Below are 55,661 nucleotides of genomic sequence, written 5' to 3' on the forward strand. Positions count from 1 at the left end.
CAGGCTCGCTCCCACAGGGGAATGCATTCCAGACTGTGGGAGCGAGCCTGCTCGCGAAAGCTATTTCATTAACAACAAAGCTCTTGAAACACTACAGCAGCGGCTCATTCGCCTTCTTGTGCTTCCAGCTGTCATTGCCCGGCAGGATCAGGTTCAAGCCAATCGCCACCACCGCGCACAGCGCGATGCCTTTGAGGCCGAAGTCGTCCGGCCCGGTGCCGGTGCCGATCAGCACGCCGCCGATCCCGAACACCAGGGTCACCGACACAATCACCAGGTTGCGCGCCTCGCCCAGATCGATCTTGTGGCGGATCAACGTGTTCATCCCCACCGCGGCAATCGAGCCGAACAACAGGCACAGAATCCCGCCCATCACCGGTACCGGAATGCTTTGCAACAGTGCGCCGAACTTGCCGATGAACGCCAGGCTGATGGCGAAGATCGCCGCCCAGGTCATGATTTTCGGGTTGTAGTTCTTGGTCAGCATGACCGCGCCGGTCACTTCGGCGTAAGTGGTGTTGGGCGGGCCGCCAAACAGACCGGCCGCCGTGGTGGCAATGCCGTCGCCGAGCAGGGTGCGGTGCAGGCCGGGTTTCTTCAGGTAATCGCGACCGGTCACGCTACCCACGGCAATCACGCCGCCGATGTGTTCGATTGCCGGGGCCAAAGCCACCGGAACGATGAACAGGATCGCCTGCCAGTTGAATTCCGGCGCAGTGAAGTGAGGAATGGCGAACCAGGGGGCCGCAGCGATCTTCGCGGTATCGACCACGCCGAAGTAGAACGACATGCCGAAGCCGACCAGCACGCCGGAAATGATCGGCACCAGGCGGAAGATGCCCTTGCCGAAAACCGCAACGATCAGCGTGGTCAGCAGCGCAGGCATCGAGATCATCATCGCCGTCTGGTAATGAATCAATTCACTGCCGTCACCGGCCTTGCCCATGGCCATGTTGGCGGCAATCGGTGCCATCGCCAGGCCAATCGAAATGATCACCGGCCCGATCACCACCGGTGGCAGCAGGCGGTCGATGAAACCGGTGCCTTTGATTTTCACCGCTAGGCCGAGGAAGGTATAGACGAAACCTGCCGCCATCACGCCGCCCATGGTCGCGGCCAGGCCGAACTGACCCTTGGCGAGAATGATCGGGGTAATGAAGGCAAAGCTCGATGCCAGGAACACCGGCACCTGACGCCCGGTGACGATCTGGAACAGGATCGTCCCCAGGCCGGCCGTGAACAGCGCCACGTTCGGGTCGAGACCGGTGATCAGCGGCATCAACACCAGGGCACCGAAGGCCACGAACAGCATCTGTGCACCCGACAGCACCGTGCGCCAGAGCGGATCGTTGAACTCTTGCTGCATGCTCACGCGTCCTTCTGCTTGGTGCCGAAGATCTTGTCACCGGCATCGCCCAGACCCGGGATGATGTAGCCATGTTCGTTCAGTTTTTGATCAATGGACGCGGTATAGATGATCACGTCCGGGTGAGCCTTCTCGACCACGGCAATACCTTCTGGCGCAGCGACCAGCACCATGGCACGGATGTCCTTGCAGCCGGCTTTCTTCAGCAGGTCGATGGTTGCAACCATCGAGCCGCCGGTAGCCAGCATCGGGTCGATGATCATGGCCAGGCGTTCGTCGATTTCCGGCACCAGCTTCTCGAGGTAGGTGTGGGCCTCGAGGGTTTCCTCGTTGCGGGCCACACCCACGGCGCTGACTTTGGCGCCCGGGATCAGGCTGAGCACGCCTTCGAGCATGCCGATGCCGGCACGCAGGATCGGCACCACGGTGATTTTCTTGCCGGCGATTTTCTCGACCGACACAGTGCCGCACCAGCCATCGATATCGTAGGATTCCAGCGGCAGGTCTTTGGTGGCTTCATAAGTCAACAGGGCGCCGACTTCCTGAGCGAGCTCACGGAAATTCTTGGTGCTGATGTCTGCGCGGCGCATAAGGCCAAGTTTATGACGGATCAGCGGGTGGCGGATCTCATGGATGGGCATGGGGAAAGGCTCCGGCGGCGGGCAAAAAAACCGGCCTAGATTAATCTATCCGAGGGTGTTGTCCTATAGACATAGAGTACGTTAGTCCACAAACGCTTGATCTGGCCTCGCTTGATGCGTACCTTTGCCCGCTTTTCCTGAATCCGCCATCCCCTGGAGAGCACCATGTCCGCTGATCTCGAGCATATCCGTCAAATCATGCGAGAGGCTGACTGCCTGTACACCGAAGCTGAAGTCGAGGCGGCCATCGCCCGCGTCGGTGCACAAATCAACGAACAAATGGCCGACAGCAACCCGGTGGTGTTCTGCGTGATGAACGGCGGACTGATTTTCTCCGGCAAGCTGCTGACCTATCTGCAGTTCCCGCTGGAAGCGTCCTACCTGCACGCTACCCGCTATCGCAACGAAACCAGCGGCGGCGACCTGTTCTGGAAGGCCAAGCCGGAAGTCTCCTTCATCGACCGTGATGTGTTGATCATCGACGACATCCTCGACGAAGGTCACACCCTGGGCGCGATCATCGACTTCTGTAAACACGCCGGCGCACGTAAAGTGCATACCGCTGTGCTGATCGACAAAGACCACGACCGCAAGGCCCGTCCGGACCTCAAGGCCGATTTCGTCGGCCTGCCGTGCGTCGACCGCTACATCTTCGGTTACGGTATGGACTACAAAGGCTACTGGCGTAACGCCAACGGGATTTTCGCCGTTAAAGGAATGTAAGACATGGATATGCCGCGTTTTCTGGATCAGACCTTGTTCGCCGAGCTGGCCGGGAAAGCCGCGGCCAATCCTCGCGGGCGCCAGCATCACAATTTCCATCAGATGGAAGACGCTTGCCATCGCATGGCGGTGGGGCTGCAACCGTCCACGTATATCCCGCCTCACCGGCACTTGGGCAACAACAAGGCCGAAACCCTGTTGGTCCTCAAAGGCCGCCTCGGCGTGTTGATTTTCGACGAAGCCGGCGCCGTGCTGAGCAAGACAGTTCTGCAGGCCGGTGGCGACTGTGTGGGTGTGGATCTGCCAACTGGCGTATTTCACGGCTTGGTGGTGTTGGAAGCCGATAGCCTGATGTTCGAATGCAAGGCTGGTCCTTACCGTCCTGTCGGTGAAGGTGAGCTGGCGCACTGGGCTCCGCGCGAAGGCGAGCCGGGTGTTGCCGAGTATCAGGCCTGGATGCGCGCGCAATTCGATTGATGTACGCCCCCTGTAGGAGCGAGCTTGCTCGCGATGGACGTTAACGATAACGCGTGATTACTGGTTAAACGCGGCGTTCTTAAGTGCATCGCGAGCAAGCTCGCTCCTACAGGGGGGCGCTGTTCACAGACGTTTTTTTACACCCATGCTAGAGTGCCCGGCCCCGCCCTCCGGAGCCCGTCATGAGTGTTTTGATCCGCTGTTGCGCCGCTCTGGCGCTGACCCTCAGCCTGCCCTTGGCCGCCGCCCCGGCGCCCATGCACAGTCAATTCCTGCCGCCGGACGATCTCACTCTGCGCGCTGCTGATCCCGAGCAGCAGCAACTGATGCAGGTCACCGATTATTCGGTGGTGGTCGGCGCTCAGCGTCAATCCACTCAACAGCCGATTCCGGTCACTTCGCCGTTGCTGATTCGTCTCAAGGGCAAATCCCTGAACAAGGGCGCTACCATCAGTCAGGTGCTGGTCAACTTCGATGGTGAAAGCAAGAGCCTGAAGAAGCCGGTTTACGACGAGCCGAGCAAGACCCTGACCCTTTATTACCCGCTGGCGCAATACCGGGTGGTGATCGACTTGCTGCGTAACGAGACGGTGTATTGCCAGTTTCTCAGCTACGCCAATGGCCATGTCTGGGCCGATCTGCATACCGGCAGCACTCGTGCGCGTTGAGCCCTGTGCCTGCGCGGGGGTAAACTGCCCGCCCCGTGAAATGTCTGCGAGCTGGAGTCGGCAATGCGTAAAGATAAAAAACAAGTGATTGGTGACGAGATCGGCGATGAGCAGATCAAGTTGTTCCTCGATTTCGAACCAGTCGACGCGACTTCTCCGTCCCTGCACAAACTGGTCAAGGCCTACCGTGGCCTGCGCATCGACGATTTCGAGCGTTTCCTGACGTTCTTCGTCGAAGCGGGTTACGACGTAAATGGCAAGGATGAGCACGGCAATGACTTCGTTGCCCTGATCACGGATCAGCGCAATGCGCCGGATTACATCGAGTTGATCGAGAAGGTTCGCGGTTAAGATCAAGAGATCGCAGCCTCGCTTCGCTCGACAGCTCCTACATTGGACCGCGTGTTCCTGTAGGAGCTGTCGAGCGAAGCGAGGCTGCGATCTTTCAAACGCATAAAAAAACGCCCCGCTCTCAGTGAGAACGGGGCGTTTTTCATTGCGCCGAATCAAGCGTAGCTTTCGGTCTCGCTGCTGGCTTCAACCAGTTCCAGGGCAACATTGTTCTGCGTGTTGATCTTGCGATACAGCGCAGCGTCGGTTTCCAGAACCTTCTCCCGGGCCGGGAAGATTTCTGCCAGTTTGCCAGCCCATTCGCCCTTGGCTTTGCTCGGGAAGCATTTCTCGATCAGCTCGAGCATGATCGAAACAGTCACCGATGCACCTGGCGAAGCGCCGAGCAGTGCAGCCAGGGAACCGTCCTTGGCCGCGACCAGTTCGGTACCGAATTGCAGGATGCCGCCTTTTTTCGGGTCTTTCTTGATGATCTGTACCCGTTGGCCGGCCACTTCCAGGCGCCAGTCTTCGGCTTTCGCTTCCGGGTAGAAGCGACGAAGGGACTCCAGGCGCTGCTCCATCGACTGCATCACTTCGCTGACCAGGTACTTGGTCAGGTCCATGTTGTTTTTCGCCACGGCGAGCATCGGGCCGATGTTGCCGGCGCGAACCGACAGCGGCAGGTCCATGAAGGAACCGTGCTTGAGGAACTTGGTGGTGAAACCGGCGTACGGTCCGAACAGCAGCGACTTCTTGCCATCGACCACGCGGGTGTCCAGGTGCGGCACGGACATTGGCGGTGAACCTACGGCAGCCTGGCTGTAGACCTTGGCCTGGTGGTGCTTGACCACTTCCGGGTTGTCGCAGCGCAGCCACTGGCCGCTGATCGGGAAGCCGCCGAAGCCTTTGCTCTCTTCGATGCCCGAGGCTTGCAGCAGCGGCAGTGCCGCGCCGCCAGCGCCGAGGAAGACGAATTTGGCGTCGACTTCACGGGTGTTGCCGCTGTTGACGTCCTTGATGCTGACGGTCCAGCCGCCGTTGTTGCGCTTCAGGCCGGTCACGCGCTTGCAGTACTTGACCTGGGCATCGGGTGCACTGGTCAGGTGCTTGAGCAACTGGTTGGTCAAGGCGCCGAAGTTGACGTCGGTACCATTGATCACGCGGGTGGCGGCAAGGGTTTCGCCGGGGTCGCGCCCAGGCATCATCAATGGCATCCACTCTGCCATTGTCGCCTTGTCTTCGGTGTATTCCATGTCGGCGAAGGCGTGGTGCTTGCTCAGCACCTTGAAGCGTTCCTTGAGGAAGGACACGCCGCTGTCGCCCTGTACGAAACTCAGGTGTGGCACCGGGCTGATAAACGATTTGCACGAGCCGAACGTGCCTTTTTTGGTCAGGTACGACCAGAACTGCTTCGACACCTCGAACTGGGTGTTGATGTGCACGGCTTTCTTGATGTCGACGGCGCCATCGGCTGCCTGCGGCGTGTAGTTGAGCTCACACAGCCCGGCGTGACCGGTACCGGCGTTGTTCCACGGGTTGGAACTCTCCGCGGCACCGGAATCCATCAGCTCGACGACTTCCAGCTTGATCGCGGGGTCGAGCTCTTTGAGCAGGACTGCAAGGGTGGCACTCATGATGCCGGCCCCAACCAGTACTACGTCGACTGCTTCGTTATGCGCCATTTAACGCGTCTCCAAAATCTGCAGCACCAAATTGTCGGCATGGCTGCCAGGTGTTCCGGGGCGTGTCAGTGTGGCCCCAAGGTATCCATGGCAGTATCGCCATGTCCGAATCTTCGCAATTTATCGCAACTTCGACGGACGCTACCTGCCGGGTCTAATAAGAGCCCTATGGACTCATTTCAACGTGCGACTGGCAATTCGACTTATGGTCGATACATCCGTTTGTGCAACCAAATCCGTAGCGGACAGGCTTCAGGCTCCGGTGTTCGAGGAATACTCGGTCCTGTGTCGTTGGGCTGTTGTAGACGCTAATGGTGCATGTTCAGACGCAAAACTATTCATTTGCTCGCCACACTCTTGTGAAGTTGTGAAAACCCGTTTTTTTCACGCTCTTTTGAAGACGTGAACCTCAAAAAGGGCTGTCCCAGCCTGGCACCGTGCCCGGGTGGATTGCCGCCATGGGATACAGGGCAGGCAAAACGGGCAAACAGCTCAGTGACCGAGCGTAATGACAGCTCTGCAGATTCGCGAAAAGTGGAGGTTTTGCTCAACAAAACAGCAAGCGCGCCAGCTTCACTCGATCTGTGTGGGCGGCTCTCTGTGGGCGGAGCGGGGTGTCAACACAAGCGCATTGACGATGCTGCGAGGCCCGATCAGGAGACGTCCTTATAATCGGGGGGAGATTGTATCTAAGAAACGCAGGGAAATGGTCGTGTTTTATGACTTTTATTAGGTGTTTGGTCAGGTCGTCAGCAGTTGCTGTGCACGCGAGCGTGGCTGGTGCGGTTGCGAAACGACGCGAGCGCCGGCCGGCAGCGGCTGATTCAACCAGTTCAGGCGGATTTCCTCGATTTCAACCCAGCCATCTCCCATGGGCTGCAAGCTGCACTGCTTGAAGGCCTGGCAGTGGCCGTTGCGGTCGAGCAGGGCGAAGCAACGGTGCAACGGGCGTGGCGCGAACAGAGAGATCAGATGGCGCATGGTGAAGTACCGTGTGGGGATTGCCAGAAGGTTGCCTGTAGGCCATTACGTGCAAGTGTAGGAGTGGTGACATCTGTGTGACATGAACTGCAATCCCCAGGGTTTGTCAGAGATTTCATCAAACACTGTGAGGTGCTGGTTCCCCGCAGTGGCGCACCGCTATACTGCCGGCCTGTTTGTGCCTGATTCTGGAGAGAAGAGCATGTTGCAACGCCTGTTGTTCGGTTTGATCACTGTGACCAGTTTGACTCTGGTTGGCTGCGCCCACAGCCCGCAACAACTGAGCCCGGAACCCAAGCTGACCGCCCAGTTGGCCCCGGTCGGCCATGGCCAGCCCGTCGTGGTGCGTGTCGTGGACGGTCGCCCGTCGCCGACGCTGGGCACCCGTGGTGGTCTGTATCCGGAGACCAGCGCGATCACCGTGCAGGGCGCGCAGATCCTGCCGAAGCTGCAGGCCCAGGCTGAAGCTGCCGTGCGTCTGTTGGGCTTTACCCCGACGACCAACGCCATGAATGCGCCGCAACTGACCGTGACCCTGGCGGAATTGAAGTACCAGTCGCCCAAGGAAGGCATGTACGTGACCGAGGCCACCATCGGCGCGACGTTCCGCTCGGATGTGCAGAACGCCAACCGTCGCTACAGCGGCCGTTATGGTTCGTCCCTGGACCAGCGCTTCGGCATGGCGCCGAACCAGGAAACCAACACCAAGCTGGTCAGCGATGTGCTGAGCGATGCGTTGACCCGCCTGTTCAAGGACCCGACCGTGGGTCAGATTCTCGGCGAGTAATGCGAGCCCCGTAGGAGCTGCCGAAGGCTGCGATCTTTTGATCTTGATCTTCGGCGGCTCAAGCCTCAAAAATCAAAAGATCGCAGCCTGCGGCAGCTCCTACAGGACGGCGTCGTCAGAAGGATGTCGACAGGAGAAGGGCGTCATCAGGCAGCCTGCGAGTAAAAATCCAGCACACTCACGCCCGTCAGCAAATCCGTTTCCGGTAAATCCGCATGTTGATGCCCACCCAGGGCGCAATACACCAGCCAATGGCGATCCTGAACGTTGAAGGCGAGGCTGCCGACGAGGGCTTGTTGCTCTTCGCTGGGGGTGATGAGGTAGAGACGATCCTGGTTTTCGGCGTGGAGCATGACGTGATCCTTGTCGGTTTCGGGACGCGCATGTTCGCCGATACAGATGACGAAGCCGTGACTCAGGACAGCCATTGATCAAAAGCTTCGTTATTTGTCGGAAACAGAGGGCAGGGGCGCAGGCTTTCGGTAGAATCCGCGCCGCGGTCGCCCGTCCGGCAACTGCTACCTGATTGACCTGAGGTTCGTAATGTCGCTGCACTTGATGACGCTGTTTACCGCCCATCCCGCCAAACTGATCAATCTGCTGGCCTTGCTCTTTGCCTTCCCGGGTGGCTGGCTGCTGCACGCAACCCGTCGCCGCGAACTGCGTGCGATGGCCAGTTTGCAGGCGCAGCGCCAGAGCAGCCCGAACGTAGAGCCCACGCTGGATTGGGCGACCTTGCGCATGAACCGGTTTTTCTACATCTTCGGTTTTGCCTGCATGGGGATGGCGCTGCTGGTGTCCTGGATCAGCACGCAAGTCTGAACCTTTTCAAAGTAAAAGATCGCAGCCTTCGGCAGCTCCTACACGGGATTGATGTACACCTGTAGGAGCTGCCGAAGGCTGCGATCTTTTGATCTTGATTAAAAAACGGCGCCCGAAGGCGCCGTTTTCGTATCCATCCGAACCCGCTTACAGCGGCAACCCTGCCTTCACCCGGTACTGATTACGCACCGGCGTCGCATATTGCAGCACCAGGTAAGGACGATGCTCTTGCGGGCAAGCGTCCAGGCGGCGTTGCCATTCTTCCTGGGCCTTGGCCAGTTCTTCGGCCGGGAACACCTCGGCGGCCTTCGGCACCTGCAACTGCGGATCAGCGTCTTTCCATTGCGCGTAAGCCAAGTAGTGCACCGGGAACAAGCGATAACCGCTGAGGATTTGCTTGTCCATCTCGACCGCCAATTGCTTGGTGTCTTCGAAAAGTTCGGTGATCGGCGCGGCAAAGTTCACATGCACCCGGCCCTTGTAGCCAGTGATGCCCTTGGCGATGCTCACGTCATCCTCGCCTGGCATCTTGGTGTAGCTGCCGGTGGTGGCGCGGATGTAAAGCTCGCGGGCCTTGGCCTGATCGCAGGGGTCGTACTCGTAGCTGATCGAAACAGGGGTCAGGTTCAGCGACTGAATGACTTCGCCGAACGGCTCGTCCTTGCGGCTCATGTGGAACATCTTGAGGATCGCCGATTCGGTACGGTCGTCACCGTCCTTGGCGCGGCCCTCGGCCTGGGCGATCCAGATCGAGGCGCAATCATTGCGGATCGAATGGTTGATATACGCCGAAAGCAATTGATAGGCCGCCATTTTCTCCCGGCGACCGCTGATCGAGCGGTGCACGATGAAGCTCTTGTTCAGGCGCATCAGGTCGCTGACGAAAGGCTTTTGCAGCAGGTTGTCGCCAATGGCAATGCGCGGGGTCGGCAGGCCGGCGTGGTACACGGCGTAGTTGACGAAGGCCGGGTCCATCACGATATCGCGGTGGTTGGCGATAAACAGGTAGGCGCTGCCGGACTTGAATTGCTCCACCCCGGTATAAGTGACACCGTCGGTGGCGCGCTCGATGGTGTGGTCGACGTAAACCTCGACTTTGTCCTGTAACGTGGCCACACAGGTCACGCCGGCAAACTCACGGCGCAGCCGATGGGCTATAAGAGGTTTGAGCGCCCAGCCTAAGGCACCGGCAAAACGCGGGAAGCGGAAGTGGGTGAGGATATCTAGAAACGCCTTGTCGCCGAGCAGCCGGTCCAGCACCGCTGGGACTTCGCTGTCGTCGTAAGGTCGGATGGCATCGAATTCGCCCATCATGCTCTCTTGTTAGAAACGGCTAGGGTAAGTAAAGGTTTTGTTCGAAAACCGGCGGGGCACGGTCTGAAAAAGTAGCCAGACAAAAAAAGCCCTGCAAATAGACCGGCGATTATACGCACAAGTCACCTGGGAGACCGCGATGCTGGAAACTGCGCAGTATGAATGTCCGTATTGTGGTGAGGAGGTAGAGACTACTCTGGATTTGTCCGGTGGCGATCAGACCTACATCGAGGACTGTCAGGTGTGCTGCCGGCCGATAACCTTCGTGTTGCAGGTACATGAAGAGGAATGGCATCTCGAAGTGTTCAGTGAAAACGAATGAGGAGCGTGTATGCAGCGCATCTACGATCCGGAAAACCTGATGGAAGGCGAGTTGCTGCAAGGCATGCTCGCCAGCGAGGGTATCGAGGCGCATCTGGTGGGCCGTGATTTGCTCGGCGGCTCCGGGGAATTGCCGATCTATGGCCTGCTCGGGCTGTCGGTCGAGAACGACCAGGCCGAATACGCCCGCGAGCTGATCACCGCGTACAATGCAGCGCTGCCGCTGTCCGGCGATGAACCGGACAGCTTTCCCGGCACGCTGGTCTGTTAGGCTGGCGTTCGTTTGATCAAGAGCCGTGTTGCCCCATGTGTGGACGTTATGCCCTGTTTCGCTGGAACCCTGCCTTCGCGGCCCTGCCCGGTTTTCCCGCCGACCAGAAGGCGCAGTGGAACATTTCCCCGAATGATTCGGTGTTGATGCTGCGGGCCGAGCCTGACGGTCAGCGCTCGCTTGCCCGCGCCCGATGGGGCCTGACGCCACCCTGGCTGACCGATCTGTCCCGCACCCCGGCCCACGCCCGCGCCGAAACCGTTGCCGAGCAGCCAATGTTTCGCCAGGCCTTGCGCGAGCGCCGCTGCCTGTTGCCGGCCAATGGTTTCTACGAATGGCGCGGCACGACGCGCAAGCGCCCGTATTGGCTGACGCCGGGGGAGGGCTCGTCATTATTTTTTGCGGCGATCTGGGAGGCGTATCCGGTACAGGAGCAGGTGTGGCTCAGTACCGCGGTGATTACCCAGCCAGCGGCGAGCCAGCGGCGACCGTTGATTCTTGATGAGGTGGGGCAGGCCGCTTGGCTCGATCCCGAGACGCCGTTGCATGCTTTGCAAGCCTTGCTGGCCAGTGAACCTGCCGCGTTGCGCGAACGGGTACTGGCCAACATGGTGAATGATCCGAAATTGAATGGGCCGGAGTGTTTGACGCCAGGATGATAGGTTGTCTGTGCTGACGCCATCGCTGGCAAGCCAGCTCCCACAGGGATTTGCGGCGCTCACAAAACCTGTGGGAGCTGGCTTGCCAGCGATGAGGCTCTTGAATTAGACCTTGAACTGATTGATCAACCGCCGCTGCTGTTCCGCCAGCTTGGTCAAATCCGCACTGGCCGCACTCGACTCATCCGCACCGCCGGCCACTTCATTGGCCACCTGGCCGATGTTGATCACGTTGCGGTTGATGTCGTCCGCCACCGCACTTTGCTCCTCGGCCGCGCTGGCGATCTGGGTGTTCATGTCGTTGATCACCGACACCGCCTGAGTAATGGTCTCCAGTGCTTCGGCGGCCTTCGAAGCATGCAGTACGCTTTCGTCCGTGCGGTTCTGGCTGTCCTCCATGACTCGCACCACATCCCGCGTGCCTTGCTGCAGTTGCTGGATCATGGCCTGGATTTCTTCGGTGGCCTTTTGCGTCTTCTGCGCCAGGTTGCGCACCTCGTCGGCCACCACGGCAAAACCCCGGCCCTGTTCACCGGCGCGGGCCGCTTCGATGGCTGCGTTCAGGGCCAGCAGGTTGGTCTGTTCGGCGATCCCGCGAATGGCGGTGAGGATGGCGTTGATGTTTTCGCTGTCCTTGGCCAGGGTCTGCACCACGCCGACGGCCCGGCCGATCTCCACGGCGAGGGCGCCAATCGAGTTCGAGGTGTCGCGCACGATCTGCATGCCTTGGCTGGCGGCTTGATCGGCATGGCTGGCGGCCTGTGCGGCCTGGGTCGCGTTGCGCGCCACGTCCTGGGCGGTGGCGGTCATTTCCTGCACAGCGGTGGCCACCTGATCGATCTCGGCCATTTGCTTGTGTACGCCGGTGTTGGTGCGGATGGCGATGTCGGCGGTGTGTTCCGACGAATCGCTGACGCTCTGCACCGATGTCACCACCTGGGTGATCATCGCCTGCAACTTGGCCAGGAAGGTGTTGAAGCCTTTGGCGATCGAACCCAGTTCATCGGCGCGGTCGCTGGTCAGGCGCCGGGTCAGGTCGCCTTCGCCCTGGGCGATATCGTCGAGCATGGCCACCATCTGCTTGAGCGGACGGGCGATGCCGTGGCCCACCAGCCAGATCACCAGTAAACCGATACCGGCAATCACCAGGCCGACCATCGCCATACCGAAGGTGTCGGATTTACGCTGCGCATCCAGGTCGGCCTGGAGTTTTTGCAGGTCGGCCATGACCGCGTTCAGCGGCAATTGCAGCATCAGGGGCCAGCGCGCATCGGTCTGGCCGATGCCGAACGGCAGGTACAACTCGATCCGGCCCTGGGCCTTGTCGACGGTGTAGGTGACTTCGCCGCGCTTGAGATTGGCCATGTTGGCAATCTGCTTGCTGTCGAGGATATCGCTGACTTTTTCGCCGAATTTGCTCGGATCCTTGGTGTAGGCAACGATGCGGCCATTGCCGCCGATCAGGGCCATTTCCCCGGCGCCGCTGTAGAGTTTCTGATTGGCACCCAGGAGCATTTCCTGAATGAAGTTCACCGACAGGTCGGCGCCAACGATGCCCAGGAAAGCACCGTTGAGCATGATCGGCTCAATAAAGGAGGCGAGCATGACGATTTTGTCGCCCACCTTATAAGGCGCCGGATCGATCACGCAGGATTTTTTGGTTTCTTTCGAGCACAGGTAGTACTCGCTGGCGCGCACGCCGGTGGACAGGGTTTTCTGGTCATCGACGTCCACCAGTTTGTCCTGGCCCAGGGTGCCGTCGTCGTTGCGGAACCACCAGGGCAGGAAGCGCCCGTTGCTGGCGTCGATCCCGACCACCTGGGTGCCGACGTAGGCCGCATCGTTGTGGTCCAGCGCGTCTTTTTCCCAACCGATGTAGGTGCCGAGGATCTTCGGGTTCTTGACTACGTTTTCCTTGATCAGGCCGATCAGTTGCTCACGGCTGAGGCTCAGGGCGGGCTGGCCATCGGCACCGGGCGTGCCGATCAGGGCGTTGACTCGCACCAATCCGCCGGCGATCAGCAGCGGTGCTTCGAGTTCTCGCTGGATCTGGCTGACCTGGGTCTGCGCCAGGGACGTCAGGCGTTGTTCGATGACTTGCTCGAACTGGGCCTGGGTCCGTTCCTGGACCATGTCCTGCGTCCGGGCCCCGGAAAACAGCGCATACACCACCAGCGCTGCCACGACACTAAGGACAATGGCGCCGGCAAGGGCCGCCACGGAAAACTGGATCGACTTGAATTTCATGGGGGCTCCGCACGCGAAAGGACGTCTGCCCGGGTGTATCGGCAGGGTGTCGGGCGGGCATGAGCGCGAGCTGTTGAAACGGCTGCTTTTGCCTGGCGGATGTCGCAAATGAATCAATGCGCGGCGTGACGGGCTGCGGCTCGCTCCGGAATGTGAATTTTTTTCTGCATTGATGAGAGCTTTGGCTGAATTGCGCGTCTTATGTCTATTGTATCTGGCGTCGATACCATTCCATGCCTAGGATACCCGGCATGTTTTCAGGGAGTTTTTCGATGAACAAGACATTGGCTCTATGTGCGCTGAGCGCAGGCCTGCTGCTCGCCGGCTGCCAGTCGGTCAATACCACCAGTGGCGGTGCTGTGGGCGTTGAGCGCAAGCAGTACATGTTCAGCATGTTGTCCTCGCAAGAGGTCGACCAGATGTACGCCCAGTCCTATACAAAGACTGTGAGTGAGGCGAGCAGCAAGGGCGTGCTGGACAAGACCAGTAGCGATGCCAAGCGTGTTCGGATCATTGCTGACCGGCTGATTGCCCAGGCGCCGAACTTTCGTCCGGATGCGGCCCAGTGGAAGTGGGAAGTGAACCTGATCAAGAGCGACGAGCTCAATGCCAACTGTGGTCCTGGCGGCAAGATCTTTGTCTACACCGGGCTGATCGACAGTCTTCAGCTCACTGACGATGAACTTGCCGCGGTCATTGGTCATGAAATCGCCCACGCCTTGCGCGAGCACAGTCGTGAGGCGATGTCCAAGGCATACGGTATCGAAATGGCCAAGCAGGGCGCCGGTGCGTTGCTCGGGGTGGGCCAGGACAGCCTGGCCCTGGCGGACGCTGTAGCCAACTATGGCATGACCTTGCCCAACAGCCGTGGCAATGAAAACGAGGCGGACCTGATCGGCCTGGAACTGGCCGCCCGCGCCGGCTACAACCCGAACGCCGCGATCACCCTGTGGAACAAGATGAGCAAGGCCAGCGAAGGTGCCCCGCCGGAGTTCCTCAGCACGCATCCGTCTTCGAGCAGTCGGACTGCGGCGTTGCAGGCGGCGATTCCGAAAGTCATGCCGTTGTACGAGCAGGCCAAGAAGTCCTGATAGTCATGCGGTAAGGCTGCTGGCCTCTTCGCGAGCAAGCCCGCTCCCACACTGGATATCGGTCGTACACAAAATTTGTGTTCACCGAAGATCAATTGTGGGAGCGGGCTTGCTCGCGAAGAACGATAATGCGGTCTAACGACCTATCGGGTCAAACCCACCCGCTGCTCTGCATCGCCTTGTACACCGCGACAATCGCCAGGATGAAGAACGCCGACGCCGCCAGTCGACGGATCAGGGTCAATGGCAGCTTGTCTGCGGCAAAGTTACCCGCCAGAACCACCGGTACGTTGGCAATCAGCATGCCGGCGGTGGTGCCGATGATCACCAGCCACAACTCCGGATATTGCGCAGCCAGCATCACGGTCGCGATCTGCGTCTTGTCGCCGATTTCTGCCAGGAAGAATGCGATCAGCGTGGTCAGGAACGGACCGAACTTGCGGGCGGTGCTGGCCTCGTCGTCATCCATCTTGTCCGGCACCAGGGTCCACAGGGCGGTCGCGGCAAAGCTCGCGGCGAGGATCCAGTGCAGCATCGTATCCGAGAAGAAACTGCCGACCCAGGCACCGACTGCACCGGCGGCCGCGTGGTTGGCCAGGGTCGCGGCAACAATACCGGCGATGATCGGCCAGGGCTTGCGGAAGCGAGCGGCGAGAATGAGCGCGAGCAGTTGCGTCTTGTCGCCGATTTCGGCCAAGGCAACGATTGCGGTGGGTACGAGCAGTGAATCCAGCATCAGGGGTTTTCCTAAGGGGCGGGTCGACACGGCTATGACACGTACAGCCTTCCCGCCCCGGGTAAGGTGTGCGTGTCATAGGTCTTGTCAAACCCTGCGATCCATCTGGTGTGGATGCTTGGGTCGCATGCGCCATGGTCTGAGGACCAAGTATGTTGACGCATGCCGGACGAGCGTGGCGCTCGTGGGAGACTACTCCCCTAGGACGGAGCGGATTCTGCCTTCGCAGAACCCATTCGGCAAGCCCTCTTTTTCAAAAAGGTTTCAGCCGCGTTTTGCCCGGTAAATTCGAAAGCCCTGTCCTTCGGCCTTGATCGCACACACGCCAAGATGCTCTTCGATCAGCGGTTGATACTTCAGGAAGCTGTTCGCTACCAGGCGAAGTTCGCCGCCGTTTTTCAGATGTTTGGCTGCTTTTCGCAGCAAGTTCTCTGTTGCGAAATAATCGGTGTGCACGCCGACATGAAACGGTGGATTGCTCAGGATCGCACTCAAACCCATAGGCGCGGCGTCGATTCCGTCACCGGTAATCACCTCGGCTTCCAGACCATTGGCCGCCAGGGTCAGGCGACTGCTGGCAGCGGCAAAGGCGTCCACATCCAGCATCGTGACCTGGTTGTGCGGGTAACGACGTTTCACTGCCGCGCCCAGGACTCCTGCGCCGCAACCGAAATCGAGTAAATGACCGCTGGGCAGTTTGTCCAGGTGTTCCAGCAGCAGCGCGCTGCCGCGATCGAGGCGACCATGGCTGAATACCCCCGGCAGGCTGATGACCTTCAGCGGGCCTTCGGCCAGCGGCAGCTCGTAGGTCTGCGCCAGGCTTTCCAGCGGCTTGGCTTCAGGTGCATTGGCCACGGTCACCTGCCAGAGCTGGCAGTGGCGCGCGCTGTCGAGTTTGCGTGGTTTGCCGAACGGGTTGAGTTGTTTGGCGGCACCTTCGATGCCGCTTTTTTTCTCGCCGACCAGGTACAGTTCGCGGCCGGCCAGCCGCGAGGCGAGGGCGTTGAGAATGTAGTCGGTCAGGTCCTTGGCCTTGGGCAGAAACACCACGGCGCTATCTAACCCGCGTTCCGGTGCGTTCACGCCAAAGTGGCTGCGCTCGGGGAAGCGGGCGTCCAGCGCGGCCTGATCGCCGGCGTGCCAGCACCAGCCATGGGCATCGGGCAGGCGGCCCAGCAGGTCGTCGGCGGGCAAACCGGCCAACAACACCGAACCCTGGAATAACTCGGCCTGGCGAAGCAGTACTTCACTGCGCGGATCCATAACTGCTCCCGTGAAAAAAAAGTGCCGCAGTTTATCAACTGACGACCCGCAGCGCCTTACCGCTGAAGTATCCCAGTGCGTTTTCGGTCACTTGGCCAACGATCCGCTGGCGCGCTTCGCGGCTGCCCCAGGCGTTGTGCGGGGTGACGATCAGGCGCGGGATGTCGTGGGCCAGCAGTGGATTGCCGTTGACGGGCGGCTCGACGCTCAGCACGTCAGTGGCGGCGCCGCCCAGATGGCCGTTGCGCAAGGCATCGGCCAGCGCCTGTTCGTCGATCAGGCCGCCGCGGGCGGTGTTGACCAGGAACGCTTCGGGTTTCATCGAGGCCAGTTCGCGGGCACCGATGAAGTGACGGGTGTGTTCGTTGAGCGGGCAGTGCAGGGTCAGGGCATCGACTTGCGGCAGCAGTTCATCCAGTGGCAGGCGGTCCGGCCGGGCAGGGCGCCCGGGAATCTGCCCCAGCAGCACGCGCATGCCGAAGGCTTCAGCCAGCCGTGCGACCGCGCTGCCCAATTCGCCGTGACCCAGCAGGCCAAGGGTTTTGCCTTCGAGTTCGACAATCGGGTAGTCCAGCAAGCAGAACTGTTTGGCCTGTTGCCAGCGGCCTGCACCGACGGCCTTCTGATAGTCGGCCAGGCGCGTGGCCAGGTTGAGCAGCAGCATGATCGTGTGCTGCGCCACCGACGGCGTGCCGTAACCCTGGCAGTTGCACACGGTGATCCCGTGGGCGCGGGCGGCAGCGAGGTCGACGTTGTTGGTGCCGGTGGCGGTGATCAGGATCAGCTTGAGGTCAGGGCTGGCGGCCATGGCGGCGGCGTCGATCAGGATCTTGTTGCTGATGGCGACGGTGGCGCCCTTGAGGTGTTCGATGACTTGATCGGGCAAGGTCTGGGCGAACAGCTGCAATTCGCTGAAACAACTGCGCAGCGGGTTGAGGTCAAGGTCGCCGAGGTCCAGGGACGGGTGGTCGAGGAAAACGGCGCGGCGAGTGTTCGTCATCAACTGTACCTTTTGTGCATTGAACTGAAGGCGTAATCTGCCGAGCCTACCAGATGAAATAAATAGTTACGCTTGGCCTGAAGGAGCCCCACATGTACTGGACAGAGTTCTTGACCGTTGCCCTGATTCACTTGCTGGCCGTGGCCAGCCCCGGCCCGGACTTTGCCGTGGTGGTACGTGAAAGTGTTACCCACGGTCGCCGTGCGGGCACCTGGACCGCGCTGGGTGTGGGGACGGCGATTTTCCTGCATGTGGGTTATTCACTGTTGGGTATCGGCCTGATCGTGTCCCAGTCGATCGTGCTGTTCAATGCCTTGAAATGGGCCGCCGCCGCTTACCTGCTGTACATCGGTTACAAGGCGCTGCGCGCGCAACCGGCCAAGCCTGTGGCGGACGATCTACACAAGGAGGCAGGGGAGCGCACGGCCCGTGGCGCCTTCACCTCGGGTTTCGTCACCAACGGTCTCAATCCGAAAGCCACGCTGTTCTTCCTCTCGCTGTTCACTGTGGTGATCAACCCGCACACGCCACTGGCCGTGCAGGCCGGTTACGGGGTTTATCTGGCAGTCGCGACAGCGACCTGGTTCTGCCTGGTGGCGATGTTGTTCAGCCAGCAGCGCGTACGCGCCGGTTTCGCGCGCATGGGGCACTGGTTCGACCGGACCATGGGCGCGGTGCTGATTGCGATTGGCGTGAAGCTCGCTTTTACCGAGATGCATTGATCAAAGGTGATTCCCTGTAGGAGCTGCCGCAGGCTGCGATCTTTTGATCTTGTTCTAACTGTCAAAGATCAAAAGATCGCAGCCTGCGGCAGCTCCTACAGGGCGTAATAAATAGCCATTGATGGCTCGGTGCTAGTATTTGCAAGGCTCTGCAAATCATTCCTTTGGCTGATTTGGCTGACGATCAGGGGCACTACAGTGCGTACTTTCAGTCACGTCCGTGCAGTCAGAAAAAGGGATTCTTATGTTGCAGACTCGCGTTATCCCCCCGGCCGAAGGCGCTTACCAATACCCGCTGCTGATCAAGCGGCTGCTGATGTCCGGTGCCCGTTATGAGAAAACCCGCGAGATCATCTACCGCGACAAGTTGCGCTACAGCTACCCGACCCTGATCGAGCGGGTGGCGCGCCTGGCCAACGTGCTGACAGCGGCCGGCGTCAAGCCCGGGGATGCTGTGGGTGTGATGGACTGGGACAGCCATCGTTACCTGGAATGCATGTTCGCCATTCCGATGATCGGTGCGGTGATCCACACCATCAACGTGCGCCTGTCGCCGGAACAGATCCTCTACACCATGAACCACGCCGAGGACCGCTTTGTGCTGGTCAACAGCGAGTTCGTCGGCCTCTACAAGGCCATCGAAGGGCATCTGACCACGGTCGACAAAACCCTGTTGCTGACTGACCTGCCGGAAAAAACCGCGGACCTGCCGAACCTCGTCGGCGAATACGAACAACTGCTGGCCGCGGCGAGCCCGCAGTACGATTTCCAGGATTTCGACGAAAATTCGGTCGCGACCACGTTCTACACCACCGGCACCACCGGCAATCCCAAGGGCGTGTACTTCACCCATCGGCAACTGGTGCTGCACACCATGGGCGTGTCGACCATCATGGGCGCGATCGACAGCGTGCGCCTGCTGGGTACCAGCGACGTGTACATGCCGATCACCCCGATGTTCCACGTCCACGCCTGGGGCCTGCCGTATGTGGCGACCATGCTCGGACTCAAGCAGGTGTACCCCGGCCGCTATGACCCGGAGTACCTGGTGGAGTTGTGGCGCAAGGAGAAGGTCACGTTCTCCCATTGCGTACCGACCATTTTGCAGATGGTCCTCAATGCCAAGGCTGCGCAGAACGTCGACTTCGGCGGCTGGAAAATCGTCATCGGCGGCAGCGCCCTGAACCGCTCGTTGTACGAGGCGGCCAAGGCCAAGGGCATTCAGTTGACCGCCGCCTACGGCATGTCGGAAACCGGGCCACTGGTCTCGTGCGCGCACTTGAACGATGAGTTGATGGCCGGCACCGAAGACGAACGCACCACCTACCGGATCAAGGCCGGCGTGCCCGGGCCGCTGGTGGAGGCGGCGATCGTCGACACCGAGGGTAACTTCCTGCCCGCCGACGGCGAAACCCAGGGTGAGCTGGTGCTGCGCGCACCCTGGCTGACCGAGGGTTATTTCAACGAGCCGCAGAAGGGCGCCGAACTCTGGGCCGGAGGCTGGCTGCACACCGGCGACGTGGCGACCCTGGACAGCATGGGTGTGATCGACATTCGTGACCGCATCAAGGACGTGATCAAGACCGGTGGCGAGTGGATCTCCTCTCTGGACCTGGAAGACCTGATCAGTCGTCATGTGGCGGTACGTGAAGTAGCAGTGGTGGGGATCCCTGATCCGCAGTGGGGAGAGCGGCCATTTGCCCTGCTCGTAGTCCGTGAGGGGCACGTCATCGGGGCGAGGGAACTCAAGGAACACCTCAAGCCTTTTGTGGAGCTGGGGCACCTGAGCAAGTGGGCGATTCCGAGCCAGATCGCCCTTGTTACTGAAATTCCCAAGACCAGCGTCGGCAAACTCGACAAGAAGCGCATTCGTGTCGACATCAGCGAATGGCAGGCCACCAACAGCACCTTCCTTTCGACGCTTTAAGCCCCTCCCGGCGTGCCCGAAAGGGCACGCCAGCCCCACCAAGCAAGCGCTTGGCTTGTCAAATCGAAATTTTCAGCCATCCTTGCCGTGCCGACGGGTGTCGGACTGGCGAAAGGACTGTTCCAGAGTGGCTGGCAACTGCAAATCACACTTTAGAGGGATCAAGCACTACTACCTGCTGGCTATAGTCCGCTCAAGGATTTTTAGAAACGGAGCACACGCACAAACTGAGGCGATGCAACTTTGGAGTGACTTTGGGATGCCATGGCTCCCGGTTATCCACAGCGTTTTTAGAAGTGCTCAATGCCATAAAAATAAAATGCACATGGAGTAGCGTCGATGACATCAGTAAACCAGTTCTGGCGCCGGGCGAAGCTGCCCCTGGCTGTCAGTCTTGCCTCTACGCTCGCCGGGCCAGCATTCGGCGTCAGTTTCAACGTCGGTGAAATCGAAGGTCAGTTCGACTCATCCCTGTCGCTCGGTGCCAGTTGGTCTACCGAAAGTGCCAACAAGAACCTCATCGGTGTCAACAACGGCGGCAAGGGTCTGTCCCAGACTTCTGATGACGGTCACCTGAACTTCAAGAGCGGGGAAACCTTCTCGAAGATCTTCAAGGGCATCCATGACCTTGAACTGAAATACGGCGATACCGGTGTTTTTGTCCGTGGTAAATACTGGTACGACTTTGAACTGAAGGACGAAAGCCGTCCGTTCAAGGACATCAGCGACGCGGGCCGCAAGGAAGGCGCCAAGTCCGCCGGCGGCCAGATCCTCGACGCCTTCGTCTACCACAACTACGCCATTGCCGATCAGCCGGGCTCCGTGCGTCTGGGCAAGCAGGTGGTGAGTTGGGGTGAAAGTACCTTCATCGGTGGCGGCATCAACTCGATCAACCCGATCGACGTGTCCGCGTTCCGTCGTCCGGGTGCCGAGATCAAGGAAGGCCTGATCCCGGTCAACATGTTCTATGTGTCCCAGAGCCTGACCGAAAACCTCTCGGCCGAAGCGTTCTATCAAATTGAATGGGACCAGACCGTCGTCGACAACTGCGGCACGTTCTTCTCCCAGCCGGACATCGTTGCCGACGGCTGTAACGACAACCTGCGGGTACTGGCCAAGCGCTCGCAGATTCCGGCCATTGCCCTGGGGCCTTTGGCGGCCAACGGCGTTGACGTCAACAATGAGGGCGTTCTGGTGCGTCGTGGCCCCGATCGTGATGCCCGCGACGGCGGTCAGTGGGGCGCGTCCCTCAAGTACATGTTCGAACCGCTGGACACCGAGTTCGGCGCCTACTTCATGAACTACCACAGCCGCGCGCCGATCTTCAGTGCCACCGGTGCGCCGCAGTCGGTCTACAACACAGCGGCGGGACTCCCGGGGCCGTTCGCCGCGCTGGCGCCATTGCTGGTGGCGGGTAATTCGCAGTACTTCATCGAATACCCGGAGGACATTCGCCTGTATGGCTTGAGCTTCTCCACCACCCTGCCTACCGGTACCGCGTGGAGCGGTGAGATCAGCTACCGTCCGAACGCTCCGGTGCAGCTCAACTCCACCGACATCCTGTTCTCCGGTGTCCGTCCTATAGGCAATAACAACCCGAACAACCCGTTGACCAATGCATCGCTGCTTACCGGCGTGCCGGGTCAGGACCTGCACGGGTATCGTCGCAAGGAAATCACCCAGTTCCAGACCACCCTGACGCACTTCTTCGACCAGGTCATGGGCGCCAGCCGCCTGACCCTGGTGGGCGAAGTGGGCGTGACCCACGTCGGCGGCCTGGAAAGCACTTCCGATGTTCGTTATGGCCGCGACCCGGTCTACGGCCCGGGTGAGTTGCCACCTTCTGGCGCGCTCGATACCTGCGTGGCGCTCAACACCAGCACCATCAACGGTGCCGGTCCGGGTACGCCGACCAACAACCGCAGCCGCAACTGCAACGACGAAGGCTTCACCACCGCGACTTCGTGGGGCTACCGCGGTCGTGCCATCTGGGAATACAACGACGTGTTTGCCGGTGTAAACCTCAAGCCGAACGTTGCCTGGTCCCATGACGTGAGCGGTTACTCGCCAGGCCCAGGCGGCAACTTCGAGGAAGGCCGCAAGGCGGTGAGCCTCGGTGTCGACGCCGAGTACCAGAACACCTACACCGCGAGCCTGGCCTACACCAACTTCTTCGACGGCAAGTACACCACCGTGGATGACCGCGACTTCGTTGCGCTCAGCGTCGGCGTGAACTTCTAAGCACTGAATTTTCAGGACGAACGAACATATGAAAATAACAAAGAGTCTGTTCCACGCCAGTGTTCTGGGTCTCTCGCTGCTGGCGACCAGCGTCATCGCAGCGGTTCCCCAGGCCGAGGCCGACAAACTGGGCAAGAGCCTGACCCCGATGGGCGCCGAAATGGCGGGTAACGCCGACGGTTCGATCCCGGCCTGGAAGCCGCTGGCGAAGAACGCCGGTACGGTCGACAGCAAAGGTTTCCTGTCCAATCCGTACGCCAGCGAAAAACCGCTGTTCACCATCACGGCGCAGAACGTCGACCAGTACAAGGACAAGCTCGCACCGGGTCAGTACGCGATGTTCAAGCGCTACCCGGAAACCTACAAGATGCCGGTATACCCGTCTCATCGCGGTTCTACCGTGCCGGATGAGGTGTTCGCCGCCATCAAGAAAAACGCCACCAACACCAAGCTGGTGTCCGGCGGCAACGGCCTGGAAAACTTTGAAACCGCCATTCCGTTCCCGATTCCAAAAAGCGGCGTTGAAGTCATCTGGAACCACATCACCCGCTATCGGGGTGGTAGCGTGACCCGTCTGGTGGCCCAGGCCACGCCACAGCCGAACGGCTCGTTCAGCCTGGTGTACTTCCAGGACCAGTTCGTGTTCCGTGACAAGATGAAGGACTACGATCCGGCGAACCCGGGCAACATCCTGTTCTACTACAAGCAGAAAGTGCTAGCCCCGGCACGTCTGGCCGGTGGTGTGCTGCTGGTGCACGAAACCCTCGACCAGGTGAAGGAACCGCGTTCGGCGTGGGTCTACAACGCCGGCCAACGTCGAGTGCGTCGTGCACCACAAGTGTCCTATGACGGCCCGGGTACCGCAGCCGACGGCCTGCGTACTTCCGATAACCTGGACATGTTCAACGGTGCACCGGATCGCTACGACTGGAAGCTCGAAGGCAAGAAAGAGATGTACATCGCCTCCGACAGCTACAAGCTCGACGATCCGAAGCTCAAGTACTCCGATATCATCAAGGCCGGTCACATCAACCAGGACCTGGCTCGTTACGAGCTGCGCCGGGTATGGCATGTGGTTGCCACCTTGAAGGAAGGTCAGCGCCACATCTACGCCAAGCGTGACATCTACATCGACGAAGATACCTGGCAAGCGGCGGTGGTCGATCACTACGACGGTCGTGGTCAACTGTGGCGCGTCGCCGAGGCACATGCCGAGGATTACTACGACAAGCAAGTGCCGTGGTACGCCCTGGAAGCCTTGTACGACCTGCAATCTGGCCGTTACCTGGCGCTGGGTATGAAGAACGAAGAGAAGTCGTCGTATGACTTCGGCTTCACTGCCACTACCAGCGACTTCACCCCGGCGGCATTGCGTCAGGACGGTATTCGCTAACGAGCGCCGAAACGAGGCCGCATCCTCTGGAAACGCCCCGACTGGTTCGGGGCGTTTTTTTTTTGCTTGTAGACTTTTTGTAGCCATTTGTAGCAATTACCTTCATTCCCTATCCGTTTACGGCTAGTCTGCGGACATCTGCAACGCCGCCACCCGCAATTCAAACAAGAGCCGGCTATGACTGATTTGTCTACACCCCCAGGTTCTGCACAGTCTGCCGTCGCGACACTCGACGGGCGGTTTTTCCGTCCGCCGTTGCCCGATGGTCATGTGCTGCGCCCACGTTTGTGCGAGCGTCTGAGTGCCGGGCTCGCAGGCAGGTTACTGCTGGTCAGTGCCCCGGCAGGGTTCGGCAAGAGTTCGCTGGCGGTGGAGTTTTGTCAGGGTTTGCCGGGGCACTGGCAAAGCCTCTGGCTGGGGTTGAGCCCGCGAGACAGTGACCCGGGGCGCTTTCTCGAACGTCTGCTGGAAGGCCTTCAGGACTATTTCCCGCACCTGGGCAGGCAATCCCTCGGGCTGTTGAAAATGCGCCAGCGCCATCAGCCGTTCGCATTCGAAGAATGGCTCGACGGCTTGCTCGACGAACTGGCCGTACACCTGTCCACGGCGAAGCCCTTGCTGCTGGTGCTGGATGATTACCATCTGGCTCAGGGGCCAGTGCTGGACCGTTGCCTGCAGTTTTTCCTCAACCATCTTCCCGATGGTTTGCTGGTGATGGTCACCAGCCGCCAACGTCCCGACTGGCACCTGGCGCGGCTGCGACTGTCGCGGCAACTGCTCGAGTTGCATGAACAGGACCTTCGCCTGACCCACGACGAGGCCTTGAGCCTGCTTGACCGGCACAGCAGCTCTTTGCGCGGCGAGGCACTGGAAAACCTGATCCAGCGCAGCGAAGGCTGGGTTGCGGGTTTGCGTTTCTGGCTGCTGGCGGCTTCGGAGGCGGGCACCGATGGCGCGCTGCCGCAATCGTTGCATGGCGGGGAAGGGCTGATCCGCGATTATCTGCTCGAAGAAGTCATCGATTGCCTGCCCGCCGAGGTCCAGTCGTTCCTCTTTGACACGGCGCCCCAGGAGCGTTTCTGCAGCGAACTGTGCGATGCCGTTCGCGACGCCCATGACAGCGGGGAGATCCTGCGCTTCCTGCTGGCCCATCAAGTGTTCCTGGTGCCGCTGGACGAGCATGGTCATTGGTATCGTTATCACCATCTGTTTTCCGATCTGTTGCGCACGCGGCCGACGTCCCAGTCGATAGTGCCGGCCGCGAGCCTGCACCTGCGTGCTTGCCGCTGGTTCAATGCCCAGGGACTGCTCGATGAGGCGGTAGAGCAAGCCTTGCGTGCCGGTCACCTGGACGTCGCGGCGAACCTGGTGCAGAACCTCTCCGAAGAGCAGCTGCTGGCCGAGCAGAATGTCGGCATGTTGCTGCGCTGGAAAATGGACTTGCCCGACAGCTTGCTGATCAGCACGCCGCGCCTGATTGTGCTGTATAGCTGGGCGCTGGGCTTGGCTTGCCAGCTGGATGCTGCCGAAGAGCTGGCCAGCCATTTGAGCCGCTTCCTGCCCGCGCCGTCGGCCACCGCCCAGAAGTCCATGCTGGCTCAATGGCTGGCGTTGAGTGGCATCATTGCCCGTGGACGCGGCAATCGCGAACTGACGTTGCAGTACTGCCGCGAGGCATTGGAAAGTCTTCCGGCCAAGCGTTACGGCCAGCGTCTGATGTGCCTCTCGACCCTGTCCAACCTGGCCATTGCCGATGGTGATTTGTGGCGGGCGCGGGGGCTGAACCGCGAATCGCTGGAGCTGGCGCAACGTGTCGGCAACCCGTTGTTCGAAGCGCTGGCGCACTACGATCGCGCACGGGTGCTGCAAGCGCGCGGAGAAATCTGTCGGGCACTGGAAGAGGTCCGTCAGGGCATGCAACGCCTGCAGAGTTTGTCTGCACAGCGGCTGTATGCGATTCGCGCCCGGCTGACCTTGTACGAAGGCTTTTTGCTGGCCCTGCGCATGCAGCCGCAATTGGCGCGGGTGCGCTTGCAGGCCGGTCTGAGCGAGGCGCGCGCCTGTCGTGACATCAGCGTGCTTATCGGCCACTGCGTGATTGCCAGGCTGGAAGGCAGCAGCGGAGAGTTCGCCAAAGCCTTTGCCGAACTGGCCGAAGCCGAGCGGCTCATGCACATCTGGGACGTGCCACCGATCTACTACCTGGCCATGATCACCCTGGTCAAATGTGAGCTCTGGCTGGCCCAGGGGCGTACCGATCTGGCCGAAGCCTGGCTGGCGCGCCTGGGGCAGACCTACAACGGCGAAAACGGGGCGGCACCGCCGGAGTTCCATCCGCAATTGCCGCTGCATATCGAATTGCAACAAGCGTTGCTGGACTTCATCCAGGGCCAGCCGATGCTGGCCGAGGGGCGATTGAATGCGCTGCTCGAACATGGCCAGCAAAGCGGTCGGCAGATGCTCAGTGCCATGGCGCTGACCCAGAAAGTGGCGTTATTGCTGGGAAGCGGACGGGAGCCGGAAGCACGCAAGGCACTGGTCCAGGCGCTGGACGCCGCTGGTGGGGGCGTGCTGCAACCCTTCGAGGGCTTGCTGGCCGAGCACCCGGACTGGCTGCGTGGGCAGCTTCAACAGTGTTCGCCAACCCCTGTTTCCCTCAGCCTCAGTGAAAAGCTGCCGGCGCTGACAGCCCGCCCCGGAGCGGAATCCGGCGCGGCTGCGGAGCAACTCAGCACGCGGGAACTGGCGGTTCTGCGATTGATTGCCCAAGGCTGCTCAAACCAGGAAATCAGCGATCAGCTGTTTATTTCCTTGCACACGGTCAAGACCCACGCCAGCCATATCAACAGCAAACTCGGGGTCGAGCGGCGTACGCAGGCTGTGGCGCGGGCGAAGGAATTGGGGGTGCTGGGTTAAGGATTTTTCACGTTACACATCGCGGCCATTGGCTGGATACTCAATTGTGCGAAAATCGCCCCTCCCCGTTTATCGAGCAGGCCCCCGATGTCCCAGCATCCCACCCTTATCCGCGAAACCTTCCCCGTCGGCCCTTTGCAGTGCAATTGCACCATCATCGGCGATCCGGTGACGAAAAAGGCCATCGTCGTCGATCCGGGTGGCAATCATGAGCTGATCCTGGCGCGTCTCGATGCCCTGGGGTTGAAAGTGGTCAGCATCATTCACACCCACGCGCACCTCGATCACTTCCTGGCTTCCGGTCAACTCAAGGAGAAAACCGGCGCGACCCTGCATCTGCACAAGGAAGACCAGTTCCTCTGGGACAACCTGGAAATGCAGTGCCAGATGTTCGGTGTCCCTTACACTCCGGTGCCGTCCCCGGACCGCTGGCTGGCCGATGATGAAGAGCTGGCCTGCGGCTGTGGCGTGGCGCTTCACACGCCTGGGCACACACCGGGGTCGATGAGTTTCTGGTTTGCCGATGCCAAGCTGCTGATTGCCGGTGACACGTTGTTCAAGCGCGGGGTAGGACGCACGGATTTGTGGGGTGGCGACCAGGCCACCATCGTGCGTTCGATCAAGCAGCGTTTGTACACCCTCGACGAAGAGGCGACGGTGGTCGCCGGGCATGGTCCGGACACCCGTCTGGGCGATGAAATGCGCGAAAACCCCTTTGTACGGGCCTGATTTGTAACGAGTGGAATTTTTGTTCCCGGAAGTGATCTAACACCCGCAATGGCTATGCCTTGGTCCGTTGCACCACAGAATGCAAAAAAGTAGGAGCTATACATGTTCACCACGCGTCGTTTGATTATTGTCGCTACGGCTGTGGCCGTTTTGTCCGGTTGTGCCTCGCCCAATCCTTACGGCGGTCAAGGCCAGGCTCAGGGGCAGGCGGACAGCGGCTCCGAAGGCATGAGCAAGACCGCGAAGTATGGTGGTCTCGGCGCTCTGGCCGGTGCGCTGGCGGGTGCTGCGATCAACCACGATAACCGTGGCAAGGGCGCGCTGATCGGTGCTGCAGTGGTCGGTGCTTCGGCCGCCGGTTACGGTTATTACGCCGACCAGCAAGAGAAAAAGTTGCGCGCCAGCATGGCCAACACCGGTGTTGAAGTGCAGCGCCAGGGCGACCAGATCAAGCTGATCATGCCGGGCAACATCACGTTTGCTACCGACTCGGCAAACATTGCCCCAAGTTTCTATCAGCCGCTGAACAACCTGGCGGGCTCGCTGAAAGAGTTCAACCAGAACCAGATCGAAATCGTGGGCTATACCGACAGCACTGGCAGCCGCCAGCACAACATGGACCTGTCCCAGCGTCGTGCACAAAGCGTGGCCACCTACCTGACCTCGCAAGGTGTCAGCGGTGCCAACCTGAGCGCTCGTGGCGCAGGGCCGGACAGTCCGGTTGCCAGCAACGGCGACGCCAATGGCCGGGCGCAGAACCGCCGTGTAGAGGTCAACCTCAAGGCGATTCCGGGCCAGCAATATGGTGGTCAGCAGCAAGGTCAGGTTCAGCAGTACCCTTGAGCGTCTGATTGAACCCCAGGCGTAAAAAAATGCCCGCCCGATCCCAAGTAGATCAGGCGGGCTTTTTTGTATCGTCAGTTCTGGCCTCTTCGCGGGCAAGCCCGCTCCCACAGGTTAGTGTTGAATGCAGATTTTGTGTCCGACATCGATCACTGTGGGAGCGGGCTTGCCCGCGAAGAGGCCGGGGTGAGCAACAGATAAAACGGATCAGTAATAAAAAAGCCCCCGGAGAATCACTTGTCCGGGGGCTTTTTATTTTGCGCGAAACCTGATTACTTCTTCAGGCCGTAATGCTCATCGAGCATGCCGGGCGCGTTCGGGGCTTTCGGTGCATAGTCGCGCGGCGGCTCCTGATCGCGCGGTGGCGTCAGGCGTTCACGGGGTGCCTGCGCTGCATCGGCGTGCAGGGAGGCCAGCAGGCGTTGGCGAGTCTGTTCGTCCAGGGCCAGGCGGTTGGCGCCCTCCGCGAGATGGTCCTGCACTTCCTGATAGCTCGCAGTCAGTTTCTTGACCAATGACGCAGTGCTGTTGAAGTGGGTCACCACTTCGTTCTGATAACTGTCGAAACGTTCCTGAATATCGTCCAGCTGACGTTGCGTGCTGCTAGGCGCGGCATTCGGCGCAAGGCGAGCGATCAGGAACCCAATGGCGACACCCACAACCAGGGCAAGAGTCGGTAGCAACCAAACTAAGAGCGAGTGTTCCACGAGTCCTTCCTCTATAAACGGCTTTGCTTTACGTTAACGGCTCGAACCTGCGCTGTATACCGCGATTCACTCGCAATAGACAGCCACAGACAATTTGCTAGACGAGTCGACCCGATTCGAGGTCACGGAGTTCCTTCCTTGCTTATGCGCGAAACCCCTGTAGTGATTGATGGCCCGGTGGGTCAACTGGAAGCCCTTTACCTGGACAACGAGCAACCTCGCGGCCTGGCACTCATCTGCCATCCGAACCCGGTACAGGGCGGCACCATGCTCAACAAAGTGGTTTCGACCTTGCAGCGCACTGCGCGCGACGCCGGGCTGGTCACCCTGCGCTTCAACTATCGTGGTGTCGGTGCCAGCGAGGGCTCCCACGACATGGGCACCGGTGAAGTGGACGATGCCCAGGCTGTCGCCGAATGGTTTCGCAGCAAACACCCGGAGTTGCCGCTGACCCTGTTCGGTTTCTCCTTCGGCGGTTTTGTTGCAGCAAGTCTCGGCGGACGCCTTGAGGCCAAGGGCGAGCAGCTCAAGCACCTGTTCATGGTCGCGCCGGCGGTCATGCGCCTGGGCGATCAGGATCAGCTGCCGCAGCACGGCGAGCTGACCTTGATCCAGCCGGAAACCGACGAAGTGATCGATCCACAAGTCGTTTACCAATGGTCCGACACGCTCGAACGTCCCCATGAGCTGCTGAAAGTGGCAGAATGCGGACACTTTTTTCATGGCAAGCTGACCGATCTCAAGGATCTGATCCTGCCGCGTCTCTCGAATTGATTGCAGTCTGACAAGCGATTACCCATGACGACCCGTACCCGTATCCTCACCGGCATCACCACCACCGGCACGCCGCACCTGGGCAACTACGCTGGCGCCATCCGCCCGGCGATCGTCGCCAGCCGTGACAGCAATGCCGATTCGTTCTACTTCCTGGCCGACTACCACGCCCTGATCAAGTGCGATGACCCGCTGCGCATCCAGCGCTCGCGTCTGGAAATCGCCGCGACCTGGTTGGCCGGTGGCCTGGATGTCGACCGCGTGACCTTCTACCGCCAGTCCGACATCCCGGAAATCCCCGAGCTGACCTGGCTGCTGACCTGCGTCGCCGCCAAGGGTCTGCTCAACCGCGCCCACGCCTACAAGGCTTCGGTGGACAAGAACGTCGAGACAGGCGAAGACCCGGACGCCGGCATCACCATGGGCCTGTACAGCTACCCGGTGCTGATGGCGGCGGACATCCTGATGTTCAACGCGCACAAGGTGCCGGTCGGTCGCGACCAGATCCAGCACGTGGAAATGGCGCGGGACATCGGCCAGCGCTTCAACCACCTGTTTGGCCAGGGCAAAGAGTTCTTCACCATGCCCGAGGCGTTGATCGAAGAGAGCGTCGCCACGTTGCCGGGCCTGGATGGCCGCAAGATGTCGAAGAGCTACGACAACACCATCCCGCTGTTCTCAAGCGCCAAGGAAATGAAGGACGCGATTTCGCGGATCGTCACCGACTCCCGCGCGCCGGGTGAAGCCAAGGATCCTGATAACTCGCACCTGTTCACCCTGTTCCAGGCATTCGCCACCCCGGCGCAGGCCGACGAGTTCCGCAGCGAATTGTTGCAGGGCCTGGGTTGGGGCGAGGCGAAGAATCGTCTGTTCCAACTGCTGGACAGTGAACTGGGCGAATCTCGTGAGCGCTACAACCAACTGATCGAGCGTCCGGCGGATCTGGAAGACATCCTGCAACACGGTGCGAAAAAGGCCCGTGCGGTAGCGACACCCTTCCTCAATGAACTGCGTGAAGCAGTGGGCCTGCGCTCCTTCGTTGCTCAGACCCAGGTGGCGGCGACCATCAAGAAAAAAGCCACGAAAGCTGCGCGTTTTGTCAGCTTCCGTGAAGACGACGGCAGTTTCCGCTTCCGACTGCTGGCCGCCGATGGCGAACAACTGCTGCTGTCGCGCCACTTCGCCGATGGCAAGACTGCCGGTCAGGTGACCAAGCAACTGCAATCGGGTCAGCCACTGGACGTGCGGAATGAAGAACTGAACTTCAGTGTCTGGCTGGAAGGCGAGTGCGTTGCCGACAGCCCGGCCTTTGCCGACAGTGCTGCGCGTGATGCTGCCGTCGAGGCTTTGCGCATCGCCCTGACGCCTGTTCAGGACTAAACAACGGTCCGGCCCGACCAAGGGCCGATTGCCATTCCTCCGGGCCGTCGCTACAGTGTCGGCCCGTTTTTGTTGCCTTGCTAACGAATTATGACGCCCCTAGAACGATATCAAGCTGATCTGAAACGCCCGGAATTCTTCCATGACGCCGCGCAGGAAACTGCCGTGCGTCATTTGCAGCGCCTGTACGACGATCTGGTCGCGGCCGAGCAAAACAAGCCGGGCCTGCTGGGCAAGTTGTTTGGCAAGAAGGATCAGACCCCGGTCAAGGGCCTGTATTTCTGGGGCGGCGTAGGTCGCGGCAAGACTTACCTGGTGGACACCTTCTTCGAAGCACTGCCCTTCAAGGAAAAGTCCCGTACGCACTTCCACCGCTTCATGAAGCGCGTGCACGAAGAGATGAAAACCCTGGGTGGCGAAAAAAACCCGCTGACCATCATCGCCAAGCGCTTCGCCACCGAAGCCCGGGTCATCTGCTTCGATGAATTCTTCGTTTCCGACATCACCGACGCCATGATCCTCGGCACCTTGATGGAAGAACTGTTCAAGAACGGCGTGACCCTGGTGGCGACGTCGAACATCGTGCCGGACGGCCTGTACAAGGACGGCCTGCAACGCGCGCGCTTCCTGCCGGCCATTGCGCTGATCAAGCAGAATACCGAGATCGTCAACGTGGATAGCGGCGTCGACTATCGTCTGCGTCACCTCGAACAAGCCGAGCTGTTCCACTATCCGCTCGACGAAGCCGCCAATGAAAGCCTGCGCAAGAGCTTCCGTGCGTTGACGCCGGAATGCACGGCAGCGGTCGAAAATGACGTGCTGATGATCGAAAATCGTGAGATTCGTGCCCTGCGCACCTGCGATGACGTGGCCTGGTTCAACTTCCGTGAACTGTGCGACGGCCCGCGCAGCCAGAACGACTACATCGAACTGGGCAAGATCTTCCACGCCGTGCTGCTCAGCGATGTCGAGCAGATGAGCGTCACCACCGACGACATCGCGCGCCGCTTCATCAACATGGTCGACGAGTTCTACGACCGTAACGTGAAGCTGATCATTTCTGCCGAAGTCGAACTCAAGGATCTGTACACCGGCGGGCGCTTGAACTTCGAATTCCAGCGTACCCTGAGTCGTCTGCTGGAAATGCAATCCCACGAATTCCTGTCCCGGGCGCACAAGCCGTAAGAGGATTCGTAAAATAAAAGGGCCTGCATTTGCAGGCCCTTTTTTATGCGCTGAAGAAACCTCAAACTCACCGCAATCCCTGTGGGAGCGGGCTTGCTCGCGAAGGCGTCGTGTCAGTTGATGTTAATTTCGCTGACACTCCGCTTTCGTCGGAACGCCGCCCGGAGCAAGCCCGCTCCCACATTGGATTTGTGCTGGGCCTGGATCTACGCAGCCTGCTGAAACTGCTGCCGATACTGGTTCGGCGACAGCTCCGTGTGCTGGCGGAACAGGCGCGCAAAGAAGCTCGCATCGTCATAGCCCACCTCATAACTGATGGTCTTGATGCTTTTGCGACTGCCGGACAACAAGCCTTTGGCGGTTTCGATGCGCAGGCGTTGCAGGTAATGCAGTGGTTTGTCGCCGGTGGCGGTCTGGAAGCGGCGCATGAAGTTGCGGATGCTCATGCCGTGTTCGCGGGCGACGTCTTCGAAGCGGAACTTGTCGGCGAAGTGTTCCTCGAGCCAGTGCTGGATCTGCAGGATGATCACGTCCTGGTGCAGCTTCTGGCCGCCAAAACCGATGCGTCCCGGCGAGTAGCTGCGCTGTACCTCATACAGAATGTCCCGCGCTACGGCCTGGGACACATTGGCGCCACAGAAGCGCTCGATCAGGTAAATGTACAGGTCGCACGCCGAGGTGGTGCCGCCGGCGCAGTACAGGTTATCGGCGTCGGTCAGGTGTTTGTCCTGATTGAGCTGGACCTGTGGGAAGCGTTCGGCGAAGGCATTGAAGAAGCGCCAGTAGGTGGTCGCTTCCTTGCCATTGAGCAGCCCGGCCTCGGCCAGCCAGAACACACCGGTGGCCTCGCCGCACAGCACGGCGCCGCGCGCATGCTGTTGACGCAACCAGGGCAGGACTTGCGGGTAACGTTTGCAGAGGCTTTCAAAATCGTCCCAGAACGCGGGAAGAATGATGATGTCGGCGTTTTCCAGCCCGCCGTCCACCGGAATCATCACATCGCTGAAGGTGCTGACCGGTTTGCCATCGGGGCTGACCAGGCGGGTTTCGAAAGCCGGTGTCAGGCCCTGGCCCAGTTGTTTGCCGTAGCGCAGGCTGGCGAGGTGGAAGAAATCCTTGGCTTGCATGAGGGTGGAAGCGAAAACCCGGTCGATGGCCAGGATGCTGACGCGCCGCAGTGGCGTGGAGGCTTGGTTAGACATAATTCAACTTTATTTTTATAGGGGGAAGTGGTCACCAGACGGCTGGATCGTCTTATTTTTTGTCGGATGTGTCCAGTGTCCTGTATCGGAAGCGAGGCATAGTCTCTGAAGGTCAACTCCTTCTAAAAACAAAGAAAAGGTGCCGCATGATCCCCAGAACCTTGTTCAGTTCCGAGCACGAGCTTTTCCGCGACAGCGTGCGGACGTTTCTCGAAAAGGAGGCGGTGCCCTTCCATGGGCAATGGGAAAAACAAGGCTATATCGACCGCAAACTGTGGAACAAGGCAGGGGAGGCGGGGATGCTCTGCTCACACCTGCCGGAAGAGTACGGCGGCCTGGGGGCGGACTTTCTCTACAGCGCGGTGGTGATCGAAGAAGTGGGGCGGCTTGGTCTGACCGGCATCGGTTTCTCCCTGCACTCGGACATCGTGGCACCGTACATCCTGCATTACGGCAGTGAGGCGCTGAAGCAGAAGTACCTGCCGAAACTGGTGTCCGGCGAGATGGTGACCGCGATCGCCATGACCGAACCGGGCGCCGGTTCCGATCTGCAGGGAGTGAAAACCACGGCCGTGCTCGATGGCGACGAGTACGTGATCAACGGCTCCAAGACCTTCATCACCAACGGCTACCTGGCCGATCTGGTGATCGTCGTCGCCAAGACCGATCCGAAGGCCGGCGCGAAGGGCACCAGCCTGTTTTTGGTGGAAGCCGATACGCCGGGCTTCGACAAGGGCAAGCGCCTGGAAAAGGTCGGGATGAAAGCCCAGGACACCTCGGAGCTGTTCTTCCAGGACGTGCGTGTGCCCAAGGAAAACCTGCTGGGCCAGGCCGGGATGGGCTTTGCCTACCTGATGCAGGAATTGCCTCAGGAGCGCCTCACGGTGGCCGTTGGCGGGCTGGCATCGGCCGAAGCGGCGCTGCAATGGACACTGGACTACACCCGCGAGCGCAAGGCGTTCGGCAAGTCGATCGCGGATTTCCAGAACACCCGGTTCAAACTGGCGGAGATGGCCACGGAAATCCAGATCGGCCGTGTCTTCGTCGACCGCTGCCTGGAACTGCACCTGCAAGGCAAGCTCGACGTGCCGACGGCGGCGATGGCCAAGTACTGGGGTACCGACCTGCAGTGCAAGGTGCTCGACGAGTGTGTGCAGTTGCACGGTGGCTACGGGTTCATGTGGGAATACCCGATCGCGCGGGCGTGGGCGGATGCGCGCGTGCAGCGGATCTATGCCGGGACGAACGAGATAATGAAGGAGATCATTGCGCGGTCGCTTTGATCTCGGATGGCAGGACTTACGCCTTCGCGGGCAAGCCCGCTCCCACAAGGATCACGCAGTACCTGTGGGAGCGGGCTTGCCCGCGAATGGGTTTAGAGATCAATCAAGGCGCAGGATTCGGATGATCCTTGTGAATCGCCTCGATCCCTTCCAGCACTTCCTCCGACAGCTTCAAGTCGAAACTGGCGATGTTGCTCTCCAGTTGCTCCATGGTGGTCGCGCCAATGATGTTGCTGGTCACGAACGGCTGCTGCGTCACGAACGCCAGGGCCATTTGCGCCGGGTCCAGGCCGTGTTCGCGAGCCAGGGCCACGTACCGGCTGCAGGCCGCTTCCGACTGTGGGTTGAAATAGCGGCTGAAGCGGCTGTAGAGGCTCAGGCGGCCTTTAGGCGGGCGGGCGCCACCTTCGTACTTGCCTGACAGGAAACCGAACGCCAGCGGCGAATAGGCGAGCAGGCCGCATTGCTCGCGGATGGCGATTTCCGCCAGGCCGACTTCGAAGCTGCGATTGAGCAGGTTGTACGGGTTCTGGATCGATACGGCACGCGGCCAGCCCCGGGCTTCGGCCAGGGCCAGGAAGCGCATGGTGCCCCACGGCGTCTCGTTGGACAGGCCGATGTGGCGGATCTTGCCGGCGCGGACCTGTTCGTCCAGCGCTTCAAGGGTATCCTCCAGTGGCGTCAGGTTGGCTTCGGTCTGGTGCTTGTAGCCCAGCTGCCCGAAGAAGTTGGTGCTGCGCTCCGGCCAATGCAGCTGGTACAGGTCGATGTAGTCGGTTTGCAGGCGCTTGAGGCTGGCGTCCACGGCTTCGGTGATGTGCTGCCGATTGTGCCGAAGGTTCTTGTCGCGGATGTAATCGATGGTATTGCCGGGGCCGGCGATCTTGCTGGCCAGGATCCAGTCGGTGCGATCGCCGCGGCTTTTGAAGTAATTGCCGATGTAGCGTTCGGTGGTGGCGTAGGTTTCGGCCTTGGGCGGTACCGGGTACATCTCGGCGGTGTCGATGAAGTTGATCCCGGCGCTCTTGGCTCGTTCAATCTGGGCGAAGGCGTCTGCCTCGCTGTTTTGCTCGCCCCAGGTCATGGTTCCGAGACAGAGGGCACTCACGTTCAGATTGGTTCGGCCTAGCTGGCGATAGTCCATCGGGGTGCTCCTTGGGCAAAACAATCATAAAAGCAGGTTGAATTATTTTTCGCAATCTGCATAATTGCGCACCTCTTTCTGCAGTGGAAGTGATGCGCCGCCGCCGAAGAATCTTGCCGTTGAACGGACGCGCCGACCCGAGCCCCCGAAAGCGTCTGTATCCGGCTGCCTTTGACTTGTCAAAGTACGCACTATTCAGTAAGATCCGCCGTCTAATTTACAGGGCGGCCCCTGAGGCTATAAAGAATGAAAACTTTTACTGCTAAACCGGAAACAGTAAAGCGCGACTGGTTTGTCGTCGACGCTGCTGGTCAGACCCTGGGTCGTCTGGCCACCGAAATCGCGAGCCGTCTGCGTGGCAAGCACAAGCCTGAGTACACTCCTCACGTTGACACCGGCGACTACATCGTCGTAATCAACGCTGAGCAGATCCGTGTTACCGGTGCTAAAACCACTGACAAAATGTACTACTCCCACTCCGGTTTCCCGGGCGGCATCAAGTCGATCAACTTTGAAAAGCTGATCGCCAAGGCCCCTGAGCGCGTGATCGAGACCGCGGTCAAAGGCATGCTGCCTAAGAACCCGCTGGGTCGCGACATGTACCGTAAGCTGAAAGTCTATGCGGGCGCTGCACACCCTCATACTGCTCAGCAGCCCCAAGAACTGAAGATTTAACGGAATAGTTCATTATGTCGGCGACTCAAAATTACGGCACTGGCCGTCGCAAGACCGCAACCGCACGCGTTTTCCTGCGTCCGGGTACTGGTAACATCTCCATCAACAACCGTTCGCTGGATAATTTCTTCGGCCGCGAAACTGCCCGCATGGTAGTTCGTCAGCCGCTGGAATTGACTGAGACTGTCGAGAAGTTCGACATCTACGTCACCGTGATCGGCGGTGGTGTAAGTGGTCAAGCTGGCGCAATCCGCCACGGCATCACCCGCGCTCTGATGGACTACGACGAGACTCTGCGCAGCGCCCTGCGTAAAGCCGGCTTCGTAACCCGCGATGCTCGTGAAGTTGAACGTAAGAAAGTCGGTCTGCGTAAAGCGCGTAAGCGTCCGCAGTACTCGAAGCGTTAATTCGCTTTCACGTTCAAAAAAGAACGCCCAGTTTCCTCACGGAGCTGGGCGTTTTTTTATGCCTGCGATTTATCAAAGAATTGCGCTGTGACAACTTGCCACATCCGTAGACGCCCTATACTCCAAGGCTTGAGGGTGGTGGGCTCCGGTAATTACCTTGTCAGAATTGGGGCTTTTCATTACCATTCGGCAAAATTTTTATAAGTACATAGTTTTACTTAGTAGATGCCTGATTTAACAGGCCACAAAGCTGATGGGAGAGGACTGAATGAGCAATGACGGCGTGAATACAGGCCGGCGTCGCTTCTTGGTAGCAGCCACATCCGTGGTGGGTGCTGCAGGAGCGGTGGGGGCTGCGGTCCCGTTCGTGGGGTCATGGTTTCCCAGTGCCAAGGCGAAAGCCGCTGGTGCACCGGTGAAAGTGAATGTCAGCAAAATCGAGCCAGGCCAGCAGATGATTGCTGAGTGGCGCGGTCAGCCGGTGTTCATCGTCCGCCGTACACCGGAAATCCTGGGGAATCTGAAAAAGATCGAAGGCGATCTCGCCGATCCTGATTCCAAGCAATCGACGCAACCGGCCTATGTCAACCCGGAAACACGTTCGATCAAGCCAGAGGTTCTGCTGCTGATCGGCATTTGCACACACTTGGGTTGTTCGCCTACTTTCCGTCCGGAAGTGGCACCTGCGGATCTTGGTCCGAAATGGGTAGGTGGATATTTCTGCCCTTGCCACGGCTCCCATTACGATCTGGCTGGCCGCGTCTACAAGTCGCAACCTGCGCCTTTGAACCTGCCAGTTCCCCCGCATTCCTATGAGACCGATGAGATCATTGTCATTGGCGTCGATACGGAGAAAGCGTGATGAGCAAGTTCATGGATTGGGTTGATGCGCGCTTTCCCGCGACCAAGATGTGGGAAGACCATCTCAGCAAGTATTACGCTCCGAAAAACTTCAACTTCTTCTACTTCTTTGGTTCCCTGGCATTGCTCGTTCTGGTCAACCAGATCGTTACCGGTGTCTGGCTGACCATGAGCTACACCCCGTCGGCGGAAGAAGCGTTCGCTTCCGTCGAGTACATCATGCGCGACGTCGAGTACGGCTCGATCCTGCGTCTGCTGCACTCCACCGGCGCTTCGGCGTTCTTCATCGTGGTCTATCTGCATATGTTCCGTGGCCTGCTCTACGGTTCGTACCAGAAGCCGCGCGAACTGGTGTGGGTCTTCGGCATGCTGATCTACCTGGCGCTGATGGCCGAAGCCTTCATGGGTTACCTGCTGCCGTGGGGCCAGATGTCCTACTGGGGCGCCCAGGTGATCATCTCGCTGTTCGGTGCGATCCCGGTCATCGGCAACGACCTGACCCAGTGGATTCGTGGTGACTACCTGATTTCCGGCATTACCCTGAACCGCTTCTTCGCCCTGCACGTGGTTGCCCTGCCGATCGTCATCCTCGGTCTGGTGGTGCTGCACATCCTGGCGTTGCACGAAGTCGGTTCGAACAACCCGGACGGCGTGGACATCAAGAAGCACAAGGACGAAAACGGCATACCGCTGGACGGCATCGCCTTCCACCCGTACTACACCGTGAAAGATATCGTCGGCGTGGTGGTGTTCCTGTTCATCTTCTGCTCGATCGTGTTCTTCTTCCCGGAAATGGGCGGCTACTTCCTCGAGAAGCCGAACTTTGAAGTGGCGAACGCCTTCAAGACCCCAGAGCACATCGCTCCGGTCTGGTACTTCACCCCGTTCTACGCCATTTTGCGTGCGGTTCCAGACAAGCTCTTTGGTGTCATCGCCATGGGCGCGGCCATTGCCGTGCTGTTCGTCCTGCCGTGGCTGGACCGCAGCCCGGTCAAGTCGATGCGCTACAAAGGCTGGCTGAGCAAGATCTGGCTCTGGGTGTTCTGCATCTCGTTCGTGATCCTGGGTGTGCTGGGTGTTCTGGCCCCAACCCCTGAGCGTACGTTGCTGTCGCAGGTATGTACCTTCCTGTACTTCGCCTACTTCATTCTGATGCCGTTCTACACCAGGCTCGAGAAGACCAAACCGGTTCCGGAAAGGGTGACTGGCTGATGAAAAAACTATTTGCTGTATTGATGCTTGCTGCGCTGCCGGTTTTTGCTTTCGCAGCCGAACACGGTGGTCCTGAGCTGGAAAAAGTCGACATTGACGTTTCCGACAAGGCAGCCATGCAGGACGGCGCGCGTACGTTCGCCAACTACTGCATGGGTTGCCACAGTGCCAAGTTCCAGCGCTATGAGCGTGTTGCCGACGACCTGGGCATTCCCCATGAGTTGATGCTGGAGAAGCTGGTCTTCACGGGTGCCAAGATCGGCGACCACATGAGCATCGGCATGCAGCCTGCGGATGCCAAGGCCTGGTTTGGTGCCGCACCTCCGGACCTGACCCTGGTTGCCCGTGTTCGCGGCACCGACTGGCTCTACGGTTACCTGAAGTCGTTCTACGAAGATCCTTCGCGCCCATGGGGTGTGAACAACAAGGTCTTCCCGAACGTGGGCATGCCTAATGTCCTGGCCGGCCTGCAAGGTCGCCAGGTCGTGGGATGCAAACAGGTTCCGACCGTCGAAGGCGGCAAGAGGCAATATGATCCGCTGACCACCAATCCGTTGACTCATGAAGCGTGCGATCAGTTGACCATTGTGCCGAAAAGCGGTGCTCTGACTGAAGAGCAGTTCGATGAGAAGGTCAAGAATCTGGTAACCTTCCTGGCTTACTCGGCTAACCCGGTTAAGCTGCAACATCAGCGCATCGGTACGTACGTATTGTTGTACCTGGCGTTCTTCTTCGTATTCGCTTACCTGCTCAAGCGCGAATACTGGAAAGACGTGCACTGATAAAGCTTCAAGCTATTGCTGTTAATCGCGCGCGCCCAAGGGCGCCTCTGAATAGGTAGCGAACTGGTGATCCAGTCGTTACGGGAGGCGCCCTCTGGGCGCGCTCGTTTTTCCGCTTTCGATAATTTCTACAAGCGAGGAGGATCGCCATGGGCGTGACCAATCGGTTGGCCTGTTACTCCGACCCCGCCGACCACTATTCCCACCGAGTGCGCATCGTACTGGCAGAGAAGGGTGTCAGCGCCGAGATCATTTACGTGGAAGCTGGACGCCAGCCACCTAAACTGATTGAAGTGAACCCTTATGGCAGCTTGCCCACTCTGGTCGATCGCGACCTGGCGTTGTGGGAGTCGACTGTGGTGATGGAATATCTGGATGAGCGTTACCCGCACCCGCCGCTACTGCCGGTTTATCCGGTGGCGCGTGCCAACAGTCGCCTGCTGATACACCGCATTCAGCGAGACTGGTGTGGTCTGGTGGACCTGATTCTGGATTCGCGGACCAAGGAGGCGGCCCGTGCCGTGGCTCGCAAAGAGTTGCGCGAAAGCCTGACGGGTGTGTCGCCACTGTTTGCCGACAAGCCGTTTTTCCTCAGCGAGGAACAAAGCCTGGTGGACTGCTGCCTATTGCCAATACTCTGGCGATTGCCGATTCTGGGTATAGAACTGCCGCGGCCGGCCAAGCCGCTGCTTGATTATATGGAGCGCCAGTTTGCGCGTGAGGCTTTCCAGGCGAGTCTGTCTGGTGTCGAACGCGACATGCGCTAAGGCTTAAGGAGCCGCTATGAACTCCAGTCGACCTTATCTGGTCCGCGCGCTCTATGAGTGGATTGTGGACAACGATTGCACCCCGCATATGCTGGTCAATTCCGAGTATCCGTCGGTGCAGGTGCCTCAAGGCTTTGCCAGTGACGGGCAGATCGTCCTGAACGTATCGCCACAAGCCGTGCGCCACTTGCACATGGATAACGAGGCGGTCAGTTTCGAGGGGCGCTTCGGTGGCGTGCCACACACCTTGTACGTGCCTATCGCATCGATCCTGGGTATCTACGCCCGGGAGAACGGCCAGGGCATGGTGTTTGATCTGGAATCGCCGATGGGTGAGGACGACGACATCGAACCGGATGACGACCTTCCGCCACCGGACAGCGAGCCGCCGCGTCCAAGCGGTCGCCCCAGTTTGAAGGTGGTGAAGTAATAAAAAAGGCGATCCGGATGGATCGCCTTTTTTATTACTTCACCACCTTCAAACGTAGGAGCTGCCGAAGGCTGCGATCTTTTGATCTTGTGTTTTGGAAGATCAAGATCAAAAGATCGCAGCCTGCGGCAGCTCCTACGCCGCGTGCAGGTCAGTCGATGTACTCGAACAGCTTCACAATCTTCTGTACGCCGGATACGCCTTGCACCAGGTTGGTCGCCTGCGCAGCTTCCTGTTTGGTCAGCAGGCCCAGCAAGTAGACGATGCCGTTTTCAGTGACGACCTTGATGCGCGAACCAGGGATGTTCGCGTCAGCGAGCATCTGGGTCTTGATCTTGGTGGTCAGCCAGGTGTCATTCTGGCGCGCCAGCAGCGAGGAGGGGGCCATGATTTGCAGCTCGTTGTGAACCTGCTTCACGCGCTGGACCGCGGCGGCGGCCTGTTCAGCCTTGGCCTTGAGGTCTGCGCGTGGCGTTTGCCCTGCGAGCAGCACGACACCGTTGTAGCTGGTGACGACGATGTGCGAGTCCTTGTCCAGGGCCGGGTCGGCCTTGGCGATGTTCACGCCAACCTTGGTGTCGATCAGGGAGTCGTCGATCTTGCTGCCCAGTGTGCGAGTGCCGCGGTCATCTTCAATGGGGGCTTCACGGCTGGCGGTCACTACCGAGGTGCAACCGCTGATGCCGAGGCACAGAGTCAAGGCCAGTAGGCCAAGGCGATTAGGGGTCATTCTTCACTCCCGAACAATTGGCTGTCGATCAAGTCGCAAAGGCAATGGATCGCCAGCAGGTGGACTTCTTGAATACGAGCGGTGACGTTGGCCGGTACGCGAATCTCCACGTCCTCGGGCAACAGCAGCGACGCCATGCCGCCACCGTCACGTCCCGTCAATGCTACGACAATCATTTCGCGATCATGTGCGGCCTGGATCGCTTGAATTATGTTGGCCGAGTTGCCGCTGGTGGAGATAGCCAGCAACACATCGCCCGGTTGGCCCAGTGCGCGGATCTGCTTGGAGAAGATTTCGTTGTAGCTGTAGTCGTTGGCGATCGAGGTGATCGTCGAACTGTCGGTCGTCAAGGCGATGGCCGGCAGGCTCGGACGCTCGCGCTCAAAGCGATTGAGCAGCTCGGACGAAAAGTGCTGGGCGTCGCCGGCTGAGCCGCCGTTGCCACAGGAAAGCATTTTGCCTTCGTTGAGCAGGGCGTTGACCATGACCTGGCTGGCTTGCTCGATGTGCGGTGCAAGAACTTCCATCGCCTGTTGCTTGGTGTCGATACTGGCCTGAAAAAGCTGGCGAATTCGGGATTGCATGTCCATCTGTGTGACCTTAATTAGCGCGGCTGTTCGGCACGTGAATGTGCAGCCCGCAAAGCAAAGAGCAAAAGTGTTGGGTGATAGTGTCCGGTTCGTGATGCCGGTGATCAGCCGTCGAAGGCATTCTGTAGCCAGTTCAGCTGATCGAGGTGGCTGTCGATGGCAATCACGTCGAAGCGGCAAGGGGAATTGGCCCAGCGCGACTCGCGCTGAAGAAAATATTGTGCGGCGAAAATCAGCTTTTGCCGTTTGCGCTCATCGATGCTATCGAGCGCGCCACCCCATTGAGTGTCTTTTCGGTAGCGGACTTCAACGAATACTACTGTATCGCCATCTAGCATGACCAGATCAAGCTCGCCGCGTTTGCACAGCCAGTTCTGCGCCAGCAGGCGCAGACCCTGTTGTTGAAGATGCTCGAGCGCGTGGCGCTCGGCATCCATACCGCTTTGCTGGCGTGACCTGTCAGGCATCAGCGGGCGGTGTCCGGCAGGCGCTGGATCTGGCCATTGGCGAACTGGGCCCATGGCAACTGGCGCACGACCCGCTGGCTCTGAGTCATGCCGAGGCTGCCCGACTCACCGTCGATGCGGCTGTCCGGCAGAGACTTCAGCTGGCCCAGGCGCGGCGCCAGTCGATAGGCGTCCACGCCCATGGCGTACAGACGTCCCAGGCTACCGGCGGCTTGTGGCCACTGGGCGGTGACCTGGCGGCGCAGTGGATCGTTGGCGTCCAGCAACCAGGGTGTTTCGCAGAAGCGAATGCCGTTCATGTCGTTGTACTGGTTGACGTCGCCGCTGGCGCTGAACACGTGAGAGGTGGCGTAGACCGGTACATCGCCTGCGTACTGGAAGTTCAGGGTCGGTTTGATCTGTTGGGCCTGTTGCGGCGTTGCGGCGAGGAAGATGAACTCGATGTCCTGGCGACGCGACGGCTGGGCTGCTACTTGCGAGCCAACAGTGCTTTGCAGGCTCTTGGCGCGACCTTCGCTCTGGCGCAGCTGGAACATGTCGGCAATCTGCTGGGCCAGCTGGACTGGTTGGTCGACGCGTTCGGTGGCGACGATGGTGCCGCCATTGGCCTGCCAATCCTGGCTGAACGCCTTGAGTACGCGATCGCCCCATTCGCCTTTCGGCACCATGATGGCTGCGCGATGCAGGCCGTCGGCACGAGCGCGGCGCGATACTTCGCGGGCTTCGTCTTCTGCGGCAAGACCGAACTGGAACAGCTGCGCCGGGCCTTGATCGCCTTCGCTGTAGTTCAGTGCCAGGGTGGTAATCGGGAGTTGCGGGCGAGTGCTCAGTTGTTTGACCAGCGGCTTTTCCAGTGGGCCGACGACCAGTTGCACGCCATCGGCCTGGGCCTTGCGGTAGAACTCGTCCATGGATGTCAGGCGCGAGCTGTCATAAAACTCGATGGCGGGAGGTTTCTGCCCGGCCTGTTGTGCCTGGTAGTGGGCAGCCATGAAGCCGTCGCGCAATGCTTTGCCAACCGAAGCCAGCTGGCCATCCTGAGGCAGCAGCAGGGCAATCTTGCTCAAGGGCTGGCTGGCCAGTTCCTTGAGTTGGGTCAGTGGTTGCGGCAATTGAATGGCCGCGGGGTGTTTCGGATTCTGCGCGCGCCAGTTGTCGATGGCGGCCTGTTGCTGCTCCAGGGTGCCGGCGGATTTCACGGCCAGGGCCAGGGCCATCCAGCCGCCGAGATCGTCACTGGAGCTCGGCTGCAACTGCTCGGTCGGCAGCGAGGCGATCAAGGTCCAGATCGCTTCGTGGTTTTTGCTCGCGGCTTCACCTTTAAGCATCGGAGCAATGAAAATGCGCTCGCGAGCGGCGGCGAGGGTCTGGCCATCGGCCTCCAGGGCGCGGGCGTGAACAGTGCCGGTGCGGACCTGTTGTTCCTCGGGCAGTTCGCTCAAGTATTGCATGCTTGGGTGGCTCAAGGCGGCCAGTGCGGCCTTGGGCTGATTGCGGGTCATGGCCAGTTCAGCCGCCAGGGTGTTGGCGAAAATCTGTGGGCCCGGCTTGAGCTGCTCGACCGGGACCTGTTGCAGGATTTGCGCGGACTGGCCGGCATTGCCCTGGCGATAGGCCAGGTCGGCAGCGCTCAGGCGCAGCAGGGCGGCATCTTCCGGTGATTTGCTTTGGGCCGCCTTCTCAAGCAGTTGCTCGATACTGGCGTCCGGTGTCCGTGGTAGTTCGCCAAGGCTGGACGAGGGCGAGCTGGCGCAAGCCGCCAGCAAGGCAGCGAGGCAGAGGGCAGATAACAGCCGCAGGCAAGCGATCATGTAAGCGTTCCTGATACTCGATCAAATTAGCGTGGAATTGTACCCAAGCACTGGCCGGGGCGCGATGTTACTGGCGTGAATCGATCAATTTAGCTGGTGTAAATGTTGCGCCAGCGCACAAACGGTCGCCGATGGCGCGATTGCATGCGCGTATCGTGAGCCTCGCTACGCGCTACAATGGCGACTTTTACCGATCATGAGGTGTGCGCTTTGACTGCTCCAGGTGCTTTGAATTCCGCTGCGGGCTCGCTTTATGTGGTGGCGACGCCCATCGGCAACCTGGATGACATCAGTGCACGGGCGCTGAAGATTCTGCGTGAAGTGGCCTTGATCGCCGCGGAAGACACCCGTCATTCCCAGCGCTTGATGCAGCACTTCGGCATTTCGACACCATTGGCCGCCTGTCATGAACACAACGAGCGGGATGAAGGTAGTCGCTTTATCACGCGTCTGCTGGCCGGTGACAACGTGGCATTGATCTCTGACGCCGGAACGCCGCTGATTTCCGATCCGGGCTATCACCTGGTGCGACAGGCTCGCGCGGCAGGCATCAACGTGGTGCCGGTTCCGGGTGCCTGCGCTTTGATTGCAGCGTTGTCGGCGGCGGGGCTGCCATCCGATCGTTTCATTTTCGAGGGTTTTTTGCCGGCCAAGGCGGTGGGGCGGCGAGCGCGCCTGGAACAGGTAAAGGAAGAGCCTCGCACATTGATCTTCTATGAGGCCCCGCATCGCATTCTGGAATGCCTGCAAGACATGGAACTGGTCTTCGGCCCTGAGCGCCCGGCACTGCTTGCCCGTGAGCTGACCAAGACCTTTGAGACCCTCAAGGGGCTGCCTCTGGCCGAGCTGCGCGAGTTCGTCGAGTCGGACAGCAATCAACAGCGCGGCGAGTGCGTCGTGTTGGTGGCGGGCTGGTCTGCCCCTGAGGAGGAGGGGGCTGTCAGCAGCGAGGCGATGCGCATCCTCAATCTGTTGCTCGAAGAAATGCCGCTCAAGCGTGCGGCGGCTTTGGCGGCGCAAATCACCGGCGAACGAAAGAATGTGCTGTATCAGATCGCGCTGGATAAGCAGAAGGGCGAGTAAAACCCGACGCGTAGGCGTGCGCACCGGCGCTTAACGCTTGTTCTTCGGGCGCTCTGCCGGTAACCTTCGCGGCGGAGAGTCGATCGGACAGTCGCTGCCCTCTATGAAAATTAGGGGGGGGAGGAAAGTCCGGGCTCCATAGGGCGAAGTGCCAGGTAATGCCTGGGAGGCGTGAGCCTACGGAAAGTGCCACAGAAAATAACCGCCTAAGCGCTTCGGCGCCGGTAAGGGTGAAAAGGTGCGGTAAGAGCGCACCGCACGTCTGGCAACAGTTCGTGGCTAGGTAAACCCCACTTGGAGCAAGACCAAATAGGGTCCCAAGGCGTGGCCCGCGCTGGGACCGGGTAGGTTGCTAAAGATGTCCAGTGATGGCCATCGTAGACGAATGACTGTTCAAGACAGAACCCGGCTTACAGATCGACTCTCCACCTTTTTCTCCCCTCTGCTTAAATCATTGAGCAAGGGGGATGGTGATAGCAATTTCCCTCCTTGCACATTCATCCGCAGAACCTCTTTTGTAATACCAAAAAAATCTTACTCTTAATAAATTACTTTAACTTCCGAACGCAGCCTCCTGTGCTGATTCAAGTTATCGGGCAGTTTCATGTGCCGGATTCTCGTTGCCCCTCCGTTAATGCTCCTAAATCTCAGTTCTGTAAGGGTTTTCCTTTAATCCGCGCCTTGACGGTGTGGTGGGCGCATTCCTATAGTGTGCGCAAGTGGCGGAAAGTGGCATGAAGTGGGTTTTTTGAGCTAAAAACGCTAGAATTTGGAGAAACGCTGACGTGTTTCGCGGAGCTAACGCTATCAGTCTCGATGCAAAGGGCCGTCTCGCAATGCCGAGCCGGTACCGTGACGAGCTCGATTCGCGTAGTTCCGGTCAATTGATCGTAACAATTGATGCCGTTGATCCTTGTTTGTGTGTTTACCCCCTCGATGAGTGGGAAATTATTGAAACCAAACTGCGCGCACTGCCTTCGCTTCGCGAAGAGAACCGCCGCCTGCAACGTTTACTGATTGGTAATGCCGTCGATCTCGAGCTCGATGGCAGTGGTCGTTTTCTGGTTCCACCGCGTCTTCGTGAATATGCCAAGTTGGATAAGCGCGCGATGTTGGTAGGCCAACTGAACAAGTTCCAATTGTGGGACGAGGATGCCTGGAACGCGGTTTCTGCCGCTGACCTGGCTGCTATTCAACAACCGGGCGCGATGCCTGATGAACTGCGTGATTTAATCCTGTGACTATTGATAGCGGCTTTAACCACATCACCGTACTGCTTGACGAAGCCGTCGAGGCTCTCGCCGTACGTCCTGATGGCTGCTATCTGGACGGTACGTTCGGGCGCGGCGGGCACAGCCGGCTGATCCTCAGTCAGCTCGGTCCTGATGGTCGCTTGCTCGGATTCGACAAAGATCCACAAGCGATTGCCACCGGGCAGACGCTAGCGGCCGAAGACGGCCGCTTTGTCGTTGTGCAGCGCAGCTTTGCCGAGCTGGGTTCGGAAGTCGCCGAACGCGGTCTGGCCGGCAAGGTCAGCGGCGTTCTGCTGGATCTGGGCGTGTCTTCGCCACAGCTCGACGACCCTGAGCGCGGTTTCAGCTTCCTCAACGACGGCCCGCTGGACATGCGCATGGATCCGTCCCGTGGCATCAGTGCCGCCGAATTCGTCAACACCGCGCCCGTGGAAGAAATCGCCCGAGTGTTCAAGGAATACGGTGAAGAACGTTTCTCCGGTCGCATGGCCCGGGCCGTGGCCGAGCGCCGTGACATCAAGCCATTCGAGCGCACCGGTGACCTGGCAGAAGTCCTGAAGGTCGCCAACCCGGCATGGGAAAAGGGCAAGAACCCCGCAACCCGCGCATTTCAGGGGCTGCGCATTCACGTCAACAACGAACTGGGTGATCTGGAAACCGGCCTCGAAGCCGCGCTGGAGTGCCTGGAAGTGGGCGGTCGCCTGGTGGTGATCAGCTTCCACTCGCTGGAAGACCGTATCGTCAAACTGTTCATGCGCAAGCTGGTGAAAGGCGAAGCCGACAACCTGCCGCGCAACCTGCCGGTTCGGCATGTTGCCTTCGAACCGAAAATCAAAGTCCATGGCAAAGCGCAGACGGCCTCCGACGCCGAACTCAAAGCCAACCCACGTTCGCGAAGCGCTGTCATGCGTGTGGCGGAGAAGCTGCGGTGAGCAAGCTTTTCGCCAAGCCATTGCCCGGCGGAAGCTTCTTCATGCTGCTGCTGTTTGTCGGCGTGCTCGTTTCGGCCATCGGCGTGTCCTACAGCGCGCACTGGAACCGTCAGCTATTGAATTCGCTGTACAACGAATTAAGCGTGCGCGACAAGGCGCAGGCGGAGTGGGGCCGGTTGATTCTGGAGCAGAGCACCTGGACCGCCCACAGCCGCATCGAAGTGCTGGCCACCGAACAATTGAAAATGCACATCCCCGGTGCCGCTGACGTGAAGATGGTGGCGCCATGATGAAACTCGAAGGTGCACTCTTTCCTTGGCGGTTCCGCGTGGTGCTGGGTTTGCTCGGCATCATGGTGGCCGCGATTGCCTGGCGCATCATCGATTTGCAAGTGGTCGACCGTGCTTTCCTCAAAGGTCAGGGCGATGCCCGCAGTGTTCGTCATATTCCGATTCCGGCTCACCGTGGCCTGATCACCGACCGTAACGGCGAGCCTTTGGCCGTGAGTACTCCGGTCACCACCCTTTGGGCCAATGCCAAAGAAATGCAAACGGCCAAGGAGAAGTGGCCGGCACTGGCGGCTGCCTTGGGGCAGGACCCGAAAGCCCTGGCCGAACGTCTTGAAGCCCAGGCCAACAAAGAATTCATTTATCTGGTGCGCGGGCTGACCCCGGAGCAGGGGCAGTCTGTACTCGATCTGAAAGTGCCGGGTGTTTACGGCATCGAAGAGTTCCGCCGTTTCTATCCGGCCGGTGAAGTGACCGCCCATATGGTTGGCTTTACCGACATCGATGACCATGGGAAGGAAGGTATCGAGCTGGCCTATGACGAATGGCTGGCCGGGGTGCCGGGTAAACGACAAGTCATCAAGGACCGGCGCGGCCGGCTGATCAAGGATGTCCAGGTCACCAAAAACGCCAAGGCCGGCAAGCCCTTGGCGTTGTCCATTGACCTGCGCCTGCAATACCTGGCCAACCGCGAATTGCGCAACGCGATCATCGAGAACGGCGCCAAGGCCGGTAGCCTGGTGATCATGGACGTGAAGACCGGCGAGATTCTCGCGATGGTCAACCAGCCGACCTACAACCCGAACAACCGTCGCAACCTGCAACCGGCGATGATGCGTAACCGCGCGATGATCGACGTGTTCGAGCCGGGCTCGACCATGAAAGCGATCTCGATGAGTGCCGCCATCGAAACCGGCCGCTGGAAACCGAGCGATACCGTCGAGGTGTATCCGGGCTCCTTGCAGATTGGCAAGTACACCATCAAGGACGTCTCCAAGACCGAAGGCCCGGTGCTCGACCTGACCGGCATCCTGATCAACTCCAGTAACGTCGGGATGAGCAAGGTCGCGTTCGATATCGGCGGCGAAACCATTTTCCGTCTGGCACAGAAAGTCGGCCTCGGCCAGGACACCGGCCTGGGCTTCCCGGGCGAGCGCGTCGGCAACCTGCCGAACTACCGCGAGTGGCGCAAGGCCGAGACCGCGACGCTGTCCTATGGATACGGTGTTTCAGTGACCGCGATCCAGTTGGTCCACGCCTTCTCGGCCCTGGCCAACAATGGTCGCCTTGCACCGCTGACCCTGATCAAGACCGACAAGGCACCGCAAACCACCCAGGTGCTGCCGGAGGCCGTCGCGAAAACCATGCAAGGCATGCTGCAGCAAGTGATCGAAGCCCCGCGCGGTGTGTTCCGCGCGCAGGTGCCGGCGTATCACGTGGGCGGCAAGTCGGGTACTGCGCGTAAAACTTCGGTCGGCACCAAGGGTTACGCCGAGAACTCCTACCGTTCGCTGTTCGCCGGTTTCGGCCCGATGAGCGATCCACGCTACGCCATCGTGGTCGTCATCGATGAACCGACCAAGGCCGGCTACTTCGGTGGCCTGGTTTCCGCGCCGGTGTTCAGCCGCGTGATGTCGGGCACCCTGCGCCTGATGAACATCACGCCGGACAACCTGCCACCTACTCAACAAGCGAACGCAACACCGGTCGTTCCGCTGAAAGCCAATGGAGGGCGCGGCTGATGTCTCTGAGCCTGAACAAGATTTTCCCTCACGCCGGCCACGATCTACTGATTCGTGAACTCGCCCTGGACAGCCGCAACGTGCGCGCGGGTGATCTGTTCCTCGCCGTGCCGGGCGGGAAGTTCGATGGGCGTGCGCACATTGCCGACGCCTTGCAGCGCGGTGCTGCCGCGGTGGCCTATGAAGTTGAAGGTGCCACGGTCCTGCCAATCACTGAAGTGCCGCTGATTCCGGTCAAAGGTCTGGCCGCTCAGCTGTCGGACATCGCCGGGCGTTTTTATGGCGAGCCGAGCCATCACCTGAACCTGATCGGCGTAACCGGCACCAACGGCAAGACCAGCGTGACTCAATTGGTTGCCCAGGCGCTGGATCTGCTCGGCCAGCACTGTGGCCTGGTCGGCACGCTCGGTTCCGGTTTCTACGGCGCGCTGGAAAGCGGCCTGCACACCACACCGAATCCGATTGCCGTGCAAGCGACCCTGGCGGACCTGAAAAAGGCCGGCGCCAAAGCCGTCGCCATGGAAGTGTCTTCCCATGGCCTGGATCAGGGCCGTGTGACTGCACTGGCGTTCGATGTGGCGGTGATGACCAATCTGTCACGCGATCACCTGGATTACCACGGCACCATGCAGGCTTACGGCGAAGCCAAGGCCAGGCTGTTTGACTGGAATGACTTGAAATGCCGCGTGGTCAACCTCGACGACGAGTTTGGTCGGCAACTGGCCGCCGACAAGCGCGAGTCGCGGTTGATCACCTACAGCCTGGAAGATTCCAGCGCCTACCTGTATTGCCGCCAGGCGCAATTCGACGACGAAGGCGTGCGCGCCACGCTGGTCACGCCACAGGGCGAGCACCACTTGCGCAGCACCTTGCTCGGTCGCTTCAACCTGAGCAACGTCCTGGCGGCGGTCGGCGCGTTGCTCGGTCTGGATTACGCACTGGACGAGATCCTCAAGGTGCTGCCGAAACTCGAAGGCCCGGCCGGTCGCATGCAGCGTCTGGGCGGTGGTTCGCAGCCGCTGGTGGTGGTCGATTACGCCCACACCCCGGATGCCCTGGAAAAAGTACTGCTGGCCCTGCGTCCACACGCCAAGGGGCGGTTGCTGTGCCTGTTCGGCTGTGGCGGCGACCGTGATCGCGGCAAGCGTCCGTTGATGGCCGAAGTGGTCGAGCGCCTGGCCGATGGCGTGCTGGTGACCGACGACAACCCGCGCACTGAAGATCCATCGGTGATTTTCGATGACATCCGCGCCGGTTTCACGGCTGTGGATAAAGTGGAGTTCGTTGCCGGTCGTGGTCAGGCGATTGCCAGGCTGATCGCCAGTGCCTCGGTGGATGATGTGATTGTCCTGGCCGGTAAAGGTCACGAGGACTATCAGGAAATCAACGGAGAGCGCCATGCCTTTTCCGATCTGGTCGAGGCCGATCATGCCTTGACCGCATGGGAGGTGGCCCATGCTTAAGGCCTTGCAACTGAGCGAACTGACCGGCGCGCTGAATGCTCGCCTGGTGTCGACCGATGCCAGTTTCGATGGCGTCAGCATCGACAGCCGCGCAATCAAGCCGGGTCAGCTGTTTATTGCCCTGACCGGTCCGCGCTTCGATGGTCATGATTATCTGAATGAAGTCGCTGCCAAGGGTGCCGTGGCCGCGTTGGTCGAGCGCGAAGTCGCCGACAGCACGCTCCCGCAGTTACTGGTCAGCGATACTCGCCAGGCCCTCGGGCAGTTGGGTGCGCTTAATCGCGCCTCTTACGCCCATCCGGTCGCGGCCGTCACCGGTTCGAGCGGCAAGACCACGGTCAAGGAAATGCTGGCGAGCATCCTGCGCACCCGTGGCCCGGTACTGGCGACCCGTGGCAACCTGAACAACGATCTCGGCGTGCCGCTGACCCTGCTCGAACTGGCGCCGGAACATACGGCGGCAGTGATCGAACTCGGTGCATCGCGGCTCGGTGAAATTGCCTACACCGTTGGCCTGACCAAACCGCACGTGGCCATTCTCAACAATGCCGGGACCGCCCACGTCGGCGAGTTCGGTGGCCCGGAAAAAATCGTCGAAGCCAAGGGCGAGATCATCGAAGGGCTGGAGACCGATGGCGTCGCAGTGCTCAATCTCGACGACAAGGCATTCGGTATCTGGAAGACGCGTGCCGGTGATCGTAAAGTGCTGACGTTTGCGTTGAGCAACAGCAGCGCCGATTTCTATGCCAGTGACCTGACCACCGATGCCCGTGGCTGCCCGGCATTCAATCTGCACAGCCCTGAAGGTGTAGAGCGCGTTCAACTGAACCTGCTCGGCACCCATAACGTCGCCAATGCCATGGCCGCCGCCGCTGCCGCCCATGCCCTGGGTGTGTCGCTGTTCGGTATCGCCACCGGTCTTGGCGCGGTGCAACCGGTCAAGGGTCGCACCGTCGCGCAACTGGCCAGCAATGGCATGCGCGTGATCGATGACACTTACAACGCGAACCCCACCTCCATGTGCGCTGCCGTTGATATACTGGCCGGCTTTTCCGGTCGCACCGTCCTGGTGCTCGGGGATATCGGCGAGTTGGGCGAATGGGCGGAGCAGGGGCACCGCGACGTGGGCGAGTACGCCCGTGGCAAGGTTTCTGCACTGTACGCCGTCGGGCCAATGATGGCTCACGCCGTGAACGCATTCGGTCCAGAGGCTTTTCACTTCAGCACGCAAGCTGAACTGATCAAGGCCCTGGGCGCCGAGCAAGACACAAACACCACCATTTTGATCAAGGGGTCGCGCAGCGCTGCGATGGAAAACGTCGTCGCCGCCTTGTGCGGGTCCAGCCTGGAGAAACATTAATGCTGCTGCTGCTAGCGGAGTATCTGCAACAGTTCTACAAAGGCTTCGCGGTCTTCCAGTACCTGACCCTGCGCGGGATTCTCGGTGTACTGACCGCGCTGGTCTTGTCGCTGTGCTACGGCCCGTGGATGATCCGCACTTTGCAGAACCGTCAGATCGGTCAATCCGTTCGCAATGACGGCCCGCAGTCGCACCTGTCCAAGTCGGGCACACCGACCATGGGCGGGGCGCTGATCCTGTCGTCCATCGGTGTCAGTACCCTGCTTTGGGCTGACCTGACCAACCGTTACGTCTGGGTCGTACTGCTGGTGACCTTGCTGTTCGGCGCCATCGGCTGGGTCGACGACTACCGCAAGGTGATCGAGAAAAACTCCCGTGGCTTGCCAAGCCGCTGGAAGTATTTCTGGCAATCGGTGTTCGGCCTGGGCGCGGCGATCTTCCTTTATATGACTGCCGCCACGCCGGTGGAAACCACGCTGATCCTGCCGATGCTCAAGGACTACAGCATTCCGCTGGGTGCAGGCTTCATCGTCCTGACCTACTTCGTGATCGTCGGTTCGAGCAACGCGGTCAACCTGACCGACGGCCTCGACGGCCTGGCAATCATGCCGACGGTAATGGTGGGCGGCGGCCTGGGTATCTTCTGCTACCTGTCGGGTAACGTGAAATTCGCCGAATACCTGTTGATTCCTTATGTACCAGGCGCGGGCGAACTGATCGTGTTCTGTGGCGCACTGATCGGAGCCGGCCTGGGCTTCCTCTGGTTCAACACCTATCCGGCACAAGTCTTCATGGGCGACGTCGGCGCACTGGCGCTGGGCGCGGCCTTGGGCACCATCGCGGTGATCGTTCGTCAGGAAATCGTCCTGTTCATCATGGGCGGCGTGTTCGTGATGGAAACCCTGTCAGTGGTCATTCAGGTTGCCTCCTTTAAGCTGACCGGTCGCCGCGTATTCCGCATGGCGCCGATTCACCACCACTTTGAACTCAAGGGTTGGCCCGAGCCACGTGTGATCGTCCGTTTCTGGATCATCACCGTGATTCTCGTGCTGATCGGCCTTGCCACCCTGAAGCTGAGGTAGAAACTCGTGTCTCTGATCGCTTCTGACCACTTCCGCATCGTTGTCGGCCTCGGCAAGAGCGGCATGTCCCTGGTTCGCTTCCTGGCGAACCGGGGCGTGGCGTTTGCCGTGGCCGATACGCGGGAAAATCCACCGGAACTGGCCACGCTCAAGCGTGACTATCCGCACGTGGAAGTGCGTTGTGGCGAGCTGGACGTCGAATTCCTGTGCCGCGCCGACGAGCTCTATGTGAGCCCCGGCCTGGCACTGGCGACCCCGGCCCTGCAGGCCGCCGCCGCACGTGGCGTGAAATTGTCCGGTGACATCGAGCTGTTCGCGCGTAACGCGAAGGCGCCGATCGTGGCCATCAGCGGTTCCAACGCGAAAAGCACCGTCACCACCCTGGTCGGCGAAATGGCGACGGCGGCGGGCAAGCGTGTGGCCGTCGGCGGCAACCTCGGTACCCCGGCGCTGGATCTGCTGCGCGACGACGTCGAGCTGTACGTGATGGAGTTGTCGAGTTTCCAGCTGGAAACCACCGATCAACTCAACGCCGAAGTGGCGACCGTGCTCAACGTCAGCGAAGACCACATGGACCGTTACAGCGGTCTGCCGGCCTATCACCTGGCCAAACACCGGATCTTCCGTGGTGCCCGGCAGTTCGTGGTCAATCGCCAGGATGCCCTGAGCCGTCCGTTGATGGGCGAGGGCCAGCCGTGCTGGACCTTCGGCCTGAGCAAACCGGATTTCAAAGCCTTCGGCATCCGTGAAGAAGACGGCGAGAAATACCTGGCCTTCGAATTCCAGAACCTGATGCCGGTGCGCGAATTGAAGATTCGTGGTGCCCACAACCAGTCCAACGCCCTGGCGGCCCTGGCCCTGGGCCATGCGGTCGGCTTGCCGTTCGATGCCATGCTGTCGAGCCTGCGCACCTTCGCCGGTCTCGAGCATCGCTGCCAATGGGTCCGCGACCTCGACGGCGTGGGCTACTACAACGATTCCAAGGCCACCAACGTCGGTGCCGCGCTGGCCGCCATCGAAGGCCTGGGCGCGGACATCGACGGCAAGGTCGTGCTGATCGCCGGCGGTGACGGCAAGGGTGCCGAGTTCAAGGACCTGCGCGATCCGGTGGCGGCCAACTGCCGCGCCGTGGTGCTGATGGGCCGCGACTCCGACAAGATCGGCGAGGCCATTGGCGACGCCGTTCCGCTGATCCGCGTCGCTTCCCTGGTCGAAGCCGTCGAACAATGCCGCGCCGCCGCCCAGCCGGGCGACGTGGTGCTGCTGTCGCCTGCCTGCGCCAGCTTCGACATGTTCAAGAACTACGAAGACCGTGGTCACCAGTTCGTCCAAGCCGTGGAGGATCTGGCATGAGCCTGAAAGGCATCATCAAGCCCTATCCGTCGCCGCTCATCACCGGGCGCGGTATCGACCTCGACTTCCCGATGCTCGCCGGTTGCCTGACGCTGCTCGGCCTGGGGCTGATCATGATTGCCTCGGCATCGACCGAAGTGGCGGCCGTGCAGTCGGGCAGCGCCCTGTATTACATGATCCGCCACCTTATTTACGTGGTGCTGGGCCTGGGTGCCTGCATTGTTACCATGATGATCCCGATTGCCACCTGGCAACGCCTGGGCTGGCTGATGCTGCTGGGGGCGTTCGGCTTGTTGGTGATGGTGATCATTCCAGGGATCGGCCGCGAGGTTAACGGCTCGATGCGCTGGATCGGCTTCAGTTTCTTTAACGTCCAGCCTTCCGAGATCGCCAAGGTGTTCGTGGTGATCTACCTCGCCGGTTATCTGGTGCGTCGCCAGAAGGAAGTGCGTGAAAGCTGGATGGGCTTCTTCAAACCGTTCATCGTACTGCTGCCGATGGCGGGCCTGCTGCTGATGGAGCCGGACTTCGGTGCCACCGTCGTGA

General features: G+C 60.0%; 55 protein-coding genes, 1 other RNA gene, 1 pseudogene and 1 riboswitch (1 of these 58 running past the window's edge). Of the genes and pseudogenes, 39 read left to right on the forward strand and 18 right to left on the reverse strand.

Annotated elements, in window-relative coordinates; all coding sequences use genetic code 11:
- Positions 1-91: 91 nt before the first annotated feature.
- Positions 92-1,366 (reverse strand): uracil-xanthine permease family protein, encoded by a 1,275-nt coding sequence (locus KW841_RS14820; RefSeq protein WP_007973857.1) that lies wholly within the window; start codon positions 1,364-1,366, stop codon positions 92-94.
- A gap of 2 nt (positions 1,367-1,368) precedes the next feature.
- Positions 1,369-2,007: a uracil phosphoribosyltransferase gene (gene upp / locus KW841_RS14825; RefSeq protein WP_007973856.1), complete on the reverse strand. Its 639-nt coding sequence runs from the start codon at positions 2,005-2,007 to the stop codon at positions 1,369-1,371.
- Between the two features lie 165 nt (positions 2,008-2,172).
- Between upp and KW841_RS14830 the strand changes: the two genes are divergently transcribed.
- From KW841_RS14830 to KW841_RS14845, 4 genes are all read left to right on the forward strand, one after another.
- Positions 2,173-2,730 carry a hypoxanthine-guanine phosphoribosyltransferase gene (locus KW841_RS14830; protein ID WP_008016649.1) on the forward strand — a complete coding sequence of 186 codons (558 nt, stop codon included), beginning with the start codon at positions 2,173-2,175 and terminating at the stop codon, positions 2,728-2,730.
- 3 nt (positions 2,731-2,733) lie between these two features.
- A complete protein-coding gene (locus KW841_RS14835) occupies positions 2,734-3,207 on the forward strand; it encodes a WbuC family cupin fold metalloprotein (protein WP_218477392.1) in 474 nt (157 codons plus the stop codon).
- 182 nt (positions 3,208-3,389) lie between these two features.
- Positions 3,390-3,875 carry a hypothetical protein gene (locus KW841_RS14840; RefSeq protein WP_218477402.1) on the forward strand — a complete coding sequence of 162 codons (486 nt, stop codon included), beginning with the start codon at positions 3,390-3,392 and terminating at the stop codon, positions 3,873-3,875.
- Positions 3,876-3,938: 63 nt separating this feature from the next.
- Complete coding sequence (locus tag KW841_RS14845) at positions 3,939-4,226, forward strand: PA4642 family protein (protein ID WP_218477413.1); 288 nt, start codon at positions 3,939-3,941, stop codon at positions 4,224-4,226.
- Between the two features lie 155 nt (positions 4,227-4,381).
- Here KW841_RS14845 and mqo read toward each other — a convergent pair whose 3' ends face one another.
- Together mqo and KW841_RS14855 are read right to left on the reverse strand one after the other, a co-directional pair.
- Positions 4,382-5,890, reverse strand: coding sequence for a malate dehydrogenase (quinone) (gene mqo / locus KW841_RS14850; protein ID WP_007973849.1), 1,509 nt, complete (start codon positions 5,888-5,890; stop codon positions 4,382-4,384).
- A gap of 741 nt (positions 5,891-6,631) precedes the next feature.
- The gene (locus KW841_RS14855) at positions 6,632-6,871 is read right to left on the reverse strand and encodes a hypothetical protein (protein ID WP_104449387.1); all 240 of its coding nucleotides are present in this window, start codon (positions 6,869-6,871) and stop codon (positions 6,632-6,634) included.
- Positions 6,872-7,073: 202 nt separating this feature from the next.
- Here KW841_RS14855 and KW841_RS14860 point away from each other — a divergent pair, with 202 nt between their 5' ends.
- On the forward strand, positions 7,074-7,658 hold the full coding sequence (locus KW841_RS14860; protein ID WP_102701910.1) for a YajG family lipoprotein: 585 nt from the start codon (positions 7,074-7,076) through the stop codon (positions 7,656-7,658).
- A gap of 146 nt (positions 7,659-7,804) precedes the next feature.
- Here the strand turns inward: KW841_RS14860 and KW841_RS14865 are convergent, their stop codons facing one another.
- Positions 7,805-8,011: a hypothetical protein gene (locus tag KW841_RS14865; protein ID WP_085724026.1), complete on the reverse strand. Its 207-nt coding sequence runs from the start codon at positions 8,009-8,011 to the stop codon at positions 7,805-7,807.
- Positions 8,012-8,201: 190 nt separating this feature from the next.
- Between KW841_RS14865 and KW841_RS14870 the strand changes: the two genes are divergently transcribed.
- Entirely contained in the window at positions 8,202-8,480 is a 279-nt protein-coding gene (locus tag KW841_RS14870; RefSeq protein ID WP_007979321.1) for a hypothetical protein, read from the forward strand.
- Between the two features lie 147 nt (positions 8,481-8,627).
- Here KW841_RS14870 and KW841_RS14875 read toward each other — a convergent pair whose 3' ends face one another.
- Positions 8,628-9,791 carry a 1-acyl-sn-glycerol-3-phosphate acyltransferase gene (locus KW841_RS14875; protein WP_218477416.1) on the reverse strand — a complete coding sequence of 388 codons (1,164 nt, stop codon included), beginning with the start codon at positions 9,789-9,791 and terminating at the stop codon, positions 8,628-8,630.
- A 142-nt stretch (positions 9,792-9,933) separates the two neighbouring features.
- Between KW841_RS14875 and KW841_RS14880 the strand changes: the two genes are divergently transcribed.
- The 3 genes from KW841_RS14880 to KW841_RS14890 are packed head-to-tail and all read left to right on the forward strand — an operon-like array spanning position 9,934 to position 11,045.
- Positions 9,934-10,116 carry a CPXCG motif-containing cysteine-rich protein gene (locus tag KW841_RS14880; RefSeq protein ID WP_053159662.1) on the forward strand — a complete coding sequence of 61 codons (183 nt, stop codon included), beginning with the start codon at positions 9,934-9,936 and terminating at the stop codon, positions 10,114-10,116.
- Between the two features lie 9 nt (positions 10,117-10,125).
- Positions 10,126-10,386 carry a putative signal transducing protein gene (locus KW841_RS14885; protein ID WP_007979315.1) on the forward strand — a complete coding sequence of 87 codons (261 nt, stop codon included), beginning with the start codon at positions 10,126-10,128 and terminating at the stop codon, positions 10,384-10,386.
- Between the two features lie 35 nt (positions 10,387-10,421).
- Positions 10,422-11,045: an SOS response-associated peptidase gene (locus tag KW841_RS14890; protein WP_218477418.1), complete on the forward strand. Its 624-nt coding sequence runs from the start codon at positions 10,422-10,424 to the stop codon at positions 11,043-11,045.
- A gap of 105 nt (positions 11,046-11,150) precedes the next feature.
- Here KW841_RS14890 and KW841_RS30065 read toward each other — a convergent pair whose 3' ends face one another.
- Together KW841_RS30065 and KW841_RS30070 are read right to left on the reverse strand one after the other, a co-directional pair.
- Positions 11,151-11,993 (reverse strand): methyl-accepting chemotaxis protein, encoded by an 843-nt coding sequence (locus KW841_RS30065; protein WP_371319513.1) that lies wholly within the window; start codon positions 11,991-11,993, stop codon positions 11,151-11,153.
- A 12-nt stretch (positions 11,994-12,005) separates the two neighbouring features.
- Positions 12,006-13,292: pseudogene (locus KW841_RS30070) on the reverse strand (HAMP domain-containing protein); the annotation flags it as partial.
- Positions 13,293-13,564: 272 nt separating this feature from the next.
- Here KW841_RS30070 and KW841_RS14900 point away from each other — a divergent pair.
- A complete protein-coding gene (locus tag KW841_RS14900) occupies positions 13,565-14,383 on the forward strand; it encodes a M48 family metallopeptidase (RefSeq protein WP_218477432.1) in 819 nt (272 codons plus the stop codon).
- Positions 14,384-14,534: 151 nt separating this feature from the next.
- On the opposite strand, the gene KW841_RS14905 is transcribed toward KW841_RS14900, so the two are convergent.
- The 3 genes from KW841_RS14905 to KW841_RS14915 all read right to left on the reverse strand — a co-directional run bounded on the left by KW841_RS14905 (position 14,535) and on the right by KW841_RS14915 (position 17,382).
- Positions 14,535-15,119: a TMEM165/GDT1 family protein gene (locus KW841_RS14905; RefSeq protein ID WP_007972537.1), complete on the reverse strand. Its 585-nt coding sequence runs from the start codon at positions 15,117-15,119 to the stop codon at positions 14,535-14,537.
- A gap of 90 nt (positions 15,120-15,209) precedes the next feature.
- Positions 15,210-15,332, reverse strand: a riboswitch (yybP-ykoY riboswitch).
- Between the two features lie 51 nt (positions 15,333-15,383).
- On the reverse strand, positions 15,384-16,382 hold the full coding sequence (locus tag KW841_RS14910; protein ID WP_218477434.1) for a class I SAM-dependent methyltransferase: 999 nt from the start codon (positions 16,380-16,382) through the stop codon (positions 15,384-15,386).
- A 34-nt stretch (positions 16,383-16,416) separates the two neighbouring features.
- The gene (locus KW841_RS14915; RefSeq protein ID WP_104449381.1) at positions 16,417-17,382 is read right to left on the reverse strand and encodes a 2-hydroxyacid dehydrogenase; all 966 of its coding nucleotides are present in this window, start codon (positions 17,380-17,382) and stop codon (positions 16,417-16,419) included.
- A gap of 92 nt (positions 17,383-17,474) precedes the next feature.
- On the opposite strand from KW841_RS14915, the gene KW841_RS14920 reads away from it, so the two are divergent.
- From KW841_RS14920 to KW841_RS14950, 7 genes are all read left to right on the forward strand, one after another.
- On the forward strand, positions 17,475-18,104 hold the full coding sequence (locus KW841_RS14920) for a LysE family translocator (protein ID WP_218477436.1): 630 nt from the start codon (positions 17,475-17,477) through the stop codon (positions 18,102-18,104).
- A 244-nt stretch (positions 18,105-18,348) separates the two neighbouring features.
- Positions 18,349-20,031 carry a fatty acid--CoA ligase gene (locus KW841_RS14925; RefSeq protein WP_218477438.1) on the forward strand — a complete coding sequence of 561 codons (1,683 nt, stop codon included), beginning with the start codon at positions 18,349-18,351 and terminating at the stop codon, positions 20,029-20,031.
- A gap of 339 nt (positions 20,032-20,370) precedes the next feature.
- Positions 20,371-22,272, forward strand: a complete 1,902-nt coding sequence (locus tag KW841_RS14930) for a DUF1302 domain-containing protein (protein WP_218477447.1) — start codon at positions 20,371-20,373, stop codon at positions 22,270-22,272.
- Between the two features lie 28 nt (positions 22,273-22,300).
- Positions 22,301-23,665, forward strand: coding sequence for a DUF1329 domain-containing protein (locus tag KW841_RS14935; RefSeq protein ID WP_218477448.1), 1,365 nt, complete (start codon positions 22,301-22,303; stop codon positions 23,663-23,665).
- Between the two features lie 177 nt (positions 23,666-23,842).
- Complete coding sequence (locus tag KW841_RS14940; RefSeq protein ID WP_218477450.1) at positions 23,843-26,581, forward strand: LuxR C-terminal-related transcriptional regulator; 2,739 nt, start codon at positions 23,843-23,845, stop codon at positions 26,579-26,581.
- A gap of 87 nt (positions 26,582-26,668) precedes the next feature.
- Positions 26,669-27,310: an MBL fold metallo-hydrolase gene (locus KW841_RS14945; protein WP_007972557.1), complete on the forward strand. Its 642-nt coding sequence runs from the start codon at positions 26,669-26,671 to the stop codon at positions 27,308-27,310.
- Positions 27,311-27,412: 102 nt separating this feature from the next.
- Entirely contained in the window at positions 27,413-28,153 is a 741-nt protein-coding gene (locus tag KW841_RS14950; protein WP_007972558.1) for an OmpA family lipoprotein, read from the forward strand.
- Between the two features lie 272 nt (positions 28,154-28,425).
- Here KW841_RS14950 and KW841_RS14955 read toward each other — a convergent pair whose 3' ends face one another.
- Positions 28,426-28,860, reverse strand: coding sequence for a YhcB family protein (locus tag KW841_RS14955; RefSeq protein WP_007972560.1), 435 nt, complete (start codon positions 28,858-28,860; stop codon positions 28,426-28,428).
- Between the two features lie 144 nt (positions 28,861-29,004).
- On the opposite strand from KW841_RS14955, the gene KW841_RS14960 reads away from it, so the two are divergent.
- The 3 genes from KW841_RS14960 (at position 29,005) to zapE (ending at position 32,199) form a co-directional block, all read left to right on the forward strand.
- Positions 29,005-29,634: an alpha/beta hydrolase gene (locus tag KW841_RS14960; RefSeq protein ID WP_218478237.1), complete on the forward strand. Its 630-nt coding sequence runs from the start codon at positions 29,005-29,007 to the stop codon at positions 29,632-29,634.
- Positions 29,635-29,658: 24 nt separating this feature from the next.
- Complete coding sequence (locus tag KW841_RS14965) at positions 29,659-31,014, forward strand: tryptophan--tRNA ligase (RefSeq protein WP_218477451.1); 1,356 nt, start codon at positions 29,659-29,661, stop codon at positions 31,012-31,014.
- A gap of 90 nt (positions 31,015-31,104) precedes the next feature.
- Positions 31,105-32,199 carry a cell division protein ZapE gene (zapE, locus tag KW841_RS14970; protein ID WP_007998226.1) on the forward strand — a complete coding sequence of 365 codons (1,095 nt, stop codon included), beginning with the start codon at positions 31,105-31,107 and terminating at the stop codon, positions 32,197-32,199.
- A 206-nt stretch (positions 32,200-32,405) separates the two neighbouring features.
- Here zapE and KW841_RS14975 read toward each other — a convergent pair whose 3' ends face one another.
- A complete protein-coding gene (locus KW841_RS14975) occupies positions 32,406-33,326 on the reverse strand; it encodes a GlxA family transcriptional regulator (RefSeq protein WP_177323525.1) in 921 nt (306 codons plus the stop codon).
- A gap of 221 nt (positions 33,327-33,547) precedes the next feature.
- On the opposite strand from KW841_RS14975, the gene KW841_RS14980 reads away from it, so the two are divergent.
- Entirely contained in the window at positions 33,548-34,684 is a 1,137-nt protein-coding gene (locus KW841_RS14980) for an acyl-CoA dehydrogenase family protein (RefSeq protein ID WP_015096781.1), read from the forward strand.
- A 103-nt stretch (positions 34,685-34,787) separates the two neighbouring features.
- Here the strand turns inward: KW841_RS14980 and KW841_RS14985 are convergent, their stop codons facing one another.
- Positions 34,788-35,828 (reverse strand): NADP(H)-dependent aldo-keto reductase, encoded by a 1,041-nt coding sequence (locus KW841_RS14985; protein ID WP_218477453.1) that lies wholly within the window; start codon positions 35,826-35,828, stop codon positions 34,788-34,790.
- A gap of 246 nt (positions 35,829-36,074) precedes the next feature.
- Between KW841_RS14985 and rplM the strand changes: the two genes are divergently transcribed.
- From rplM to KW841_RS15020, 7 genes are all read left to right on the forward strand, one after another.
- Entirely contained in the window at positions 36,075-36,503 is a 429-nt protein-coding gene (rplM, locus tag KW841_RS14990) for a 50S ribosomal protein L13 (protein WP_003228062.1), read from the forward strand.
- Positions 36,504-36,517: 14 nt separating this feature from the next.
- A complete protein-coding gene (gene rpsI / locus KW841_RS14995; protein ID WP_003228056.1) occupies positions 36,518-36,910 on the forward strand; it encodes a 30S ribosomal protein S9 in 393 nt (130 codons plus the stop codon).
- Positions 36,911-37,178: 268 nt separating this feature from the next.
- Complete coding sequence (petA, locus tag KW841_RS15000; protein WP_007972576.1) at positions 37,179-37,772, forward strand: ubiquinol-cytochrome c reductase iron-sulfur subunit; 594 nt, start codon at positions 37,179-37,181, stop codon at positions 37,770-37,772.
- Positions 37,772-38,983, forward strand: coding sequence for a cytochrome bc complex cytochrome b subunit (locus tag KW841_RS15005; RefSeq protein WP_007972577.1), 1,212 nt, complete (start codon positions 37,772-37,774; stop codon positions 38,981-38,983). The genes petA and KW841_RS15005 overlap by 1 nt, the downstream gene beginning before the upstream one ends.
- Positions 38,983-39,765 carry a cytochrome c1 gene (locus tag KW841_RS15010; protein ID WP_218477454.1) on the forward strand — a complete coding sequence of 261 codons (783 nt, stop codon included), beginning with the start codon at positions 38,983-38,985 and terminating at the stop codon, positions 39,763-39,765. The genes KW841_RS15005 and KW841_RS15010 overlap by 1 nt, the downstream gene beginning before the upstream one ends.
- 149 nt (positions 39,766-39,914) lie before the next feature.
- Positions 39,915-40,532 (forward strand): glutathione S-transferase N-terminal domain-containing protein, encoded by a 618-nt coding sequence (locus tag KW841_RS15015; RefSeq protein ID WP_007972581.1) that lies wholly within the window; start codon positions 39,915-39,917, stop codon positions 40,530-40,532.
- A 16-nt stretch (positions 40,533-40,548) separates the two neighbouring features.
- Complete coding sequence (locus KW841_RS15020; RefSeq protein WP_007972582.1) at positions 40,549-40,962, forward strand: ClpXP protease specificity-enhancing factor; 414 nt, start codon at positions 40,549-40,551, stop codon at positions 40,960-40,962.
- Between the two features lie 151 nt (positions 40,963-41,113).
- Here KW841_RS15020 and KW841_RS15025 read toward each other — a convergent pair whose 3' ends face one another.
- The 4 genes from KW841_RS15025 to KW841_RS15040 all read right to left on the reverse strand — a co-directional run bounded on the left by KW841_RS15025 (position 41,114) and on the right by KW841_RS15040 (position 44,560).
- A complete protein-coding gene (locus KW841_RS15025; protein WP_102698528.1) occupies positions 41,114-41,692 on the reverse strand; it encodes a BON domain-containing protein in 579 nt (192 codons plus the stop codon).
- On the reverse strand, positions 41,689-42,282 hold the full coding sequence (locus tag KW841_RS15030; RefSeq protein ID WP_007972584.1) for a phosphoheptose isomerase: 594 nt from the start codon (positions 42,280-42,282) through the stop codon (positions 41,689-41,691). The genes KW841_RS15025 and KW841_RS15030 overlap by 4 nt, the downstream gene beginning before the upstream one ends.
- 104 nt (positions 42,283-42,386) lie before the next feature.
- The gene (locus KW841_RS15035) at positions 42,387-42,749 is read right to left on the reverse strand and encodes a YraN family protein (protein WP_095965538.1); all 363 of its coding nucleotides are present in this window, start codon (positions 42,747-42,749) and stop codon (positions 42,387-42,389) included.
- Positions 42,749-44,560: a penicillin-binding protein activator gene (locus KW841_RS15040; protein ID WP_218477457.1), complete on the reverse strand. Its 1,812-nt coding sequence runs from the start codon at positions 44,558-44,560 to the stop codon at positions 42,749-42,751. The genes KW841_RS15035 and KW841_RS15040 overlap by 1 nt, the downstream gene beginning before the upstream one ends.
- Positions 44,561-44,737: 177 nt before the next feature.
- Here KW841_RS15040 and rsmI point away from each other — a divergent pair, with 177 nt between their 5' ends.
- The 11 genes from rsmI to ftsW form a co-directional block, all read left to right on the forward strand.
- Positions 44,738-45,643 carry a 16S rRNA (cytidine(1402)-2'-O)-methyltransferase gene (rsmI, locus tag KW841_RS15045; protein WP_173900780.1) on the forward strand — a complete coding sequence of 302 codons (906 nt, stop codon included), beginning with the start codon at positions 44,738-44,740 and terminating at the stop codon, positions 45,641-45,643.
- A gap of 75 nt (positions 45,644-45,718) precedes the next feature.
- Positions 45,719-46,072, forward strand: an RNA gene (rnpB, locus tag KW841_RS15050) — RNase P RNA component class A.
- Between the two features lie 356 nt (positions 46,073-46,428).
- Entirely contained in the window at positions 46,429-46,884 is a 456-nt protein-coding gene (gene mraZ, locus KW841_RS15055) for a division/cell wall cluster transcriptional repressor MraZ (RefSeq protein WP_007917012.1), read from the forward strand.
- Positions 46,881-47,828 carry a 16S rRNA (cytosine(1402)-N(4))-methyltransferase RsmH gene (rsmH, locus tag KW841_RS15060; RefSeq protein ID WP_007972589.1) on the forward strand — a complete coding sequence of 316 codons (948 nt, stop codon included), beginning with the start codon at positions 46,881-46,883 and terminating at the stop codon, positions 47,826-47,828. The genes mraZ and rsmH overlap by 4 nt, the downstream gene beginning before the upstream one ends.
- The gene (gene ftsL / locus KW841_RS15065) at positions 47,825-48,118 is read left to right on the forward strand and encodes a cell division protein FtsL (protein WP_007998257.1); all 294 of its coding nucleotides are present in this window, start codon (positions 47,825-47,827) and stop codon (positions 48,116-48,118) included. The genes rsmH and ftsL overlap by 4 nt, the downstream gene beginning before the upstream one ends.
- The gene (locus KW841_RS15070; RefSeq protein ID WP_218478239.1) at positions 48,118-49,857 is read left to right on the forward strand and encodes a penicillin-binding protein 2; all 1,740 of its coding nucleotides are present in this window, start codon (positions 48,118-48,120) and stop codon (positions 49,855-49,857) included. The genes ftsL and KW841_RS15070 overlap by 1 nt, the downstream gene beginning before the upstream one ends.
- Positions 49,857-51,320: a UDP-N-acetylmuramoyl-L-alanyl-D-glutamate--2,6-diaminopimelate ligase gene (locus KW841_RS15075; protein WP_218477460.1), complete on the forward strand. Its 1,464-nt coding sequence runs from the start codon at positions 49,857-49,859 to the stop codon at positions 51,318-51,320. Before KW841_RS15070 ends, KW841_RS15075 begins: the two co-directional genes overlap by 1 nt.
- Positions 51,313-52,680, forward strand: coding sequence for a UDP-N-acetylmuramoyl-tripeptide--D-alanyl-D-alanine ligase (murF, locus tag KW841_RS15080; protein WP_218477463.1), 1,368 nt, complete (start codon positions 51,313-51,315; stop codon positions 52,678-52,680). The genes KW841_RS15075 and murF overlap by 8 nt, the downstream gene beginning before the upstream one ends.
- Positions 52,680-53,762 (forward strand): phospho-N-acetylmuramoyl-pentapeptide-transferase, encoded by a 1,083-nt coding sequence (gene mraY / locus KW841_RS15085; protein ID WP_008016698.1) that lies wholly within the window; start codon positions 52,680-52,682, stop codon positions 53,760-53,762. The genes murF and mraY overlap by 1 nt, the downstream gene beginning before the upstream one ends.
- A gap of 6 nt (positions 53,763-53,768) precedes the next feature.
- Positions 53,769-55,115: a UDP-N-acetylmuramoyl-L-alanine--D-glutamate ligase gene (murD, locus tag KW841_RS15090; RefSeq protein WP_218477473.1), complete on the forward strand. Its 1,347-nt coding sequence runs from the start codon at positions 53,769-53,771 to the stop codon at positions 55,113-55,115.
- On the forward strand, positions 55,112-55,661 hold the 5' end (the start) of the coding sequence (gene ftsW, locus KW841_RS15095; protein ID WP_007972603.1) for a putative lipid II flippase FtsW. The gene runs 668 nt beyond the window's last position; only the first 550 of its 1,218 coding nucleotides appear in the window; it begins with the start codon at positions 55,112-55,114; its stop codon lies beyond the right edge, outside the window. Before murD ends, ftsW begins: the two co-directional genes overlap by 4 nt.

The organism is Pseudomonas sp. PDM28, from assembly GCF_019219115.1.
Taxonomy (GTDB): Bacteria; Pseudomonadota; Gammaproteobacteria; order Pseudomonadales; family Pseudomonadaceae; genus Aquipseudomonas; species Aquipseudomonas laurylsulfatiphila.

Excerpts from the sequence above, each read along its gene's own strand:
- KW841_RS14820 (WP_007973857.1), bottom strand. The coding sequence starts at position 1,366 with ATGCAGCAAGAGTTCAACGATCCGCTCTGGCGCACGGTGCTGTCGGGT.
- upp (WP_007973856.1), bottom strand. The coding sequence starts at position 2,007 with ATGCCCATCCATGAGATCCGCCACCCGCTGATCCGTCATAAACTTGGC.
- KW841_RS14830 (WP_008016649.1), top strand. The coding sequence starts at position 2,173 with ATGTCCGCTGATCTCGAGCATATCCGTCAAATCATGCGAGAGGCTGAC.
- KW841_RS14835 (WP_218477392.1), top strand. The coding sequence starts at position 2,734 with ATGGATATGCCGCGTTTTCTGGATCAGACCTTGTTCGCCGAGCTGGCC.
- KW841_RS14840 (WP_218477402.1), top strand. The coding sequence starts at position 3,390 with ATGAGTGTTTTGATCCGCTGTTGCGCCGCTCTGGCGCTGACCCTCAGC.
- KW841_RS14845 (WP_218477413.1), top strand. The coding sequence starts at position 3,939 with ATGCGTAAAGATAAAAAACAAGTGATTGGTGACGAGATCGGCGATGAG.
- mqo (WP_007973849.1), bottom strand. The coding sequence starts at position 5,890 with ATGGCGCATAACGAAGCAGTCGACGTAGTACTGGTTGGGGCCGGCATC.
- KW841_RS14855 (WP_104449387.1), bottom strand. The coding sequence starts at position 6,871 with ATGCGCCATCTGATCTCTCTGTTCGCGCCACGCCCGTTGCACCGTTGC.
- KW841_RS14860 (WP_102701910.1), top strand. The coding sequence starts at position 7,074 with ATGTTGCAACGCCTGTTGTTCGGTTTGATCACTGTGACCAGTTTGACT.
- KW841_RS14865 (WP_085724026.1), bottom strand. The coding sequence starts at position 8,011 with ATGCTCCACGCCGAAAACCAGGATCGTCTCTACCTCATCACCCCCAGC.
- KW841_RS14870 (WP_007979321.1), top strand. The coding sequence starts at position 8,202 with ATGTCGCTGCACTTGATGACGCTGTTTACCGCCCATCCCGCCAAACTG.
- KW841_RS14875 (WP_218477416.1), bottom strand. The coding sequence starts at position 9,791 with ATGGGCGAATTCGATGCCATCCGACCTTACGACGACAGCGAAGTCCCA.
- KW841_RS14880 (WP_053159662.1), top strand. The coding sequence starts at position 9,934 with ATGCTGGAAACTGCGCAGTATGAATGTCCGTATTGTGGTGAGGAGGTA.
- KW841_RS14885 (WP_007979315.1), top strand. The coding sequence starts at position 10,126 with ATGCAGCGCATCTACGATCCGGAAAACCTGATGGAAGGCGAGTTGCTG.
- KW841_RS14890 (WP_218477418.1), top strand. The coding sequence starts at position 10,422 with ATGTGTGGACGTTATGCCCTGTTTCGCTGGAACCCTGCCTTCGCGGCC.
- KW841_RS30065 (WP_371319513.1), bottom strand. The coding sequence starts at position 11,993 with ATGATCACCCAGGTGGTGACATCGGTGCAGAGCGTCAGCGATTCGTCG.
- KW841_RS14900 (WP_218477432.1), top strand. The coding sequence starts at position 13,565 with ATGAACAAGACATTGGCTCTATGTGCGCTGAGCGCAGGCCTGCTGCTC.
- KW841_RS14905 (WP_007972537.1), bottom strand. The coding sequence starts at position 15,119 with ATGCTGGATTCACTGCTCGTACCCACCGCAATCGTTGCCTTGGCCGAA.
- KW841_RS14910 (WP_218477434.1), bottom strand. The coding sequence starts at position 16,382 with ATGGATCCGCGCAGTGAAGTACTGCTTCGCCAGGCCGAGTTATTCCAG.
- KW841_RS14915 (WP_104449381.1), bottom strand. The coding sequence starts at position 17,382 with ATGACGAACACTCGCCGCGCCGTTTTCCTCGACCACCCGTCCCTGGAC.
- KW841_RS14920 (WP_218477436.1), top strand. The coding sequence starts at position 17,475 with ATGTACTGGACAGAGTTCTTGACCGTTGCCCTGATTCACTTGCTGGCC.
- KW841_RS14925 (WP_218477438.1), top strand. The coding sequence starts at position 18,349 with ATGTTGCAGACTCGCGTTATCCCCCCGGCCGAAGGCGCTTACCAATAC.
- KW841_RS14930 (WP_218477447.1), top strand. The coding sequence starts at position 20,371 with ATGACATCAGTAAACCAGTTCTGGCGCCGGGCGAAGCTGCCCCTGGCT.
- KW841_RS14935 (WP_218477448.1), top strand. The coding sequence starts at position 22,301 with ATGAAAATAACAAAGAGTCTGTTCCACGCCAGTGTTCTGGGTCTCTCG.
- KW841_RS14940 (WP_218477450.1), top strand. The coding sequence starts at position 23,843 with ATGACTGATTTGTCTACACCCCCAGGTTCTGCACAGTCTGCCGTCGCG.
- KW841_RS14945 (WP_007972557.1), top strand. The coding sequence starts at position 26,669 with ATGTCCCAGCATCCCACCCTTATCCGCGAAACCTTCCCCGTCGGCCCT.
- KW841_RS14950 (WP_007972558.1), top strand. The coding sequence starts at position 27,413 with ATGTTCACCACGCGTCGTTTGATTATTGTCGCTACGGCTGTGGCCGTT.
- KW841_RS14960 (WP_218478237.1), top strand. The coding sequence starts at position 29,005 with ATGCGCGAAACCCCTGTAGTGATTGATGGCCCGGTGGGTCAACTGGAA.
- KW841_RS14965 (WP_218477451.1), top strand. The coding sequence starts at position 29,659 with ATGACGACCCGTACCCGTATCCTCACCGGCATCACCACCACCGGCACG.
- zapE (WP_007998226.1), top strand. The coding sequence starts at position 31,105 with ATGACGCCCCTAGAACGATATCAAGCTGATCTGAAACGCCCGGAATTC.
- KW841_RS14975 (WP_177323525.1), bottom strand. The coding sequence starts at position 33,326 with ATGCAAGCCAAGGATTTCTTCCACCTCGCCAGCCTGCGCTACGGCAAA.
- KW841_RS14980 (WP_015096781.1), top strand. The coding sequence starts at position 33,548 with ATGATCCCCAGAACCTTGTTCAGTTCCGAGCACGAGCTTTTCCGCGAC.
- KW841_RS14985 (WP_218477453.1), bottom strand. The coding sequence starts at position 35,828 with ATGGACTATCGCCAGCTAGGCCGAACCAATCTGAACGTGAGTGCCCTC.
- rplM (WP_003228062.1), top strand. The coding sequence starts at position 36,075 with ATGAAAACTTTTACTGCTAAACCGGAAACAGTAAAGCGCGACTGGTTT.
- rpsI (WP_003228056.1), top strand. The coding sequence starts at position 36,518 with ATGTCGGCGACTCAAAATTACGGCACTGGCCGTCGCAAGACCGCAACC.
- petA (WP_007972576.1), top strand. The coding sequence starts at position 37,179 with ATGAGCAATGACGGCGTGAATACAGGCCGGCGTCGCTTCTTGGTAGCA.
- KW841_RS15005 (WP_007972577.1), top strand. The coding sequence starts at position 37,772 with ATGAGCAAGTTCATGGATTGGGTTGATGCGCGCTTTCCCGCGACCAAG.
- KW841_RS15010 (WP_218477454.1), top strand. The coding sequence starts at position 38,983 with ATGAAAAAACTATTTGCTGTATTGATGCTTGCTGCGCTGCCGGTTTTT.
- KW841_RS15015 (WP_007972581.1), top strand. The coding sequence starts at position 39,915 with ATGGGCGTGACCAATCGGTTGGCCTGTTACTCCGACCCCGCCGACCAC.
- KW841_RS15020 (WP_007972582.1), top strand. The coding sequence starts at position 40,549 with ATGAACTCCAGTCGACCTTATCTGGTCCGCGCGCTCTATGAGTGGATT.
- KW841_RS15025 (WP_102698528.1), bottom strand. The coding sequence starts at position 41,692 with ATGACCCCTAATCGCCTTGGCCTACTGGCCTTGACTCTGTGCCTCGGC.
- KW841_RS15030 (WP_007972584.1), bottom strand. The coding sequence starts at position 42,282 with ATGGACATGCAATCCCGAATTCGCCAGCTTTTTCAGGCCAGTATCGAC.
- KW841_RS15035 (WP_095965538.1), bottom strand. The coding sequence starts at position 42,749 with ATGCCTGACAGGTCACGCCAGCAAAGCGGTATGGATGCCGAGCGCCAC.
- KW841_RS15040 (WP_218477457.1), bottom strand. The coding sequence starts at position 44,560 with ATGATCGCTTGCCTGCGGCTGTTATCTGCCCTCTGCCTCGCTGCCTTG.
- rsmI (WP_173900780.1), top strand. The coding sequence starts at position 44,738 with ATGGCGACTTTTACCGATCATGAGGTGTGCGCTTTGACTGCTCCAGGT.
- KW841_RS15070 (WP_218478239.1), top strand. The coding sequence starts at position 48,118 with ATGAAACTCGAAGGTGCACTCTTTCCTTGGCGGTTCCGCGTGGTGCTG.
- KW841_RS15075 (WP_218477460.1), top strand. The coding sequence starts at position 49,857 with ATGTCTCTGAGCCTGAACAAGATTTTCCCTCACGCCGGCCACGATCTA.
- murF (WP_218477463.1), top strand. The coding sequence starts at position 51,313 with ATGCTTAAGGCCTTGCAACTGAGCGAACTGACCGGCGCGCTGAATGCT.
- mraY (WP_008016698.1), top strand. The coding sequence starts at position 52,680 with ATGCTGCTGCTGCTAGCGGAGTATCTGCAACAGTTCTACAAAGGCTTC.